This window comes from Frondihabitans australicus (assembly GCF_003634555.1).
GTDB lineage: Bacteria > Actinomycetota > Actinomycetes > Actinomycetales > Microbacteriaceae > Frondihabitans > Frondihabitans australicus.
Genome location: NZ_RBKS01000001.1, coordinates 2,266,734 through 2,320,738 on the forward strand (window position 1 = coordinate 2,266,734; position 54,005 = coordinate 2,320,738).

General features: G+C 71.1%; 58 protein-coding genes, 1 tRNA gene and 1 pseudogene (2 of these 60 cut by a window edge). 23 read left to right on the forward strand and 37 right to left on the reverse strand.

All coding sequences use genetic code 11. From position 1 onward, the window contains the following. Together pth and C8E83_RS10615 are read right to left on the reverse strand one after the other, a co-directional pair. A protein-coding gene (gene pth / locus C8E83_RS10610) for an aminoacyl-tRNA hydrolase (RefSeq protein WP_121369864.1) crosses the window boundary here: on the reverse strand, window positions 1-78 show its 5' end (the start). It extends 507 nt beyond the left edge of the window; the window shows 78 of its 585 coding nt (coding positions 1-78); the start codon lies at window positions 76-78; its stop codon lies off the left edge, out of view. Between the two features lie 35 nt (window positions 79-113). Continuing rightward, the gene (locus C8E83_RS10615) at window positions 114-737 is read right to left on the reverse strand and encodes a 50S ribosomal protein L25/general stress protein Ctc (RefSeq protein ID WP_121369865.1); all 624 of its coding nucleotides are present in this window, start codon (window positions 735-737) and stop codon (window positions 114-116) included. Between the two features lie 315 nt (window positions 738-1,052). On the opposite strand from C8E83_RS10615, the gene gndA reads away from it, so the two are divergent. Then, window positions 1,053-2,513, forward strand: coding sequence for an NADP-dependent phosphogluconate dehydrogenase (gndA, locus tag C8E83_RS10620; RefSeq protein ID WP_121369866.1), 1,461 nt, complete (start codon window positions 1,053-1,055; stop codon window positions 2,511-2,513). Window positions 2,514-2,593: 80 nt separating this feature from the next. On the opposite strand, the gene C8E83_RS10625 is transcribed toward gndA, so the two are convergent. From C8E83_RS10625 to C8E83_RS10650, 6 genes are read right to left on the reverse strand one after another with little or no spacing between them, the layout of a single operon-like run. Next, window positions 2,594-4,009 (reverse strand): 8-oxoguanine deaminase, encoded by a 1,416-nt coding sequence (locus C8E83_RS10625; protein WP_121369867.1) that lies wholly within the window; start codon window positions 4,007-4,009, stop codon window positions 2,594-2,596. Continuing rightward, window positions 4,006-5,025 carry an adenosine deaminase gene (gene add, locus C8E83_RS10630; protein ID WP_121369868.1) on the reverse strand — a complete coding sequence of 340 codons (1,020 nt, stop codon included), beginning with the start codon at window positions 5,023-5,025 and terminating at the stop codon, window positions 4,006-4,008. Before add ends, C8E83_RS10625 begins: the two co-directional genes overlap by 4 nt. Next, window positions 5,022-5,930 carry an ABC transporter permease gene (locus C8E83_RS10635; RefSeq protein ID WP_121369869.1) on the reverse strand — a complete coding sequence of 303 codons (909 nt, stop codon included), beginning with the start codon at window positions 5,928-5,930 and terminating at the stop codon, window positions 5,022-5,024. Before C8E83_RS10635 ends, add begins: the two co-directional genes overlap by 4 nt. Beyond that, entirely contained in the window at window positions 5,930-6,841 is a 912-nt protein-coding gene (locus C8E83_RS10640; RefSeq protein WP_147430148.1) for an ABC transporter permease, read from the reverse strand. The genes C8E83_RS10635 and C8E83_RS10640 overlap by 1 nt, the downstream gene beginning before the upstream one ends. After that, the gene (locus tag C8E83_RS10645; RefSeq protein ID WP_121369871.1) at window positions 6,834-7,676 is read right to left on the reverse strand and encodes an ABC transporter ATP-binding protein; all 843 of its coding nucleotides are present in this window, start codon (window positions 7,674-7,676) and stop codon (window positions 6,834-6,836) included. The genes C8E83_RS10640 and C8E83_RS10645 overlap by 8 nt, the downstream gene beginning before the upstream one ends. 8 nt (window positions 7,677-7,684) lie before the next feature. Next, window positions 7,685-8,815, reverse strand: a complete 1,131-nt coding sequence (locus C8E83_RS10650) for an ABC transporter substrate-binding protein (RefSeq protein WP_121369872.1) — start codon at window positions 8,813-8,815, stop codon at window positions 7,685-7,687. A gap of 199 nt (window positions 8,816-9,014) precedes the next feature. Here C8E83_RS10650 and C8E83_RS10655 point away from each other — a divergent pair, with 199 nt between their 5' ends. Together C8E83_RS10655 and C8E83_RS10660 are read left to right on the forward strand one after the other, a co-directional pair. Beyond that, window positions 9,015-9,614, forward strand: coding sequence for a TetR/AcrR family transcriptional regulator (locus C8E83_RS10655; protein ID WP_121369873.1), 600 nt, complete (start codon window positions 9,015-9,017; stop codon window positions 9,612-9,614). 86 nt (window positions 9,615-9,700) lie between these two features. Further along, window positions 9,701-11,119: an NtaA/DmoA family FMN-dependent monooxygenase gene (locus tag C8E83_RS10660; protein WP_121369874.1), complete on the forward strand. Its 1,419-nt coding sequence runs from the start codon at window positions 9,701-9,703 to the stop codon at window positions 11,117-11,119. A gap of 48 nt (window positions 11,120-11,167) precedes the next feature. On the opposite strand, the gene C8E83_RS10665 is transcribed toward C8E83_RS10660, so the two are convergent. From C8E83_RS10665 to glmU, 3 genes are all read right to left on the reverse strand, one after another. Then, a complete protein-coding gene (locus tag C8E83_RS10665) occupies window positions 11,168-11,992 on the reverse strand; it encodes an HAD family hydrolase (protein ID WP_121369875.1) in 825 nt (274 codons plus the stop codon). Between the two features lie 16 nt (window positions 11,993-12,008). Continuing rightward, window positions 12,009-12,986, reverse strand: coding sequence for a ribose-phosphate diphosphokinase (locus C8E83_RS10670; RefSeq protein WP_121369876.1), 978 nt, complete (start codon window positions 12,984-12,986; stop codon window positions 12,009-12,011). Between the two features lie 77 nt (window positions 12,987-13,063). Next, window positions 13,064-14,554: a bifunctional UDP-N-acetylglucosamine diphosphorylase/glucosamine-1-phosphate N-acetyltransferase GlmU gene (glmU, locus tag C8E83_RS10675; RefSeq protein WP_121369877.1), complete on the reverse strand. Its 1,491-nt coding sequence runs from the start codon at window positions 14,552-14,554 to the stop codon at window positions 13,064-13,066. Window positions 14,555-14,691: 137 nt separating this feature from the next. On the opposite strand from glmU, the gene C8E83_RS10680 reads away from it, so the two are divergent. Then, window positions 14,692-15,081 carry a Rid family detoxifying hydrolase gene (locus C8E83_RS10680; protein ID WP_121369878.1) on the forward strand — a complete coding sequence of 130 codons (390 nt, stop codon included), beginning with the start codon at window positions 14,692-14,694 and terminating at the stop codon, window positions 15,079-15,081. A gap of 46 nt (window positions 15,082-15,127) precedes the next feature. Here the strand turns inward: C8E83_RS10680 and C8E83_RS10685 are convergent, their stop codons facing one another. Continuing rightward, entirely contained in the window at window positions 15,128-15,613 is a 486-nt protein-coding gene (locus C8E83_RS10685) for a GNAT family N-acetyltransferase (RefSeq protein ID WP_121369879.1), read from the reverse strand. 377 nt (window positions 15,614-15,990) lie between these two features. Between C8E83_RS10685 and C8E83_RS10690 the strand changes: the two genes are divergently transcribed. Then, window positions 15,991-16,383, forward strand: coding sequence for a hypothetical protein (locus C8E83_RS10690; RefSeq protein ID WP_121369880.1), 393 nt, complete (start codon window positions 15,991-15,993; stop codon window positions 16,381-16,383). Here C8E83_RS10690 and C8E83_RS10695 read toward each other — a convergent pair. Beyond that, complete coding sequence (locus C8E83_RS10695) at window positions 16,380-17,186, reverse strand: alpha/beta fold hydrolase (protein WP_170159911.1); 807 nt, start codon at window positions 17,184-17,186, stop codon at window positions 16,380-16,382. The two genes, C8E83_RS10690 and C8E83_RS10695, sit on opposite strands and share 4 nt — an antisense overlap. 136 nt (window positions 17,187-17,322) lie before the next feature. Here C8E83_RS10695 and C8E83_RS10700 point away from each other — a divergent pair, with 136 nt between their 5' ends. Beyond that, a complete protein-coding gene (locus C8E83_RS10700; RefSeq protein WP_121369881.1) occupies window positions 17,323-18,054 on the forward strand; it encodes an SDR family NAD(P)-dependent oxidoreductase in 732 nt (243 codons plus the stop codon). A 98-nt stretch (window positions 18,055-18,152) separates the two neighbouring features. Here C8E83_RS10700 and bla read toward each other — a convergent pair whose 3' ends face one another. Further along, window positions 18,153-19,094: a class A beta-lactamase gene (gene bla, locus C8E83_RS10705; RefSeq protein ID WP_170159912.1), complete on the reverse strand. Its 942-nt coding sequence runs from the start codon at window positions 19,092-19,094 to the stop codon at window positions 18,153-18,155. Between the two features lie 79 nt (window positions 19,095-19,173). Here bla and C8E83_RS19235 point away from each other — a divergent pair, with 79 nt between their 5' ends. Both C8E83_RS19235 and C8E83_RS10715 read left to right on the forward strand, forming a co-directional pair. Then, on the forward strand, window positions 19,174-20,058 hold the full coding sequence (locus tag C8E83_RS19235) for a LysR family transcriptional regulator (RefSeq protein ID WP_170159913.1): 885 nt from the start codon (window positions 19,174-19,176) through the stop codon (window positions 20,056-20,058). Then, window positions 20,055-20,960: a serine hydrolase gene (locus tag C8E83_RS10715; RefSeq protein ID WP_211331687.1), complete on the forward strand. Its 906-nt coding sequence runs from the start codon at window positions 20,055-20,057 to the stop codon at window positions 20,958-20,960. Before C8E83_RS19235 ends, C8E83_RS10715 begins: the two co-directional genes overlap by 4 nt. 3 nt (window positions 20,961-20,963) lie before the next feature. On the opposite strand, the gene C8E83_RS10720 is transcribed toward C8E83_RS10715, so the two are convergent. Further along, window positions 20,964-21,620, reverse strand: coding sequence for a HEAT repeat domain-containing protein (locus tag C8E83_RS10720; RefSeq protein ID WP_121369883.1), 657 nt, complete (start codon window positions 21,618-21,620; stop codon window positions 20,964-20,966). Between the two features lie 92 nt (window positions 21,621-21,712). On the opposite strand from C8E83_RS10720, the gene C8E83_RS10725 reads away from it, so the two are divergent. Together C8E83_RS10725 and C8E83_RS10730 are read left to right on the forward strand one after the other, a co-directional pair. Then, window positions 21,713-22,018: an EthD domain-containing protein gene (locus C8E83_RS10725; RefSeq protein WP_121369884.1), complete on the forward strand. Its 306-nt coding sequence runs from the start codon at window positions 21,713-21,715 to the stop codon at window positions 22,016-22,018. A 2-nt stretch (window positions 22,019-22,020) separates the two neighbouring features. Next, entirely contained in the window at window positions 22,021-22,710 is a 690-nt protein-coding gene (locus C8E83_RS10730; RefSeq protein WP_121371863.1) for an HAD family hydrolase, read from the forward strand. A 99-nt stretch (window positions 22,711-22,809) separates the two neighbouring features. Here the strand turns inward: C8E83_RS10730 and sigJ are convergent, their stop codons facing one another. Then, window positions 22,810-23,721 (reverse strand): RNA polymerase sigma factor SigJ, encoded by a 912-nt coding sequence (sigJ, locus tag C8E83_RS10735; protein ID WP_211331688.1) that lies wholly within the window; start codon window positions 23,719-23,721, stop codon window positions 22,810-22,812. Between the two features lie 75 nt (window positions 23,722-23,796). On the opposite strand from sigJ, the gene C8E83_RS10740 reads away from it, so the two are divergent. Together C8E83_RS10740 and C8E83_RS10745 are read left to right on the forward strand one after the other, a co-directional pair. Beyond that, window positions 23,797-24,222 carry a hypothetical protein gene (locus C8E83_RS10740; RefSeq protein ID WP_245981593.1) on the forward strand — a complete coding sequence of 142 codons (426 nt, stop codon included), beginning with the start codon at window positions 23,797-23,799 and terminating at the stop codon, window positions 24,220-24,222. Beyond that, window positions 24,219-24,974, forward strand: coding sequence for an SDR family oxidoreductase (locus tag C8E83_RS10745; RefSeq protein ID WP_121369885.1), 756 nt, complete (start codon window positions 24,219-24,221; stop codon window positions 24,972-24,974). The genes C8E83_RS10740 and C8E83_RS10745 overlap by 4 nt, the downstream gene beginning before the upstream one ends. A 34-nt stretch (window positions 24,975-25,008) precedes the next feature. Here the strand turns inward: C8E83_RS10745 and C8E83_RS10750 are convergent, their stop codons facing one another. The 5 genes from C8E83_RS10750 to C8E83_RS10770 all read right to left on the reverse strand — a co-directional run bounded on the left by C8E83_RS10750 (window position 25,009) and on the right by C8E83_RS10770 (window position 30,165). After that, a complete protein-coding gene (locus C8E83_RS10750; RefSeq protein WP_121369886.1) occupies window positions 25,009-25,635 on the reverse strand; it encodes a TIGR02453 family protein in 627 nt (208 codons plus the stop codon). Window positions 25,636-25,705: 70 nt separating this feature from the next. Continuing rightward, the gene (locus C8E83_RS10755) at window positions 25,706-27,061 is read right to left on the reverse strand and encodes an alpha-L-fucosidase (RefSeq protein WP_121369887.1); all 1,356 of its coding nucleotides are present in this window, start codon (window positions 27,059-27,061) and stop codon (window positions 25,706-25,708) included. Window positions 27,062-27,089: 28 nt separating this feature from the next. Beyond that, window positions 27,090-28,424 (reverse strand): enolase C-terminal domain-like protein, encoded by a 1,335-nt coding sequence (locus C8E83_RS10760; RefSeq protein ID WP_121369888.1) that lies wholly within the window; start codon window positions 28,422-28,424, stop codon window positions 27,090-27,092. Next, complete coding sequence (locus C8E83_RS10765; protein ID WP_121369889.1) at window positions 28,421-29,416, reverse strand: aldo/keto reductase; 996 nt, start codon at window positions 29,414-29,416, stop codon at window positions 28,421-28,423. Before C8E83_RS10765 ends, C8E83_RS10760 begins: the two co-directional genes overlap by 4 nt. Before the next feature lie 5 nt (window positions 29,417-29,421). Beyond that, window positions 29,422-30,165, reverse strand: coding sequence for an SDR family NAD(P)-dependent oxidoreductase (locus C8E83_RS10770; RefSeq protein ID WP_121369890.1), 744 nt, complete (start codon window positions 30,163-30,165; stop codon window positions 29,422-29,424). Window positions 30,166-30,351: 186 nt separating this feature from the next. Between C8E83_RS10770 and C8E83_RS10775 the strand changes: the two genes are divergently transcribed. Further along, window positions 30,352-31,194: an amidohydrolase family protein gene (locus C8E83_RS10775; RefSeq protein WP_170159914.1), complete on the forward strand. Its 843-nt coding sequence runs from the start codon at window positions 30,352-30,354 to the stop codon at window positions 31,192-31,194. Here C8E83_RS10775 and C8E83_RS10780 read toward each other — a convergent pair. Next, window positions 31,191-31,898: a FadR/GntR family transcriptional regulator gene (locus C8E83_RS10780; protein ID WP_121369892.1), complete on the reverse strand. Its 708-nt coding sequence runs from the start codon at window positions 31,896-31,898 to the stop codon at window positions 31,191-31,193. The genes C8E83_RS10775 and C8E83_RS10780 overlap by 4 nt on opposite strands. A gap of 213 nt (window positions 31,899-32,111) precedes the next feature. On the opposite strand from C8E83_RS10780, the gene C8E83_RS10785 reads away from it, so the two are divergent. Genes C8E83_RS10785 through prpB form a run of 3 tightly spaced genes read left to right on the forward strand, consistent with a single transcriptional unit; the run spans window position 32,112 to window position 35,226 of the window. After that, window positions 32,112-32,786, forward strand: coding sequence for a GntR family transcriptional regulator (locus tag C8E83_RS10785; RefSeq protein WP_121369893.1), 675 nt, complete (start codon window positions 32,112-32,114; stop codon window positions 32,784-32,786). Next, window positions 32,783-34,333, forward strand: a complete 1,551-nt coding sequence (locus tag C8E83_RS10790; RefSeq protein WP_121369894.1) for an MmgE/PrpD family protein — start codon at window positions 32,783-32,785, stop codon at window positions 34,331-34,333. Before C8E83_RS10785 ends, C8E83_RS10790 begins: the two co-directional genes overlap by 4 nt. Next, on the forward strand, window positions 34,333-35,226 hold the full coding sequence (prpB, locus tag C8E83_RS10795; RefSeq protein WP_121369895.1) for a methylisocitrate lyase: 894 nt from the start codon (window positions 34,333-34,335) through the stop codon (window positions 35,224-35,226). Before C8E83_RS10790 ends, prpB begins: the two co-directional genes overlap by 1 nt. Window positions 35,227-35,265: 39 nt before the next feature. On the opposite strand, the gene C8E83_RS10800 is transcribed toward prpB, so the two are convergent. The 3 genes from C8E83_RS10800 to C8E83_RS10805 form a co-directional block, all read right to left on the reverse strand. Then, the gene (locus C8E83_RS10800; protein WP_121369896.1) at window positions 35,266-35,478 is read right to left on the reverse strand and encodes a PhlB family protein; all 213 of its coding nucleotides are present in this window, start codon (window positions 35,476-35,478) and stop codon (window positions 35,266-35,268) included. Window positions 35,479-35,507: 29 nt separating this feature from the next. Further along, a complete protein-coding gene (locus C8E83_RS20025) occupies window positions 35,508-35,639 on the reverse strand; it encodes a hypothetical protein (protein ID WP_281270806.1) in 132 nt (43 codons plus the stop codon). An 87-nt stretch (window positions 35,640-35,726) separates the two neighbouring features. Then, window positions 35,727-37,097, reverse strand: a complete 1,371-nt coding sequence (locus tag C8E83_RS10805) for an MFS transporter (protein WP_121369897.1) — start codon at window positions 37,095-37,097, stop codon at window positions 35,727-35,729. A gap of 156 nt (window positions 37,098-37,253) precedes the next feature. Here C8E83_RS10805 and C8E83_RS10810 point away from each other — a divergent pair, with 156 nt between their 5' ends. The 3 genes from C8E83_RS10810 to C8E83_RS10820 are packed head-to-tail and all read left to right on the forward strand — an operon-like array spanning window position 37,254 to window position 40,279. Continuing rightward, the gene (locus C8E83_RS10810) at window positions 37,254-38,507 is read left to right on the forward strand and encodes a CaiB/BaiF CoA transferase family protein (protein WP_121369898.1); all 1,254 of its coding nucleotides are present in this window, start codon (window positions 37,254-37,256) and stop codon (window positions 38,505-38,507) included. Further along, entirely contained in the window at window positions 38,500-39,444 is a 945-nt protein-coding gene (locus tag C8E83_RS10815) for a beta/alpha barrel domain-containing protein (RefSeq protein WP_121369899.1), read from the forward strand. The genes C8E83_RS10810 and C8E83_RS10815 overlap by 8 nt, the downstream gene beginning before the upstream one ends. 4 nt (window positions 39,445-39,448) lie before the next feature. Next, entirely contained in the window at window positions 39,449-40,279 is an 831-nt protein-coding gene (locus tag C8E83_RS10820) for an IclR family transcriptional regulator (RefSeq protein WP_245981595.1), read from the forward strand. An 18-nt stretch (window positions 40,280-40,297) separates the two neighbouring features. Here the strand turns inward: C8E83_RS10820 and C8E83_RS10825 are convergent. After that, a tRNA-Gln gene (locus tag C8E83_RS10825) sits at window positions 40,298-40,369 on the reverse strand. A gap of 146 nt (window positions 40,370-40,515) precedes the next feature. On the opposite strand from C8E83_RS10825, the gene C8E83_RS10830 reads away from it, so the two are divergent. Further along, window positions 40,516-41,019, forward strand: a complete 504-nt coding sequence (locus tag C8E83_RS10830; protein WP_121369901.1) for a MarR family winged helix-turn-helix transcriptional regulator — start codon at window positions 40,516-40,518, stop codon at window positions 41,017-41,019. Window positions 41,020-41,217: 198 nt separating this feature from the next. Here the strand turns inward: C8E83_RS10830 and C8E83_RS10835 are convergent, their stop codons facing one another. The 3 genes and pseudogenes from C8E83_RS10835 to C8E83_RS20095 form a co-directional block, all read right to left on the reverse strand. Then, window positions 41,218-41,742: a hypothetical protein gene (locus tag C8E83_RS10835; RefSeq protein WP_121369902.1), complete on the reverse strand. Its 525-nt coding sequence runs from the start codon at window positions 41,740-41,742 to the stop codon at window positions 41,218-41,220. Continuing rightward, window positions 41,739-42,845: an ATP-binding cassette domain-containing protein gene (locus C8E83_RS20090; RefSeq protein WP_425454777.1), complete on the reverse strand. Its 1,107-nt coding sequence runs from the start codon at window positions 42,843-42,845 to the stop codon at window positions 41,739-41,741. The genes C8E83_RS10835 and C8E83_RS20090 overlap by 4 nt, the downstream gene beginning before the upstream one ends. A gap of 227 nt (window positions 42,846-43,072) precedes the next feature. Further along, window positions 43,073-43,625: pseudogene (locus C8E83_RS20095) on the reverse strand (ATP-binding cassette domain-containing protein); the annotation flags it as partial. Between the two features lie 35 nt (window positions 43,626-43,660). Here C8E83_RS20095 and C8E83_RS10845 point away from each other — a divergent pair. Then, window positions 43,661-44,329, forward strand: a complete 669-nt coding sequence (locus tag C8E83_RS10845; protein WP_121369904.1) for a hypothetical protein — start codon at window positions 43,661-43,663, stop codon at window positions 44,327-44,329. A gap of 19 nt (window positions 44,330-44,348) precedes the next feature. Here the strand turns inward: C8E83_RS10845 and C8E83_RS10850 are convergent, their stop codons facing one another. The 3 genes from C8E83_RS10850 to C8E83_RS10860 all read right to left on the reverse strand — a co-directional run bounded on the left by C8E83_RS10850 (window position 44,349) and on the right by C8E83_RS10860 (window position 47,315). After that, window positions 44,349-45,506, reverse strand: a complete 1,158-nt coding sequence (locus C8E83_RS10850; protein ID WP_121371866.1) for a sensor histidine kinase — start codon at window positions 45,504-45,506, stop codon at window positions 44,349-44,351. Next, window positions 45,503-46,237 carry a response regulator transcription factor gene (locus tag C8E83_RS10855; protein ID WP_121369905.1) on the reverse strand — a complete coding sequence of 245 codons (735 nt, stop codon included), beginning with the start codon at window positions 46,235-46,237 and terminating at the stop codon, window positions 45,503-45,505. The genes C8E83_RS10850 and C8E83_RS10855 overlap by 4 nt, the downstream gene beginning before the upstream one ends. A 202-nt stretch (window positions 46,238-46,439) precedes the next feature. After that, window positions 46,440-47,315 (reverse strand): ThiF family adenylyltransferase, encoded by an 876-nt coding sequence (locus C8E83_RS10860; RefSeq protein ID WP_121369906.1) that lies wholly within the window; start codon window positions 47,313-47,315, stop codon window positions 46,440-46,442. On the opposite strand from C8E83_RS10860, the gene C8E83_RS10865 reads away from it, so the two are divergent. Then, entirely contained in the window at window positions 47,257-48,855 is a 1,599-nt protein-coding gene (locus C8E83_RS10865; RefSeq protein WP_170159916.1) for a glycosyltransferase family 39 protein, read from the forward strand. The genes C8E83_RS10860 and C8E83_RS10865 overlap by 59 nt on opposite strands. Before the next feature lie 31 nt (window positions 48,856-48,886). Here the strand turns inward: C8E83_RS10865 and C8E83_RS10870 are convergent, their stop codons facing one another. The 5 genes from C8E83_RS10870 to C8E83_RS10890 are packed head-to-tail and all read right to left on the reverse strand — an operon-like array spanning window position 48,887 to window position 53,064. Further along, entirely contained in the window at window positions 48,887-49,828 is a 942-nt protein-coding gene (locus tag C8E83_RS10870) for a 4-(cytidine 5'-diphospho)-2-C-methyl-D-erythritol kinase (protein ID WP_121369908.1), read from the reverse strand. Window positions 49,829-49,838: 10 nt separating this feature from the next. Then, on the reverse strand, window positions 49,839-50,945 hold the full coding sequence (locus C8E83_RS10875; protein ID WP_121369909.1) for an LLM class flavin-dependent oxidoreductase: 1,107 nt from the start codon (window positions 50,943-50,945) through the stop codon (window positions 49,839-49,841). Next, window positions 50,942-51,952, reverse strand: coding sequence for an ATP-grasp domain-containing protein (locus tag C8E83_RS10880; protein WP_121369910.1), 1,011 nt, complete (start codon window positions 51,950-51,952; stop codon window positions 50,942-50,944). Before C8E83_RS10880 ends, C8E83_RS10875 begins: the two co-directional genes overlap by 4 nt. 51 nt (window positions 51,953-52,003) lie before the next feature. Beyond that, on the reverse strand, window positions 52,004-52,447 hold the full coding sequence (locus C8E83_RS10885) for a hypothetical protein (RefSeq protein WP_147430150.1): 444 nt from the start codon (window positions 52,445-52,447) through the stop codon (window positions 52,004-52,006). Continuing rightward, on the reverse strand, window positions 52,444-53,064 hold the full coding sequence (locus C8E83_RS10890; RefSeq protein WP_121369912.1) for a nucleotidyltransferase family protein: 621 nt from the start codon (window positions 53,062-53,064) through the stop codon (window positions 52,444-52,446). Before C8E83_RS10890 ends, C8E83_RS10885 begins: the two co-directional genes overlap by 4 nt. Window positions 53,065-53,222: 158 nt before the next feature. Here C8E83_RS10890 and C8E83_RS10895 point away from each other — a divergent pair, with 158 nt between their 5' ends. Beyond that, on the forward strand, window positions 53,223-54,005 hold the 5' end (the start) of the coding sequence (locus tag C8E83_RS10895; RefSeq protein ID WP_147430151.1) for a cell wall-binding repeat-containing protein. Its footprint extends 1,467 nt past the window's final position; the window shows 783 of its 2,250 coding nt (coding positions 1-783); the start codon lies at window positions 53,223-53,225; its stop codon lies off the right edge, out of view.

Below are 54,005 nucleotides of genomic sequence, written 5' to 3' on the forward strand. Positions count from 1 at the left end.
GCCCACGTTGTGACGGGTGGAGGCGTAGCCGGACCCGGGGTTGCCGAGTCCGACCACGAGCCATCGCGTGTCGTCCAGGGGACGCTCCTTCTGCTGCTGACCGTGTGGCCGAGTTACTCGGCGGACTCGTCCTCAGCGGCCTCGGTGGCCTCCTCGGCTGCGGTCTCCTCCTCGTCGGAGGCGGCGACCTCGGCACGCGGCAGCGTGACGTTGACCACGAGGGTCTCGGGGTCGTTCACGAGCTTCGCGCCGCGGGGCAGCTCGACGGCGCCCGCGTGGATCTGAGCGCCGTCCTCCAGGCCCTCGATCGAGACGACGACGCGCTCGGGGATGTGGGTGGCCTCGACGTCGAGCAGGAGCGAGTTCGCCTCGACGATGTGGATGGTGCCGGCGAACGACTCGCCCTCGATGTGCACGGGCACCTCGACCTCGACGCGCTCGCCGGCGCGGACGACGATGAGGTCGATGTGCTCGATGATCTGGCGCACCGGGTCGCGCTGGATGTCCTTCACGAGGGCGAGCTGGTGCGTGCCCTCGATGTCCAGCGAGAGCACCGAGTTGGCGCGACGCGTGATGAGCATCGTCTCGTGGCCGGGAAGCGTGAGGTGCACGGGGTCGGTGCCGTGACCGTAGAGGACGGCGGGGATCTTGTCGGCGGCGCGGATCTTGCGCGCGGCGCCCTTGCCGAAGCTCGTGCGCTTCTCGACGGACAGTTTGTTGTCGGTGGCGTCAGCCATGGGTGTCTCCTTGACGTGTGTAGAGAGGGAATGCCCTCGGGGATTCAACTCGAACGCTGCGCCGTCTGGGTGGACCAGCACGGCGCGTGCCAGCGTGAGGAAAGACCAGGAGGATGCTCACGCACTCGCTGCCTAACCACCGCGTCGATCACGGGTCGCACACCGCAGGGCGGCGCGAACCCCTCGCCGAAGTTCAAGGGAAGAGTCTACATGGGGTGAACGCAGGGTGAGAACCCCGTGCCAGGGACCGTAACGACCTGGATGCCGTCCCGGCCGCGTCGCTAGATTGGCGGCAACGAACGTTAAGGAGGCACCGTGGCCGAACACGGAACAGAAGCGAAGGCGAACATCGGCGTGGTCGGCCTGGCCGTGATGGGGTCGAACCTGGCCCGCAACCTCGCCAGCCGCGAGGGCAACACGGTCGCGGTCTACAACCGCTCCCCCGAGCGCACCGACCTTCTCATGAAGGAGCACGGCGACGTCGGCTTCATCGCGTCGAAGACGATCGAGGACTTCGCGGCGTCACTGTCGAAGCCGCGCACCGCGATCATCATGGTGCAGGCCGGGAAGGGCACCGACGCCGTCATCGAGCAGCTCTCGGGCCTGTTCGAGGAGGGCGACATCATCGTCGACGGCGGCAACGCGAACTTCCACGACACCATCCGCCGCGAGCACGACCTCCGCGAGAAGGGCCTCAACTTCGTCGGCACCGGCATCTCGGGCGGCGAGGAGGGCGCACTCAAGGGGCCGTCGATCATGCCGGGCGGGTCGGCTCAGGCGTGGGAGACCCTCGGCCCGATCCTGAAGTCCATCGCCGCGGTCGCCGAGGGCGAGCCGTGCGTGACCCACGTCGGCACCGACGGCGCCGGGCACTTCGTGAAGATGATCCACAACGGCATCGAGTACGCCGACATGCAGCTCATCGCCGAGTCGTACGACCTGCTGCGCCGCATCGGCGGCCACGAGCCGGCCGCGATCGCGGGCGTGTTCGAGGAGTGGAACAAGGGCGCCCTCGAGTCGTACCTCATCGAGATCACCGCCGAGGTGCTCCGTCAGGTCGACGCGAAGACTGGCAAGCCTCTCGTCGACGTCATCGTCGACGAGGCCGGCTCGAAGGGCACCGGCGTGTGGACCGTGCAGAACTCGGTCGGGCTCGGCGTGCCCGTCGGCGGCATCGCCGAGGCCGTCTTCGCGCGGGCCGTGTCGTCGAAGCCCGACCAGCGCGCCGCGGTGCAGAAGGTCGTCACCTCCCGCCCCGAGATCCAGGAGTCGGGCGACGGCTTCGAGGACGACGTGCAGAAGGCCCTCTACGCCTCGAAGATCGTCGCCTACGCGCAGGGCTTCGACGCCATCATCGCCGGCGCGAAAGAATACGGCTGGAACATCGACAAGGGCGCGATCGCGAAGATCTGGCGCGGCGGCTGCATCATCCGCGCCCAATTCCTGAACCGCATCGTCGACGCCTACGAGAACGACGCGAGCATCGCGACGCTCCTCGAGGACGAGTACTTCGCGAAGGCGATCGCCGACGGTGAGGAGGCATGGCGCAGGATCGTGGCGAAGGCCGCGCTCTCCGGAATCCCCGTGCCCGGGTTCTCGTCCGCCCTCGCGTACTACGACTCGCTCGCGTCGGAGCGCCTGCCCGCCTCGCTCATCCAGGGGCAGCGCGACTTCTTCGGCGCCCACACCTACAAGCGCATCGACTCCGACAAGACGTTCCACACGCTCTGGTCGGACGACCGCACCGAGGTCGAGCAGGACCCGTCGACCCACTAACCCCACACCTGCGACAAAACGCGACACCTGCGACGTTTCCGAGCGTCGCAGGTGTCGCGTTTTGTCGCAGAAGGAAGGGGTCAGACGCGGGCGAGGAGCTCGGCCGAGGCACGACCGGCCTCGCGGGCGAGCTCCTGCTCGTCGGCGAGCGTCAGCGACCCCTCGTCGACGACGCGCTCGCCGCCCACCCAGAGCCCGGCGAGGGGCGGCATCGCCGCGAGTCCGAGGGTCGCGACAGGGTCGGCGATTCCGGCGAACTCCACGCCGTCGATGCGCCAGAGCGCGAGGTCGGCGAGCTTCCCGACCTCCAGGGAGCCGAGGTCGGTCTGACGCCCGAGCACTCGCGCGCCGCCGATCGTCGCGATCCTGAGCCCATCGCGCACCGAGAAGCCGTCGGCGCCGGCCCGCAGGCGGTTCATGAGCACGGCCTGGCGGATCTCGGTGCCGAGCTGGCCCGACTCGTTCGAGGCCGACCCGTCGACTCCGAGGCCGACGGGCGCCCCGGCGGCGAGCAGCTGCGGGATGGGCGCGATGCCGGCGGCGAGCCGCGCGTTCGACGACGGGCAGTGGGCCGTGCCCGTGCCCGTCGCGCCGAAGCGGGCGATCGCGTGCTCGTCGAGGTGCACGCTGTGAGCCATCCAGACGTCGTCGCCGAGCCAGCCGAGGTCTTCGAGGTACTGCGTCGGGGTCTTGCCGAAGCGCTCCTGGCAGAAGGCGTCCTCTTCGATCGTCTCGGAGCCGTGGGTGTGCAGGCGCACCCCGAGCTGCCGGCCGAGCACGGCGGCCTCGCGAAGCAGGTCGCCGGTGACCGAGAATGGCGAGCAGGGCGCGATGGCGATCTGCACCTTCGCGTCGGGCGACGGGTCGTGGTACTTCGCGACGGCCTCCGCCGAGGCCTCGAGGGCGGCCGAGGTGGTCTCGACGGCGAAGTCCGGCGGCAGCCCGCCCTGCGACCGCCCGAGGTCCATCGACCCGCGTGTGCCGTGCAAGCGGACGCCGACGGTGCCGGCCGAGCGGACGATGCCGCCGAGGATGTCGCCCGATCCCTGGGGGAACACGTAGTGGTGGTCGGCGACGGTGGTGCAGCCGGAGCGGGCGAGCACTGCCATGGAGGCCGCGGCTCCTGCCGCCACGAGATCTTCGTCGATGCGCGCCCAGGTCGGGTACAGCGCGACGAGCCAGTCGAACAGGATGGAGTCCTGCGCGATCCCCCGCGTGAGCCACTGGTACAGGTGGTGGTGCGTGTTGATGAGGCCCGGCGTCAGCAGGTGGCCTCGGGCGTCGACCCGCTCGGTGACGACGGGCGCGTCGCGTCGTTCAGAAGACACAGCGGTCGCAGGATCAGCGAGACCCTCGACGGCCCAGGTCGGCGCCGCTCCTGCGCCCACCGCCACGATGCGCGAGTCGTCGACGACCAGGTGCCCGGTGGCGAACTCCCGCCCCTCGGGGTCGACCGTGGCGACGTACGCGCCTTCGACGACGGTGCGGGTGCTCACGCGAGCCAGGCGTCGATGCCAGCGAGGGCGCGGGCCTTCAGCTCGGCGGACGCGCCCGAGCACTCGATCGACGAGCGGGCGCACGCGGCGAGCTCGTCGTCGGAGAGGCCGAGCACCGTGCGGCTGGTCTCGTACTCGTCGAGGATCGACGGGCCGAAGAGCACGGGGTCGTCGGCGTTGATGGAGCAGCGGACACCCGCGGCGAGGAACACTTTCAGCGGGTGCTCGTGGATCGTCTGGACGACGCCGAGGAGGTCGTTGGAGGTCGGGCAGACGTCGAGGCAGATGCCCTTCGCCGCGAGCTCCTGCATGAGCGAGGGGTCTTCGGCGCTGGTGACGCCGTGGAGGACACGGTCGGCCTGCAGGATCTCGACGGCGGCGCGGACCTCGGACGGCCCGGCCAGCTCGCCCGCGTGCGGCGTGGAGAGGAGGCCTGCCTCCTTGCCGATGCGGAAGGCCTCGACGAAGTCGGCGGCCGGGTAGCCGCGCTCGTCGTTGGCGAGTCCGAGCGACACGACGCCGCGACCGGCGTAGGCGGCGGCGATCGTCGCGTAGGCGACGGCGGTCTCGATGCTCTCGGTGCGGTCGAGCGTGATCATGAGCCCGACCTCGACGCCGTGCTTCGCGCCGATCTCGGCCGCCTTCGCGATGAGAACGTCGAGGGCCTTCTCGGTCGACCCGAACGTCTCGGCGTAGAAGTGCGGGCTCGCGCCGAACTCGGCGTAGACGACTCCCTCGCGGGCGCAGTCCTCGATGGTCTCCTCGAAGAGGCGGTAGAGGTTCTCCTCGACGCTCAGCACCTGCAGCATCGAACGGTAGGTCGCGCTGAAGAACGAGAAGTCGTCGAACTCGGTCGGGATGTCGATCTCGATGCCGGCGGCCGCTCCCATCTCCTCGAGGGTGGCCTTGCGGATCGCGGCCTCCCAGTGGATGTGGAGGTGGCCCTTGGGCAGGGCGGCGAGATCGCGAACCGGAGCGGCCTCGGTGGCCTCGGTCGCGAGGGTGGTGTCGGTCACTTGGTGACGGCCTTTCCGGCGTTGGGACCCCACTTCGCGAGGACTGCCGCCTCGATGAAGGTGGTGATCGTGTAGAAGACGATGGCGACGACCGTGATCAGCACCACGATGGCCCAGATCTGTCCGTAGTTCGAGTTGGTCTTGGCCTGCGAGATCACGCCGCCGAGGCCCTGGAACGTGAACAGCCACTCGTAGAGCATCGCTCCCGTGAGGGCGCCGGGCACGGCGATGCGCATCGAGGCGAAGAAGTGCGGCAGCGCGTTCGGGAAGGCCACCTTGGTCATGATCGTCCAGCGATTGCCGCCGTAGACCCTGATGAGGTCGACCGACTGGGCGCTCACCGAGCGGAAGCCGAGCGTGAGGTTCACGAGCAGCGGGAAGAAGACGACCACACCGCCGATAAAGCCCGCGGTCGCCGCGCCCTGGCCGAGCACGAGGTAGATGACCGGCGCCATCGCGAGGAGCGGCACCGTGCGCAGCAGCATGGCGAGCGGCATAAACATGAACTCGAGCGGCCGGATCAGGGTGAACAGCACCGAGACGATCACCGAGCCCACGACGCCGCCGACGAACCCGATGCCCGCGTGGTACAGCGTGACCAGGAGGAGGTTCCACAGCGTGTGCCGGATGTCGGCCGGCGACATCGTCATCAGCGGGTTCTTGACGAAGAGGTACTTCACCACGTCGAGCGGGGTCTTCGCGATGAACGCGTTGGCGTCGAGGAGCTTCAGCGCCACGTACCAGGCGACGGTGAGGACCACGGCCGAGATCAGGAGGGTGAAGAGGCTTCGGCCGATCCTGCCTGCCACATAGCGCCAGCCGGCGCCGGTCGGCATCTCGATCGAGGCGTTCATGGCGGCGCGGGCGCGCAGACCCGCCCGGGGCGTAGGAGTCGACGTCGCCATCAGAACCCCTCTCCGGCGCGGGCGTCGCCCGCAGACCAGGGCGTCAGGAGCCGGCCGATCCGGCCGATGAGGAAGTACGCGGCGCCCGCCACGCCCGCGCTGATGAGCGCGATCGCCCACAGCCGCACGGACGCCCCGGTCGCCTGCGCGGCGAGGAGGAGGATGCCGATGCCCGAGTCGACGCCGAGGACGAAGTACTCCCCCAGCACGGCCCCGAGGAACGCGGCGGGGGCTGCGAGTTTGAGCGCGGCGAGGATCGATGGGAGCGCTGCGATGAGACGCACCTTGAACAGCTGTGTCATCCTGCCGCCGCCGTAGGCCCTGATGACGTCGATCTGAGTCTCGGAGGCGGCGCGGAGGCCGAGGATCGTGCCCACGACGGTGGTGAAGATGACGCTCAGGGCCGCCAGGAAGATCGAGGTGTTGCGGCTGCCGGCCGGGGCGAGCAGCGTGACGATCGGCGCGATGGCGGTGAGCGGGATGCAGGAGCAGACGACCGCGAGCTGGGTCGAGAGACCTTCGAACCAGGGCTGCACGAGCACGAGGAACGCGAGGAACAGCGCGATCAGATTGCCCCAGAGATAGCCCCAGAGCGCGGCGCCGCCGGTCTTGGCGATGGCGTTCCAGTAGACGCCGGTCTGGAAGAGGTCGTAGAAGAGCTGCTTGCCGACCAGGGCCGGCTGCGGGATCGACTGCGTCTTCGGGTAGAAGGTGACCGACACGATCTGCCAGGCGACGAGGATCACGACGATGCCGATGATCGCGCCCACCCACGGCGGCATGCCGTGCAGGGCGCCGAGCAGCGTGCGGCGCTCGCGGCCCTTGCCGCCGGTCTCGAGGCCGAGGCCCACGCTGTCGCCGAGCTCGTGTTCGATCGACGCCTGCTCGGACTGCTGGCGGAGGTCAGTCATCGCCGGCCGCCGCACCGTGGGCGCCGAACAGGATCTCGGAGATCCGGTCGACGTAGGCGTGGAACTCGGGCGTGCGCTGCAGCTCGGGCAGGCGCGGCCGCGGCAGGTCGATCTCGACGACCTCGGCGATGCGGCCGGGGCGTGCGCTCATCACCGCGACGACGTCCGAGAGGAAGACGGCCTCGGCGATCCCGTGCGTGACCATGAGCGTCGTCGCGGGCTTCTCACCCCAGATGCGCAGGAGCTCGACGTTCATGCGCTGGCGGGTCATGTCGTCCAGGGCGCCGAACGGCTCGTCCAGCAGCATGATCGTCGGCTGGACGGCGAGGCAGCGCGCGATCGACACGCGCTGGCGCATGCCGCCGGAGAGCTGTGCGGGCTTCGCGTTCTCGAAGCCCTTGAGGCCGACGAGGTCGATGAGGTCGTCGACCAGCCCGGGCGGCGGGGTGATGCCCGACACCTCGAGCGGGAGCTGGATGTTCTTCTTGACCGTGCGCCAGGGCAGCAGGGCGCTGTCCTGGAACGCGATGCCGGTCTCGTGGCTCTTCTGCACCTCGGCGGCGGACTTGCCGTTGACGACGACGGTGCCGGTGGAGGGGGTCTCGAGGCCCGCCAGGATGCGGAGGATCGTGGATTTTCCGCATCCTGACGGCCCGAGGAGACTCAGGAACGAGTCCTTCTTGGTGCCCAGGTTGACCTCTGACAGGGCCTGGACCGACTTGCGCCCCAGATCGAAGCGCTTCGTCAGGCCTTGGATGTTGATGCCGGTCGCGAGACCCGGCTGGGAGGCCGGGTCGCTCGTGGCGATCGAGAGGGCAGTGCTGGACGTGGTCATGGTGCTCTTTACGCGCTCGGGATGGTGAAGGTGGTGATGAGGTCGGGGTTCTCCTTGTAGACCTCTTTGATCAGGCTCATGTCGAACAGCTTGTCGGCCGTGATCTTCGTGCCCATCAGGCCGAGCGACTTGATGTTCTCGGCGATCAGCTCGTCGGTCATCGTCATGAGGCCGTTCTTGTTCACGTCGTCGGTGAGCATGAGCGCGTTCTGGGCGTTCATCTCCTCGACCTGCTCGGCCTGGGCGAGGTTCTGGTCCTTGCCGTACTTGGTGACCGCGTACTTGGCCGCCTGCTCGGGGTCCTTGACCGCGTCGGTCCAGCCCTTGATCTCGGCGACGAGGAACGCCTTGAGCAGGTCCCGCTTGTTGTCGATGGTGTCCTGCGTCACGGTGTAGGTCTCGGCGACGAACGGGAGGCCGTTGTCAGCCAGGGTGAGGACGACCGGCGTGAAGCCGTCGGCCTTGGCCTCGAGGGGCTCGTTGGTCGTGTACGACATGTGCGCGTCGTACTTGCCGGCCTCGAGGGGCGCAATCGAGTACTGCGTGGTCACGAGCTTCACGTCGTTGGTGAGGTTGTTCGCCGCGAGGAAGCCCTTGACGATGGTCTCGTTGCCGCCGGACTGCACGCCGATGGTCTTGCCCTTGAGGTCGGCGAGCGTCTTGATCGGCGTCTTCTCCTGCAGCGACAGGAGGCAGAAGGGGTTCTTCTGGTAGGTCGACGCGATGATCTTCAGTGCGGCGCCCTGGAGCACCGACGGCGCGGTGATGGACGGCGACGAGAGGCCGACGAGGGCCTGACCCGCGAGGAGCGCCTCCTCGGCGCCGGTCTGGCCGCCACCGGCGAGCAGCGTGACGCCCTTGAAGCCGGCCTTCGTGTAGTAGCCCTTCTCGGTCGCGAAGTACTCGCCCGCGAACTCGATGTTCTTGATCCACGACAGCTGGAGGGCGATCGTGCCGTACGCGCCGGCCTTGACGGCCGCACCGGCCGAGGCCGACGTCGACGAACCCGACGTGCCCGACGAGCACGCGGCGAGGAGCGCACTGGCTCCGGCGGCGATGCCGACGGCGCCGCCGAGGCGCAGGAACGCCCGTCGGTCCATCGCGGATGCCTTGGCGGGCGGGGCGGAGAAAGCACTCATGGACACTCCAGTTTTTCGTCGGCGACAAGAGGTCGCACGATTCGGGTTGCTGTGGGTTCGCCCCGGAGACGCGATCGCGTTCGGTGACTGTCAGCGAACCTATTCGGGCATTGTTTCGACGGCATTACGTCACTGTTGCTGTCAGCAACATTCTTGAGACGGGCCTGTTCACCCCCGCGAGGCGGCTAGCCTCGCCTGCATGGAATCCGCGACGACAGCCCCCACGGACCGCCGCGAGCAGCTCCTCGAGAGCATCGTCGACCACGTGCTCGACCACGGCATCGCGCGACTGACCCTGCGCGGCCTCGCCTCCGCCGTCGGCTCGAACAACCGCATGCTGCTCTACTACTTCGGCAGCCTCGAAGACCTCGTCATCACGGCCCTCCACCGCGCCGAGGTGCGCTTCCCGACCATGACGACGATCCTCGTCGACGTCGAGGCGCCGGGGGCGTCGATTCTCGAGCGCCTCAACGGGGCGTGGGCGACGATCGCCGATCCTGCGAACCGGCCGTTCCATCGCCTGTTCTTCGAGGTCTTCGGGCTCGCCGGCTACGGGCAGGAGCGCTTCCGCGAGCTGCTCGGGGTGATCGGCACCGAGTGGGCCGACAGCGTCGCCCGGGCCTACGTGGCCGAAGGCGTGGCGCAGGAGCAGGCGGAAGCCCTCGCGCACGAGACGGTCGCGCTCTGGAGGGGCCTGCAGGCCACCCTGCTGAGCACGGGCGACGACGCGCTCGTGTCGCGCGCGGCGCTCCCGGCGTTGGCCGCCCTGGCTGCTCGCGTCGGCGCTGCTCGGGTCTGAGCTGCTCGGGTCTGAGCTGCCGCGAGGATTGTTAAGTCTTCGTTTCGTGACTGGACTCGGCGTGAACCACTTGGTTCAGTAGTCGCATGAAGCAGATTCACCTCGGAGTGTTCGAAGTCGCCGGAACCCAGGTCGGGGGCACCCGCAGCTGGTACCACGAGCGGAGCGACTCGGTGCGCAACACCGACCTCGACATGTGGATCGGCATGGCGAAGATCCTCGACGAGGCAGGGTTCGACTTCCTCTTCTTCGCCGACGGCTACGGCTACCCGTCGAAGAACGGCGACCTTCCCGAGATGGCGGCCCGCGGCGGCATCAACTTCGGCGGCATCGACCCGTCGCTGCTGATCCCCACGCTCGCGCGCGAGACGAAGCGCCTCGGGTTCGTCGTGACCAGCCCGACCGGCATCGACCACCCCCTGCAGACCGCTCGCCGCTTCGCCACGCTCGACCACCTCACCGGCGGGAGGATCGGCTGGAACATCGTGACCGGCGGCTCCGGCAACACCGTCGCCGAGCTCTTCGGCCACACCGAGATGATGAAGCACGACGACCGGTACGGCCAGGCCGACGAGTACGTCGACCTCGCGCTGACCTTCTGGGAGGGGTGCTGGGAGGACGACGCGCGCGTCGCCGACAAGGAGCTCGAGGTCTTCGCCGACCGCTCGAAGCTGCACCGCATCGAGTTCTCGGGCTCACACTTCCGGTCCAGCGGCTACTTCACGGTGCCGCCGTCGCCGCAGCGCACGCCCGTGCTGTTCCAGGCCGGGACGTCGGCCCGCGGGCGCGAGTTCGCGTCACGGAACGCCGAGGCGGTCTTCGTGCAGTACACGACCGGCCCGCAGACCGCCGCGAACGTCGCCGACATCCGCGCCCGGGCTACGGCGCAGGGCCGCGACCCGCAGTCGATCGTGACGATGGTCGGCCTCTCGGTCACCGTGGCTCCGACGAGCGCCGAGGCGCACCGGCTCCGCGCCGAGTTCGACGCGATGCAGAACGACGAGGTCGTCTCGGTGCTCTACGCCGGCAACACCGGAATCGACCTGCTCGCTCTCGACCCGTCGCGCGACCTCACGCAGCTCCGCGACTCCGGTTCATCTTCGCTCGTGGGGCAGATCGCGCAGAGCAACATCGACCGGTTCCTGCCCACCGACGGCACACCCGCGCCGACCGTGCGCGAGATCCTCGACGACCTCAAGGGCAAGGGCACTCGCGGCCTGCAGCTCGTCGGCGACCCGATCGAGGTGGCCGACGCCCTCGAGGCGATCATGGACGAGACGGACCTCGACGGGTTCCTCATCGAGCCGCTCTTCGGCACGGCCGACTGCGAGGACTTCGCGACGCTCGTCGTGCCCGAGCTGCGGCGGCGGGGCCGGATGCCCGCTTCGCCCGCAACGGGCACGCTGCGGGCGCAGGTGACGGGCGGCGGGGCGCACCTCGCGGCGGACCACCCCGGGCGGCGGTTCGTGGTGACGCCTGCGGCTGTTACTGCTGCGTCGGTCTGACCTGGCCGGCTGTCCGACTGGTGCTGTCTGGGCTGACCGACCGGCGGGTCAGGCGGAGAGCCAGGCCTCGAGCGGCGCGTAGAGCTCTTCGAACGTGGGCGCGCGGAACGTCGGCTGCGCGTCGGGCGCGGCGAACCGCTCGATGAGGGCGGTCGCCGAGCCCTGATCGGCCGCCGGCGCGAGGTCGTTCCGCCAGATGTCGCCGACGCTGGCGAGGCGCTCGGGCGCGTCGGCGAGACCGCGCTGCTGTCTCAGGCGGCGCAGGATCGCGGGCATCCCGTCGGGCTTGCCGGCGCTCGTCACGATCTCGTCGAAGGCGTCTTTGAGGCCGAAGTGAGCGAGCTGCTGTGCGACCCCGGTCTCGGTCGCGTTCGTGACGAGCACGACGTCGGCCCTCTCTCGGCTCCGGCCCAGGAAATCGGCGAGACCCGGAGGGGCCCACGTCTCGAGGAGGCCAGCGGCGAGCTCGCGGCGGCTCGCCTCGTAGGCGGCGTCGAGGTCTTCTCGCTGCGCGCCGCGGCTTCGGGCGAGCGCTGCCGTCGCGGCGTAGCCGTCGGCCGAGTCGACGACATGCGCGAGAGCAGCGGCCACCTCGGGCGCGCTGGCCTCGTCGCCGGACTCGCGGTCGGCCGCCTCCGCCACCGCGTCAGGCCCGCTCAGGAACAGCGCCACCACGTGCTCGACGAAGCCGTCGGCGTGAGCGGGGTCGCGCTCGGCGAGAGCCGCGTCGGCATGACGGGCGTACGACAGCACGGGGGCGTCGCCGAGGCAGACTGTGCCGTCGAAGTCGAGGACGAGGAGTTTGGTGGGCGTTGTGATTGAAGAGGTCGGCTTCGCCGCGATCTCTTCTGCTGCGCCGTCGGCTGTGCTCATTGGTTCGACGGGGCCGCTACGCGGCTCCGTCGAACATCGACGTGACCGACCCGTTGTCGAACACCTCGTGGATCGCGCGAGCGATGAGCGGAGCGATCGGCAGCACGGTGAGCGACGGAAAGCGCTGGTGCTCGGTGAGCGGAAGCGTGTCGGTGACGACGACGGAGTCGATGAACTCGTTGGAGAGGATCTCGGGCGCAGGATCGGAGAACACGGGGTGCGTCGCGGCGACGACGACGCCGATCGCGCCGGCCTTCTTGAGGGCCTCGGCGGCCTTCACGATCGTGCGACCGGTGTCGATGAGGTCGTCGACGAGCAGGCAGACGCGGCCGCGGACCTCGCCGACGATCTCGTGCACCGAGACCTCGTTCATCACGCGTGGGTCGCGACGCTTGTGGATGATGGCGAGCGGCGCGCCGAGGCGCTCCGACCACACGTCGGCGACCTTGACGCGCCCCATGTCGGGCGAGACCACCGTGAGCGTTGTGGGGTCGAGCTTCTCCTGGAAGTGCTTGAGCAGCACCGGCATCGCGAAGAGGTGGTCGACGGGACCGTCGAAGAACCCCTGGATCTGCGGGGCGTGGAGGTCGACGCTCATGATGCGGTGCGCGCCCGCCGCCTTGTAGAGATCGGCGACGAGGCGGGCGGAGATCGGTTCGCGGCCGCGACCCTTCTTGTCTTGGCGGGCATACGGGAAGTAGGGGGCGACGACGGTGATGCGCTTGGCCGAGGCCCGCTTGAGAGCGTCGACCATGATCAGCTGCTCCATCAGCCACTCGTTGATCGGCCGCGTGTGCGACTGGATCACGAAGGCGTCGGAGCCGCGGACGCTGTCGTCGTAGCGGGCGTAGATCTCGCTCGAGGCGAAGGTGCGTGCGTCGGTGTGGGTCAGCTCGGTGCCGAGCTCTCGTGCGATCGCGTGGGCCAGCTCGGGGTGAGCCCGGCCGGAGACCAGCACGAGGCGGTTCTCACCGGTGATCTTGATTCCGGACACGTCGCTCGCTCTCCGGCCGAATGGCCAAGCCCGCTCGGGGCTGTCGTGGTTCGTGGTGCTGGTGGTGCCGGGTTCGCTCAGCTGTCGCCTGCGGGTGCGGCGTCGGCGCCGCCCTCCGCCGTCGAAGCCGCCGAGGCTTCCGCTGCCTGAGCGGCCTGCGCCGCCCCGGCAGCCTTGGCTGCGGCCGTGCCCTCGCGGTTCGTCTCGACCCACCCGTCGAGGTTTCGCTGCGGGGCCACGTTGATGGCGAGGGAACCCGCCGGCACGTCTTTGCGCACCACCGTCCCTGCACCCGTATATGCTCCGTCGCCAATCCTAACGGGGGCGACGAAGACGTTGTGCGACCCGGTGCGCACGTGCGACCCGACCACGGTGCGGTGCTTGTTCACACCGTCGTAGTTCGCCGTGATGGTGCCGGCGCCGATGTTCGCCCCGACGCCCACCTCGGTGTCGCCCACGTAGCTCAGGTGGGGAACCTTGCTGCCCTCGCCGATGGTGGCGTTCTTCGTCTCGACGTAGGTGCCGATCTTGCCGTCGGCGCCGAGCATCGTGCCGGGGCGCAGGTAGGCGAACGGGCCGACGCTGGCCCGAGCGCCGATGACCGCGAGCGTGGCGTCGGTGCGCTTGACGACGGCGCCCTCGCCGACCTCGGTGTCGACGAGCGTCGTGTCGGGGCCGATGACGGCCCCGGTCTCGACACTCGTCGCCCCCTTGAGCTGAGTGCCGGGCAAGATCTCGACGTCCGCCGCCAGGCTGACGTCGCGGTCGATCCACGTCGTCGCAGGATCGAGGATCGTGACGCCCTCGAGCTGCCAGTGCCTCACGATCCTGTCGTTCAGCCTCCGTGCCGCCGCGGCGAGCTGGGCGCGGTCGTTGATGCCCTCGAGCCGCCACGCCTCGGCGATGGGGGTCGCGGCGACGAGGCCGCCGCTCGCCTCGACGAGGCCGACGACGTCGGTGAGGTACTTCTCGTTCTGCGCGTTCGCACTCGACACCGCGGGCAGGTGCGAGCGGAGCGCCGCGACGGTGAAGGCGTACGTGCCGGAGTTGATCTCGGACACGAGGAGCTCGTCGGCCGAGGCGTCCTTCTGCTCGACGATGCGGGCGACGGACTGGTCGGGCTTGCGGATCACCCGGCCGTAGCCGGAGGGGTCGTCCAGGATCGCGCTGAGGAGCGTCACCTGTGCGCTCGCCGCCCGGTGCTGCGCCAGCAGGCCCTCGAGCGTGGCGCGGTCGACGAACGGCACGTCGGCGCTCACGACGACGACGTCGCCGACGAAGTCGGACGGCAGCGCCTCGACCGCCTGCTCGACCGCTCGGCCTGTGCCTGGCTGGTCGTCCTGGTCGACGAGGACCGCGTGCGGGGCGGCCTCGAGGGCGCTCTCGCCGACGAGTGCGCGCTCGTGGCGGACGACCACGAGGAGGTGAGCGGGGTCGAGCGCGGTGGCGGCGTCGAGGACGTGGTGGAGCAGAGGAAGCCCGCCGAGGCGATGCAGCACCTTCGGGGTCGCGGACTTCATGCGGGTGCCCTGACCGGCGGCGAGGACGATGACGGCGAGGTCTGGCATGAGGTCTCCTGGTGGTGGTGATCGCTCGGGTCGTGCTGGAGAGTCATGCTACCGGCGAGGCGCCGAGCGTTGACCGGAGGGTGCCTGCTCCTGTGGATAACTCGGACCACGGCTCGGGCGGGTGGGAGCATGGGGCCATGACACGCCACACGATCTCCGCCGACACCGCCCCCGCCGCCGTCGGGCCCTACTCGCACGCCGCGTCGGGCACTCCTGACGGGCTGCTGTTCCTGTCGGGGCAGACGCCCATCGACCCGGCCTCGGGCGCCCTCGTCGAGGGCGGCATCGAGCTCCAGACCCGTCGCATCTTCGCGAACCTGGCCGAGGTCCTCGCGGCGGCGACGCTGACGCTCGACGACGTGGTCAAGGCGAGCGTCTACCTCACGTCGATGGACGACTTCGCCGAGATGAACAAGGTCTACGGCGAGGTCTTCACCGAGCCCTACCCGGCGCGGACGACCGTGGCCGTCGCCGCGCTGCCGCTCGGCGCGAAGGTCGAGATCGAGGTGGTCGCCGCGCGTCGCTGACGCGCGTCGCTCGGGCCGCCGCGGCCGGACGCCTTCGCGACGGACGTCAGCGCAGCATCCGCACGGCGTCGATCGTGTGCGGGCCCATCGTGTGCTGCTCGCTGCGGCCGTCGCGCGCGAAGCCGTTGCGGCGGTAGAAGGCCTCGGCGCGCGGGTTGCGGTCGGCGACCCAGAGCGACGCCGGGCTGTCGCCGATGACCGCGTCGAGAAGGCGCTGCCCCGTGCCGTCGCCGTGGTGCGCCGCCAGCACGTAGAGGCCCGAGAGCTCCAGGGCGCGTGGCGCATCGGCGTCGCGCGAGGCACCGGCCGACGCCCAGCCCACGGCTGAGTCTTCGGTCATTGCCACGAGCACGGTGCTCTGACGCTCGCGCAGGATCCGACGCCACCGATCCGCGCGCTCGACCACGTCGAGGCTCGCGAGGAACTCCGGCGGCAGCAGGTGCGCGTACGCCTCCCGCCACGACGCGACGTGCACCTCGGCGATGCCCTCCGCGTCGGCGAGGGTCGCCTCGCGCACCGTGACGTCGCTCATGCGTCGACGGTAGCGCGCGTTCAGGGGCGGGCTCGTGCGTGCGGGAGGATCTTTTCCCTCGAGGGAGGATCACGAGGCCGCGTTCGCTGACCGACGCGCTTCGAGTTCCTCCGCTCGGGTCCGAAGGACGGCGTTTCTCCTCCCGGGGGCGCGTTCGGCGCGCCGACTCGGTGCGCTCGGGAGGAGTTCCCGCGAGCCCTTTCCTCCCCGACACCAGAAACCACGTCAGAGTTCCTCCCGACGGCTGCGATTCGGCCGTTGTTCCTCCCGAACGATCGCGAAGTCCTCCCGAACCGAAGGGCCTCCGACTGGGGCTGCGCCCGGCGCCCCGCTCCCCCTACGATGAGCCCACGCCGCAGTTCGACCGAGGAGGGCACGTGCGACAGGAGACCGCGCTGGACCGCGCCGCCCGCACCGACCCGGGGCTGTCGCCGTGGACACCGCAGGCTCTGCTCCTCCTGGGGATCGCCTTCAATGGGCTGGGTTCCTTCGTGATGCTCCACCTCGTGGCGCGCCACATCGGCGGCATCACGATCGGGCCGATGTACCTCTACGTCGCGACGACCGGGCTCCACATGCCGCGCGACCTGTTCCTGGTCCTCGCGTTCCTCGGCAGCCTGCTCATGCCGATCGGCCTCACATTCGTGACGCTCTCGATCGTGCTGGGGCTGTGGGTGTCCGAAAATCGGCGCGCATTCGGCGCGGCCGAGACCGCGGCAGCCACCGCGGCAGCGTCGGCGCTCGCGACGACGATGGCTCCGCGCCCTTAGACGAGCCCCGCGAACGCCACGACGTCGGCCACGAACCGCTCCCGCTCCTCCGAAGCGAGGGCGTGCCCCGAGTGCTCGTACACCCGGAACACGGCGCCGCGGATGAGCTCGGCGACCTCCTGCCCCGCGGAGGGCGGGTTGAGCCCGTCGGCGGCACCCGACAGCACGAGCGTCGGCGCCGTCATGAGCGGAAGCGTGGGGCGCAGGTCGAACCCGGCGAGCGAGGCCTCCACGGCGGCGCGCTCGGGCGGGGTGAGGGCGACGTCGGCCACGAGTTCGTCCCCGATCCTGCGCCTGTCGGCCTCGGAGGTGTCGGGCGACCAGACGGCCCCGGCGAGGAAGGCGAAGGCCTCTTCGTCGGTCGCCGCGGCGAGGTCGAAGCCGTGCCGCGCGGCGTAGGCGGCCGACGACGAGGTGAGCCCGTGCGCCTTCGACACGACGAGCACGAGGCTCGAGATGCGCGCAGGATCACGGATCGCCGCCGCCTGGGCGATGTACGACCCCATCGAGATGCCGACGAGCGCGAACCGGTCCAGGCCGAGCGCGGTGGCGAGCCCGAGCACCGCGCGAGCCTGGTCGTCGAGGGTGAACTCCGACGGATGCGACGAGTGCCCGTGGCCGAGCGCGTCGAGGGCGATCACATCGAACGAGGCCGACAGCTCGTGAGCGAGGGCGGCGACGGTCGAGGAGTCGCCGAAGAGGCCGTGGACGAGCAGCAGGGGCGGTGCTCCTGCGCCCGCACCGAACCGCCGGAACGCGATCTCGTGGCCGTCGACGGGAGTGGTCTCGAAGGGGGATGCCATGAACCCATCGTGCTCCCGGCCACCGACAGCGCGGGGACCCGGCGTCCCCACGTCAGCGCCGCGTGAGCGCCGTGCAAGCGAGCGGGACGACGCTGAGGGCACCGCACTCGAGCCCGCACGACGGAAGGAACCCCCCATGAACCAGAAGGTCGCACTCATCACCGGCGCAGGCCGCGAACTCGGCCTCGGCTTCGCCACCGCACGCCTGCTGGCCGAACAGGGCCATCACGCGATCGTCACCGCCAGGTCGCAGGAGCAGGCCGACACCCGCGCGTCCGAACTCCGTTCGCTGGGACTCGACGCCTCGGCCCTCGTGCTCGACCTCGCCGACGTCGACGCCTACGCCCGGGTGGCCCGGCGCGTGGAGGACGACTTCGGCCGCCTCGACGTGCTGGTCAACAACGCCAGCACCATGCCCGACATGGGCGTCAGGTCGATGCTCGACGTCGACATCCGCGAGGCGGCGAACGCGCTGCAGGTCGACGTCGTCGCGACGTGGGGCATGACGCAGGCGTTCCGCGGACTCCTCGAGGCATCGCCTGAGGGTCGTGTCGTGAACGTGTCGAGTCGCGTGTGGGTTCTCATTCCGGCGGCAGGATCCGAGGTCTTCTCCCCTGCCCACGCGTTCGCGAAGTTCGCCGTGAACACCCTGTCGACGTCGCTGGCGGGTGCCTTCACCGGCACGCGCGTGCTCGTGAACGCGGTCGACCCCGGGCAGGTGGCGACGCACCCCGAGCTCGGTCTCGACCCCGAGGACGTCCCTGCGGCCGAGGCCGCGCGCTGGGTCGCCTGGGCGGCGACGCTGCCCGCGGACGGCCCCACGGGCGGCGTCTGGTTCGAGGGCGAGCCGGCGCCGACGTCGTTCTGAGGCCGCGCCTGCCCCCGCGCCTGCCGCCTGCCCTTGCGCCTCCCGAAAACGACTCTGCACACTTGAATCCACGTGTGCAGAGTCGTTTTCGGGAGGGGCTAGCCGAGCGCGTCGAGGGCGGCACGAGCGACGTCGGCCACGATCCCATCGGGCGTCGTGGCGTCGGCGCTGGTGCCCGAGGTGTAGACGGCGATGAGGATCGGCGCCGCGCCGGGACGCGTCACGAGGGCGACGTCGTTCGCCGTGGCGTAGCCGCCGCTGCCCGTCTTGTCGGCGACGATCCAGCCCGACGGCACGACGGCGCGGACATCGGCGTCGCCGGTCGTGTTGCCGCGCATGAGGTCGACGAGCAGCGACCGCCTCGCGGGCCTGAGCGTAGCGCCGAGGGTGAATCGCCCGACGTCGGCGGCCATCTCATCGGGCGTCGTCGTGTCGCGACGATCGCCCGGGACGGCGGTGTTGAGGTCGGGCTCGATGCGGTCGAAAGTCGTGACGCCGTCACCGAGAGCCCGCACGTCGCGCTCGACCGCCGTCGGGCCTCCGAGCTGCTCGAACATGAGGTTGGCCGCGGTGTTGTCGCTGTACTGCAGGGCTGCCGCGATGACGTCGCGCAGCGACATGCCGGTGTCGACGTGCTGCGACGTGATCGGCGAGTAGCTCTGAAGGTCCGCGGCGGTGTAGTGGATCGTCTGCGCGAGTTGCGCGTCGGAGTCGTCGCGCAGCAGCAGGGTCGCGGTGAAGAGCTTGCTGGTCGAGTCGAGGGCGAAGCGCTCCCCGCCGCGGTACGAGAAGTGCTCGTCGGTGCCGGCGACGGCGACCGAGACGCCGAGCCGCTCGTGGTCCCGCATCTCCAGCGACGCGAGTGCGGCGCGGAGGGCACGCTCGCGCGACGCCGGGCCCGACGCGGCCCCGGAGGCGGACGCCGACGCCGAGGCGACCGGCCTCGGTGACGCATCGGCGGGTACCGCCGAGCAGCCGGTGATCGTAGCGAGAGCGGCGACGGACATCGCCGACAGGATCATGAGGTGTCGTGACTTCATGGCTCGACCTTCGCAACGCTTCTTCATGCCGTCAAAGCACGATGATGGCGTTCCCATGCACAAAGTGCATGATGAGCACATGGACCTCCTCGCCGCCTACCGGGTCGCGGCCGCCGTGGGCGAGCGCCACAGCGTCACGGCGGGCGCCGCGTCCCTCGGCGTCCCGCAGTCCGTCGCGAGTCGACGGATCGCCGCGCTCGAGTCGCACCTCGGCCTCGCTCTCTTCGACCGCGGGGGCCGTGAGCTGATGCCGACCGTCGACGGCCGCGCCCTGCTCCCGGCGATCGCGCGGCTGGTCCGCCTGGCGGACGACATCGAGATCGATGCCGAGCGAGCCGGCTCGTCGACGTCGACGATCGTCGTGCCCGACGTGGCGTCGCTCCGTGATCTCGCCGTGCTCGAGGCGTCATGCCGCGAGGCGGGGCTGCCCGCCGAGATCCGCACTGCCGGGCCGCGCGAGCGAGCCGAGTTGGTCCGCGACGGCGTGGCGCGGCTCGCCGTGGTGGCGATGCCCGCCGCAGGGTCTCGGTGGCGGGTGCGGCTGGGGCTCGCGGGCAGGAGGGAGCGAGACTCGGCCCAGGTCACACTCTCGTCGATGCGACGGCGTCGAGGGGCGACGCGAGGGCCTCGGATCCTGCTGCTGCCCGAAGACGACGTGCCGCACGTGCGCGACGAACTGCAGCGCGCCGCGTCGTCGCTCGGGCTCTCCCCCGCCCAGGTCGTCCGCGCCGGCAGCCGTGCGGGCGCCGTGGCGGAGGCCCTGCGCGGTGACGACGTCGTGCTGTGCTCGGCCGACGAGGCCGACGAGGCCGGCTTGTCGTGGCGGCCGGTGCGCGACGCGGCCCTCAGCAGGGGCTACGCGGTCGCGGCGGCCGAGCGGTCCGACCGCGACCTCGCCGAGCGAATCCACGACGCGATCGCCGAGTTCCTCGGCGCGGAAAAACCCGACGGGGAGGCCTGGTGATCGACGACGCCCGCTTCCTCGACCGCGTCCGCTCCTCACTCGACGAGGCCGGCCTCCGCGGCTCTCTCGTCGTACGCGACCTCGACACCGGCCGAACGCTCTCGCTCGACGCCGACGCCGTCTATCCCGCGGCGTCGCTCGCCAAGATCCCGGTGGCTCTGGCGGTCGCCGAGGCGATCGAGGGCGGCACGATCGACCCCGGGCTGGTCGTGGAGGTGTCGCCGGGCGGCGAGAGCGATCCTGCGCCCACCGGCATCACCAGGTTCCGTCACCCGGCACGCATCGCCGTCGAGGACCTCCTGTCGCTCGCGGTCACGATCAGCGACAACAGCGCGGCCGACAGGCTGCTCGACCTCGTTCCCCTCGAGGGCGTCAGGGCGTCGCTTCGGGCTGCGGGTATCGACGGCTTCGCGCTGCGCCACAGGTTCCAGGAGCTCGCCGACACGCCCCTCGACGGAACGGATCCGGCCGGCAACCTCCTCGCCCACACCCTCGCCGTCGAAGGCGGCGCGCCCGACGGCGGGCATGCGGTTGCGCAGCTCGACCTGGCGCGGGCGAACACGGTCACGGCGACGGCCGCCGCGGACCTCCTGCAGGAGCTGTGGCGGCCTCGCCACGTCTCGCGGCGCGCTGCCGCCCGGGTGCGGGCGCTGATGGCGGCGAACGCGATCCGCCACCGTCTCGCACCCGAGTTCGATTCGGACTCGACGCGCTGGTCGTCGAAGACCGGCACCCTGCTCACCTACCGACACGAGGCCGGAGTGGTGGATCATGAGGACGGCTCGTCCGTCGCGGTCGTCGCGCTCTCGGCGTCGAGGGTGCCGGCGCGGATCCAGCCGGGTGCCGACATCGCGCTCGCGGCGGCCGCGCGTGAGCTGTACGAGCGAGTCCGAGTGGGGTAGCCCCTACCCCTTCGCCCCGCGCGTCCGCCCGAGGGCGACCTCGCGGCGTGCGGCGTCCACGGCGAGCGCCGACGCCGAGTCGGGGTCGCGCACGACGCGCAGGGCCTCCGCCGCGTGCTCCGCGCGATGGCTCATCGTCGAGGTCGCGGCGTCCACGAGCACGGTCTCGACCGCGTCGGGCCCCAGGGCGGCGAAGGCGCGACTCAGGCTGAGCCGGGTCTGCCCGTCGCCGCGGCCGAGCTGCGTCGCCAGGCGTGCGGCCAGGGCGCGGCGTCCGTCGACGTCGGTCTCGTCGGGGCCGAGCGCGACGGCGGCGCGCCAGGCGGCCCGGGCGACGTCGTCGACGGGATCGGTGAGGAGCGCCGCGACATCGTCGAAGGTCGCGCGGTCGCCGATCTTCGAGAGGGTGTGCAGGGCCTGGCTGCGGGCCTGCGGGGTGGGGTTCGCGAGCTCCTGCAGCAGGATCGGCACGACCAGCGCGGGATCGTGGCGGGTGAGCGCCCAGGTCAGCATGTCTCGCACGAAGAAGTCGGGCTCGGTGGCGCACTGCGCGACGAGCGTGGCGACATCGCCCTCGTCCGGCGTGCTGCCTGCGGCCATGACGGCGCGGAGTCGCGTCGAGGAGCGGGGATCGCGGAGGGCGTCGTCGAGCGTGCTCATGCCACGCGAGCCTAATCGGGGCGCGTCCGCGTCGCCCCTCGTCGGCGTAGCGTGCAAATCGACCCCACCCACGACCCAACCGAGGAGCACCCGTGCCCACCAAGATCACGTTCGTCATCGACAACCCCGACGACCCGGCCGCCTTCGAGACGGTCTACGCCTCGATGCTCGACTCCGCGGCGAAGCTGCCGGGCCTGCGCCGCACCGAGTCGGCGAAGGTCTGGCCGAAGGAGGACGGCTCGCCGACGCCCGCCTACCGCACCCTCGACCTCTACTTCGACGGCTACGACGAGGCCTCCGCCGCGGTGGCGACCGACGCCGCCCAGGCCCTGTTCGGTGCGATCATCGGGAGCGGCGTCTCGTTCCGGCCACTCTTCTCCGACATCGAGTCCGTCTGACGATCCGCTGCGCCGCCGTCGTCTTCGACCTCGACGGCACGCTGTTCGACTACCGCGCCTCCGCGCTAGCCGGCCTCACCTCGTGGCTCGCGAGCATCGGCGTGGGCCTCACGCCGGAGCTCGAAGCCGCGTGGTTCGAACTCGAGGAGCGCACGCACGTGCTCTGGCGCGACGGCGTGGTGTCGTGGGCCGAGCAGCGGCGGATCCGCCTCCGCGAGTTCCTGCCGCGCATCGGTCTGACTCCCGCCGAGCGCGACGACGACCTCGACGCGTACTTCGAGCACGGCTACCTTCGCGCCTACCGCTACTCGTGGCGCGGCTTCGACGACGTCGACGCGTGCCTCGACGCCCTGACGGCGGCCGGATTCCCGCTCGGCATCCTCACCAACGGCTCGGAGGAACTGCAGCGAGGCAAGCTCGACCGGCTCGGCGTGCTCGACCTTTTCCACTCCGTCCTCACGGCGGAGGGCCTCGGGGTGGCGAAGCCTCGGGCGGCGGCGTTCCACCGATCCTGCGCCGCCTTCGACCTGCCCCCGTCGAGCGTGCTCTACGTCGGCGACGACTACGCCGTCGACATCGAGGCCGGCCGTGCCGCGGGGCTGCAGACGCTCTACCTCGACCGCTCGGGCTCGTCGCACCACGGCGGCATCACCACGCTGCAGGAGCTGCCGAGCCTCGTCGAGCCGCTGTAGCCCGCCCGGCTTCGCCCCGCCCCCTCAGCGACACAACGCGACACCTGCGACGCTGCGGGGCGTCGCAGGTGTCGCGTTATGTCGCAGGGGGAGCCGGCGTCACGCGACGCGATCGACCGCCCAGAGGCCGAGCTTCTCGGGGTTCACGACGATGCGGACGTCCGTGACGACGCCGCCCACGACGCCGAGCGTGCCGACGGCGACGACACGGCCGTCGTCGACGCCGGCGAAACCGAGGCCGTCGGCCGTCTCGACGGGGTGGAGCTCGATGGCCGGCCACTTCTGCCGGATCCCGAGCAGGAATCTCGCCACGCGATCCGCACCCGTCACGGGCCTGCGGGCGGCCGTGACGTGGCCGCCGCCATCCGATCGGAGCACGGCCGCAGGATCGAGAACCCCGACGAGCGCCCCGATCTCGCCCGCCTCCGCCGCCGCGGCGAACGCCCGGACGACGCGATCGTGCTCGGCGCGCGTGACCTGCCGCGCCGGCGAGCGGCCGACCCGGGCGCGCGCGGACGCCGCGAGCTGCCGGCAGGCGGCCGGCGACCGGTCGATGACGTCGGCGACCTCGGCGAACGGCAGCTGGAACACGTCGTGTAGCACGAAGGCCACCCGCTCGGCCGGCGTCATCGTCTCGAGCAGCACGAGGATCGCCGTGCTCACCGAGTCGGCGAGGGCGACCCTCTCGAGCGGATCGTCCGCCGTCGTCGGGAAGGCCCCGGCCGGAACGGGCTCGGGCAGCCACTCGCCGACGTACCGCTCGCGCCGGACGCGCGCCGAGCCGAGCACGTCGAGGCAGATCCGGCCGACGACGCGGGTCAGCCACGCGCCGGGATTCAGGATCCGCTCCCGCTCGCCGTCCGCCAGGCGGTACCAGCGCAGGTAGGCCTCCTGCACGGCGTCCTCCGCCTCGGCGATGGTCCCGAGCAGGCGGAACGCCACCGACACCAGCTGCCGACGCTCGGCGAGGGCGGGGCCGGAACGGGCGGTCTGCGAGTCGCTGATGGTCATGCCTCTTCGACGAGATGCGGGAGGAGGCTGTGAGGCCTCGCCTCACAGTCTGCCGGGCTGCGTCGTCGGGTGGTCATGAACACTCCCCTTCGCCGAGGTCTGCTCGCGGTCGCGACGGCTCTCGGACTGTACGTCGGCCTCTGGGCCGAGCTTCTGCCGCGAACCTTCTACACGTCCTTCCCGGGCCTCGGCCTGCACTGGATCGACGTCGACGGCGCCTACGACGAGCACCTGATCCGCGACGTCGGCTCGTTCTACCTCGCTGTCTCCGCCCTCTCGATCGTGGCGCTTCTGGCGCGGACCGACGGGCCCGGGCGCCTCGCCGGGCTCGCCTGGGGCGTGTTCGGGGTGCTCCACTTCGGCTACCACGTGACGCATCCGGAAGGGTCTGCGGTCGACGTCGCGGGGACGCTGGCGAGTCTCGCCGTGTCGCCTCTCGTCGGGCTCCTGCTCGTGCTGCCCAGCCGTAGGCTTCGGGTCGACGGGGAGGCGACGGCATGAGGTTCGCGATCGCGGGCGGCACCGGAACGGTGGGGCACCTCGTCGTCGAGGCCGCGCGGCGGCCCGGTCACGACACGGTCGTGCTCAGTCGCGCCACCGGAGTCGACCTGGTCACCGGAGACGCCCTGGTGGAACGTCTCGACGGTGTCGACGCCGTGATCGACACGTCGTCGACCTCCACGCTGAACGCCCGGGCGTCGGTCGCGTTCTTCACGGCCGTCACGCGCAACCTCCTCGAGGCCGAGCAGGTCGCAGGAGCAGCGCACCACGTCGCCCTCTCGATCGTCGGCGCCGACGAGACCGCCGCCGGCTACTACGCCGGGAAGGCCGCCCAGGAGCGGCTCGTCGCCGAGTCCGGTCGCGGCTGGACGCTCCTGCGGACGACGCAGTTCCACGAGTTCGCCGCGCAGACGGCCGGCAGGAGCCCCGTGCTCGGCCTCCGTCTCGTCCCCGCGATGCGGTCGCAGCCTGTCGCCGCCGCCGAGGTGGCGGACGAGCTCGTCCGCCTCGCCGCGGGCGCGCCACAGGGACTCGTCCCCGACCTGGCGGGCCCCGCCGAGGAACGGATGGCCGACCTCGTCGCGCGCTACGCCGAGGCGGTCGGTCTCAGGGGGCGCATCGTCGAGGTGCCGCTGCCCGGGGCGACGGGGAAGGCGATGCGCGGCGGCGCGCTGCTGCCGGGCCCGACGGCTCGTCTCGGCGTGCAGACGTTCGGGGAATGGCTCGACGGCGTGGCGCGCGGCCGGAGGTGAGGTGGGCGGCGGGCCGCTGCTCCTGCGCCCTCGGTCAGCGCCCGGGCTCGGCGGCCTTCGCGTACTCGCGGGCCCAGTCGACGAGCGGCCCCACCGCCGACCAGGCCGCCCGGATCTCGTCGGGTGAGGCCGTGACCGGAAGCCGCTCGGTCGCGGCGTAGTGGGTCAGCCGCAGGAGGTCGATGCGGGGGTGGTCGCGGTCGTAGCCGCGCGGCGCGGTCTTGAGGCGCGGCCCCGCCATCTCGAAGCCGGCGGCGGCGAGGTCGTCGACGATCGCCTCGAGTCGTGAGGCAGCGAGCGGGACGGAGTCGATCGCGGAGCGCGCACGCTCGAGCTGATCGCGAGTCGGCTCGTAGAGGCCGCCGCCGGCGAGGAGACCGTCGGCTCCCAGGCCGAGGTGCACCCCGCCGACAGTGCCCGCCCACATGCTCGCCCAGGTGCGGTACGGCGACTTGTCCGGCCTGAACCGGAGGTCGCGGTTGGGGCGCGTGAGGTGGCCCGGGCCGTAGGCGGCCTCGGCCTCGCCCAGCAGGTCTTCCATCGGCTGCCGGACCGCATCGATGTACTGCGCGCGATGCGCGTCGAACCACTCGCGCGAGTTGTGGCGGGCGAGCTGGGCGAAGAACTCGCTCGCCGCCGCCGTGAATCCGGTGAAGGTCATGCCATCACTCTGCTCGCTGGGCGGCCGCGGGTCGAGAGGCCGGCTTTCAGGCGGCTGTGGCCTCGTGCCGTCAGGCCGCCTCGAACCGCACGACGACGGGTCCGGTGCCGCCGCCGGAGGCCACGTCGACGACGACGCCCGTGGCCGCCGCCGAGACGAAGGCCGGCCCCCCGCCGAGCTGGGCGGCGGAGTCGGGGACGAGCAGCGTCGGGTCGCAGGCGAGTTCGATCCTGCCCTCGCCCTCGACGATCGCGTAGACGGCGTCGTCAGTGCGGGTCCAGCGCACGACAGGCTCGTCGGAGGCCGTGCCGACGTCGACGGCGGGGCGGGCGCCGTGGATCGCCTCGTCGTTCACCGCCATCCACGAGGCCAGCCCCTCGAGGCAGGCACGCTGGAGGTCGGAGATGCGGCCGTGCGCATCGGGGCCCACGTTGAGCAGCAGGTTGCCGCCGCGCGACACGACGTCGACGAGCATGCGAACCGCCTCGGGGCCGGTGAGAGACGTCTCGGCGCCCTCGACGCGGTTGTAGCCGAACGAGAATCCGACGCCGCGGTTGCGCTCCCACATGCCGCCCACGCCCTCGATGCTCGCGCCCTGCTCGTACTCGCTGGTGCGGAAATCCCAGTGCGTGGCGCCCCACCGGTCGTTGACGACTCCGTCGGGAACACGCGAATAGAAGGCGTCCAGGATGCTCTCGACGCTGAAGTCGCTCGGCCCCTCGGCGACCGTGGGGACGCCGATGTCGCCCCAGAGCACCGATGGCTCGTACCGGTCGATGAGGTCGATCACCTGCGAGTGCAGGTAGCGGGCGTACGCTTCGTCGTTCGGCGCGTCGTCGCCGAGACCGTGCTCTTCGTCGACGATCGGCGGCTTGGGTGCGACGTGCCAGTCGAGGCCCGACGAGTAGTAGACGCCGAACCGGAGGCCGGCCGCGCGCACGGCCGACGCGATCTCGGCGACGAGGTCCCGCTTCGGGCCGCGGGCCACGGTGTTCCTGTCGCCGGTGCCGGGGGCGTCCCACAGGGTCACGCCGTCGTGGTGCTTGGTCGTGGGGATCACGTACCGCGCGCCCGCGCGACGGAACAGGTCGGCGAACTCCGCGGCGTCGAAGGCGTCGGCCGACCAGGCGTCGAGGAAGTCGTCGTAGGGAGCGCCGCCGAATGCCTCCTCGTGGTGCGCCCGCGCGGGCGACCCCTCGATCCTGATCGTGTTGAAGTACCACTCGGCGTAGGGGTTGTGCGTGAACCAGTACCTCTTGTCGGCGACAGTGCCGAGCGCGCCGATCGGCTCGGCCCACGCCGGCACCGAGTACGGCCCCCAGTGGATGAAGATGCCGAGGCCGGCGCCCGCGTACCAGGGCGGCGTGGGGTGCTCGAATCGGGCGTACTGCTCGGTGCGCTCGGGGCTCTGCTCGAACATGACCATGTCGGTGGTGCCTTTCGGATCAGGGGTCTCAGGAGGCGAGGGCCGCGCGCGACGCAGCCCAGTAGGAGCCGTCCGGGAAGGCGAACTCGCTGAGGCTGGACTCATGCATTTCGGCGCTGTAGCCGGGCGCGGCGGGGATCGTGTAGCGGCCGTTCTCGACGACGCACGGTTCGACGAAGTGCTCGTGGAGGTGGTCGACGAACTCGGTGATGCGATCGTCGAGCGTCGTCGACACGGCGACGTAGTCGAAGATCGAGAGGTGCTGCACCAGCTCGCAGAGACCCACCCCGCCGGCGTGCGGGCACACCGGCACGCCGAACTTCTTCGCCATGAGGTAGACGGGGATGATCTCGTTGATGCTCGCGAGGCGCGCCGAGTCGATCTGGCAGAAGTCGATGGCCTCCGCCTGCAGCAGCTGCTTGAAGAGCACGCGGTTCATGCCGTGCTCCCCCGTCGCGACGCGGATCGGCGCCACGGCCCGCCGGATCGCGGCGTGCCCGAGGACGTCGTCGGGGCTCGTCGGCTCCTCGATCCAGTACGGCTCGAACTCGGCCAGGCGCGCCAGGTACTCGATGGCCTCCGGCACGTCCCAGACCTGGTTCGCGTCGATGGCGATCCTGACCTCCGGGCCGACGACCTCGCGGGCGATGCGGAGGCGGCGCACGTCGTCGTCGACGTCGGCACCGACCTTGAGCTTCACGTAGTCGTAGCCGTCGTCCATCGCCTCGTTCAGGAGGCGGCGCAGCTTGTCGTCGGAGTAGCCGAGCCACCCGGCGGACGTCGTGTAGCAGGGGTACCCGCCCTGGCCTGCCAGGACGGCGATCCGATCGGCACGCCCGGGCTCTGTGGCGCGCAGCATCTCGACGGCCTCGTCGGCGGTGAGGACGTCGGAGAGATAGGTGAGGTCGAGGGTGGCGACGAGCTCCTCGGCGGGCATGTCGGCCAGGAGGCGCCAGAGGGGCTTGCCGGCCCGCCGGGCGGCCATGTCCCAGACGGCGTTCATGACCGCGGCGAGCGCCAGGTGCTCGACGCCCTTGTCGGGGCCGAGCCAGCGCAGCTGCGTGTCGCCGGCGAGCCGCCGGTAGAAGCCGCCGATGTCGTCGAGCACCTCGTCGACGGCGAGCCCGACGAGGGGCAGCGCCCGCTGGCGGGCGGCCTCGACGCAGAGGTCGTTGCCTCGGCCGATGGTGAACGTGAAGCCGTGGCCGCGCAGCGGCCCGTCGGTCTCGAGGACGACGTAGGCGGCGGAGTAGTCGCCGTCCTTGTTCATCGCGTCGGAGCCGTCGGCCGAGAGCGAGGTGGGGAACCTCACGTCGACGACACGGACTCCGGTGATCGTGGTCGGGGTGGTGTGTGTGCTCATGATGATGCTCCGGGGAGGGCTTGATGATGGCGGGTCGAGGAGGGGACGAGGGCGAGTTCGTCGAGCTCCTGCCAGAAGGCGTCGGGGATCTGCGCGCGTGCTCGCTCGACCGCGTCGTGGACGTGCCGCGCCGTGCCGGCGCCGACGACGACCGAGGCGACGGCGTCGAACCCCAGCGGGTACTGCACGGCGGCGGCCGGGAGCGTCGTGCCGTGACGCTCGGCGACCCGGGCGATCTCGCGCGCCCTCTCGACGACGCCGTCGGCCGCCTTCGCGTAGTCGTAGTGGGAGTCGTCGGCGACCGTGGCGCTCGAGAGGATGCCGGAGTTGTAGACGCCGGCGGCGGCGATCCTGGCGCCTCGTCGTCTCGCCGCGGGGACGAGCTCTGCGAGCGCACTCTGATCGAGCAGAGTGAGGCGTCCGGCCACCAGCACGACGTCGACGTCGAACGACTCGACGAATCGCGTGAGCATCGCGGCCTGGTTCATGCCGGCGCCGACGGCCCCGACGACCCCCTGCGCGCGGAGGTCGAGCAGAGTCTCGATGCCCTCCGTCGAGGCGATCTCCCAGTGGTCGTCGGGATCGTGCAGGTAGACGATGTCGACACGATCGAGACCCAGTCTCGTGAGGCTGTCGTCGAGCGAGCGCAGGATCCCGTCGCGCGAGAAGTCCCACCGGCGGCGGGTCGAGGCGGGGACGACGAAGCCCTGGTCGTCCTGTGCGCCGGGCGCGAAGTCGGGATTCGGCTCGAGGACGCGCCCGACCTTGGTCGAGATCACGTACGCGTCGCGCTCGAGGCCTCGGAGCGCTCGGCCGAGGCGGCGCTCGGCCAGGCCGAGACCGTAGTGCGGGGCCGTGTCGAAAGAGCGGATGCCGGCCTCCCACGCGGCTTCGACCGCGGCCTCGGCCTCGGCGTCGGAGGACTCGACGTAGAGGTTGCCGAACTGGGCGGTGCCGAGTCCGAGGCGCGACAGGATGGCGAGTGGGTCCACGGTCGTCAGCTCTGGCGCAGGCGAAGGGCCTGCATGCCGCCGTCGACCGCGAGCTCGATGCCGGTCGTCGACGCGGCCGCGGGACTCAGCAGGTAGGCGACGGCCTCGGCGACCTCGGGCGCGGCCACGAGACGCCCGGTCGGCTGTCGCGCCGCGAGGGCAGCGCGCTCGGCGACCGGATCGCTCGCCGAGTCGAGCAGACGCTGCACCCAGGGGGTGTCGGCGGTCCCGGGGTTCACCGCGTTGACGCGGATGCCCTCGCGGAGGTGGTCGGCGGCCATGGCCCGGGTGAGGGCCGAGACCGCCCCCTTCGACGCGCTGTAGAGGGCTCGCTGGGGCAGCCCGGCGGTCGCTGCGATGCTCGACACGTTGACGATTGCTCCGCCACCGGCTCGGCGCAGGATCGGGATCGCCGCCCGCGACACGCGAACGGTGCCCAGCAGGTTGACGTCGAGCACCCGCAGCCACTCGTCGTCGTCGTTCGCCGTGACGTCGCCCTGCGCGCCGATGCCGGCGCAATTGACGACCGCGGTGAGGCCTCCGAGCAGCGTGTCCGCTTCGGCGACGGCCTTCTCGACGGCGACGGTGTCGATGATGTCGACCACGAGCGAGGGGGTGTCGCCGTCGAGCGGCGTGCGGTCGAAGACCACGACCTTGCCGCCGCCCTCGACGATCCTCGCCGCGATGGCGGCCCCGATGCCGGAGGCTCCTCCGGTGACGATGGCGCGCACTCCCTCGAGCGCGCTCATGCGCCGACCCGGATCTCGTGGCGCTCTGCGCGGGGACGTGCTCGTCGCATGGCTTCCTCTTCCTCGAGTTCGCGATCAAGGAAAGCCTATTCATCCTACCTTTATGCCGTCAACCGCACCCGCATCGAGGACGACGCCGGAATACTCCGTCACAGATAGGATGTGTGAGTGCACGAAGGAGTGACCGTGACCCCCCTGACCGACACGCACGTGCACGTGTGGGATCCCGCGCGCCTCCACTACCCGTGGCTCGGCGACGCCGCGGCGCCTCGCCTGCCCGCCGATCTGCCGTCGGGCGCCGACCGCCTGGTCTTCGTGCAGGCCGACTGCCTCGACGGCGAGGGGCTCGACGAGGCGCGCTGGGTGGCCGGTCTCGACTGGCCGGCGCCGACGTCGATCGTGGCCTTCGCCCCGGTCGAACGCGGGGACGCGGTGCAGCCCTGGCTCGACGAGCTGGGCGACGTGCCCGGCGTGGTCGGCATCCGGCGACTCCTGCAGGCCGACCCCGACGACCTCATCTCGTCACCCCTCCTGCTCGCGGGGCTGGAGCGCGTCGCCCGCGGAGGGCTCGCCTTCGACCTGGGCGTCGTCTGGCATCAGGTGGCTCTGGTCGCCGCCGCCTTCCGTGATGTCGCGGGGCTGCGACTCGTGCTCGACCATCTCGGCAAGCCCCCGCTGCGATCAGGCATCGACAGCGACGAGGGCCGGGCCTGGCTGCGCGGGCTCGAGGCCCTCCTCGCCCTGGACGACGTGACGGTCAAGCTCTCCGGGCTCGCCGCCGAGTCCGACCGCTCGCGCCCGCTGGGTCCTCAGGCCGCGCCCTTCCTCCGGGCCGCGGCCGACTTGGCCGGCGCCGATCGCCTGATCCTGGGCAGTGACTGGCCGGTCTCACCTCAGACGTCCGACGACTACACCGACTGGTTCTGGATCGTCCGCGACGCGATCGGGGTCGACGACGCCACCTGGCAGCGGATCGCGACGGCCAACGCCGCGCGGGTCTACCCGGCCGCCCCCGGCGACGACCTCTAGGCGACCGGCAGGGTCGCAGGATCCAGCGGACCGTCACCGCGCCCCTGCAGCCACCGCTCGACCCCCTGCACGTGCGACGCCACGAGCGACGACACCAGCTGCGGGTCGCGCGCCTCGAGCGCGTCGAGGATCCGCCGATGCTCGTCGAGGGTGCGCCGGACGGAGCCGCCCTCGCTGAGACCGCGCCAGATCCTGGCCCGCACGGTACGGCTGTTGAGCGCGTCGAGGAGGCCCGAGAGGTAGGCGTTGCCCGAGGCTCTCGCGATCCGCTGGTGGAACTCGATGTCGTGCGCGACGAGGTCTTCGACGCCCGTGTCGTCGTCGGACTCGGAGAGCATCGCGCGCAGCTCGGCGAGGTCGTCGTCGGTGAGCTTCGCGGAGGCGAGGGCGGCCGCGGCGGGCTCGAGGATGCGCCGCACGGCGAACATCTCGACCAGCGACCGTCCGTCGTGCATGTCGGCGACGAACGCCACGGCCTCGAGCAGGAGTGCCGGCTCGAGACTGGTGACATAGGTGCCGTCGCCCCGCCGGACGTCGAGGACGCGCACGAGTTCGAGAGCCTTGACCGCTTCACGGAGGCTGTTGCGCGAGAGGCCGAGAGCCTCGCTCAGCTCTTTCTCGGGCGGTAGCCGCTGGCCGGGCTTCAGCTCGCCCGACACGATCATCTGCTGGATCCTGATGATCGCGTCGTCGGTGAGGGCCACGTCGTGCTCCTGTTCTCGGGTGCGCCCGCGCCCTCTCGGCGAGCGCCGCGCGACCTCAGCCTAGGCGTCGGGTGGGCCGGTTCAGGTGCTCGGCCGTCGTGGGATCCTCGCGGCCATGTCGGCATTGCACTTGCTTGTCGCCGTGTATACATTGGGTCGAGATGGACCGCGAATCCGGCGGTTCAACGACTTCTGTGCATACATCGGGGTGACATGAGAGCCAGCGACAGCGCCTACGAGCGCCTCCGACACGAGATCGTCGACTGGCGACTCGAACCGGGCACGGTTCTCGCCGAGGTCGAGCTGTCGCAGCGCCTGGGCCTCTCCCGCACCCCCGTCCGCGAGGCGCTCTCGCGGCTGACCGCCGACGGTCTGGCGCAGCCGACCGGCGGGCGCGGGCTGATCGTGAGCCCGGTGTCGGTCGACGACGTCCGCGACCTGTTCGAGCTCCGCACCGCGCTCGAGCGCCAGGCGGCTCAGCACGCCGCCCGGCATCGCCGGGTGGACGACTTCGCCGTCGTCCGCGAGGCCCTCGAGCGCACTCCGGCTCTCCTCGCCCGCGGCGACTCGGGCGTGCCCGAGTACTTCGACACCGTGGCGCTCTTCGATGCCGCCATCGACCGGGCCGTGAGCAACGCGTACCTCCGCTCGGCGCTCGCCGGCGTCCGCACTCACGCCGCCCGCGTCCGCCGCCTCTCGCACGACGACCCGCGGCGGCTCCTCGACGCCGCGAAAGAGCACCTCCTGATCGTCGACGCGATCGTCGACGGCGATGCGGCGCTCGCCGCCGACGCGACGAGCGTGCACCTCGCGGCCAGCCTCCGCTGGATCCTGTCGTCCCTGTCTTCCGCCCCCACTCCTCTCCTTCCGACGAACGGCCGACCATGAACCTCCACGAAGTCCGAGTCCACCCGAGCAGCGACGCTCTCCCCCGTACCGAGCAGCTGGCCTGGCGCCTCGCCGAGCTGGCCGCCGACCCGGTCGCCGTCGACGCCGACGTCACCGAGATGGTGATCAACCGCGTCATCGACAACGCCGCCGTCGCCGCGGCGTCGCTCACCCGGGCCAGCGCGGTCGCCGCGCGGGGCCAGGCCGAGGCGCACCCCTTCGTGCCGCGCACTCGAGAGAACGAGTGCGCAGGAGCAGGCACCCGCCGCGGCTCCACCGTCGTCGGCCTCCCCGAGCCCGCCCGCGTGAGCCCCGAGTGGGCCGCGTGGGCGAACGGCGTCGCGGTGCGCGAGCTCGACTACCACGACACGTTCCTCGCGGCCGAATACTCTCACCCCGGAGACAACATCCCGCCGATCCTGGCCGCAGCGCAGCACGTCGGCGCGACGGGCGAGGCGCTGGTCCGCGGCATCGCCACCGGCTACGAGATCCAGATCGACCTCGCGAAGGCGATCAGCCTGCACGCGCACAAGATCGACCACGTCGCGCACCTCGGGCCCAGCGCGGCCGCCGGCATCGGAGCGATGCTCGGCCTCACACCGGAGACGATCTTCCAGGCCATCGGGCAGGCGCTGCACACGACGACCGCGACGAGGCAGTCCCGCAAGGGCGAGATCTCGTCGTGGAAGGCGTTCGCCCCAGCCCTCGCCGGGAAGGTCGCCGTCGAGGCGATCGACCGGGCGATGCGCGGGCAGACCAGCCCGACGCCGATCTATGAGGGCGAGGACGGCGTGATCGCCTGGCTGCTCGATGGCCCCGACGCCCGCTACGAGGTGCCGCTGCCCGGCCGGGGCGAGTCGAAGCGGGCGATCCTCGACAGCTTCACCAAGGAGCACTCGGCCGAGTACCAGGCGCAGGCCTGGATCGACCTCGCCCGGCGCCTCGGCGCCTCGCGGCCGGAGCTTCGCGATCCTGCGGCCGTCGACCGCGTGGTGCTGCACACCTCGCACCACACGCACTACGTGATCGGCTCGGGGGCGAACGACCCGCAGAAGTACGACCCCGAAGCGTCGCGCGAGACGCTCGACCACTCGATCCCCTACATCTTCACCGTCGCCCTGCAGGACGGCGCCTGGGACCACGAGGCCTCCTACGCCCCCGAGCGCGCGGGCCGGGCCGACACCGTCGAGCTGTGGAAGAAGGTGACCACGGCCGAAGACCCGGAGTGGACCCGCCGCTACCACTCGCTCGACCCCGCCGAGAAGGCGTTCGGCGGCCGCGTCGAGATCGACCTCGTCGACGGGTCGCGGGTCGTGGACGAGATCGCCGTCGCCGACGCGCACCCCCTGGGGGCCAGGCCGTTCACGCGCCCCGACTACGTCGCGAAGTTCCGGCGGTTGGCGGCTCCTGCGCTCGATGCCGTCGAGATCGAGAGGTTCCTCGACGTGGCCTCGCGCCTGCCGCAGCTCACCGCCGACGAGCTCGGCGGCCTCACCATCACGGCGAAGCCCGGCGTGCTGCCGGTCGCCCCGGAAGGACTCTTCTGATGCTGTACTCGACCGTCGCCCCCGCCGCCAAGCGCGCCGCCTTCCGTGAGGCCCTCGCCGGCCCCCGCATGCTGCGGATGCCCGGCGCCTTCAACCCCCTGTCGGCCCGCCTGATCCAGGAGAAGGGCTTCGACGGCGTCTACATCTCGGGCGCCGTCATCGCCGCCGACCTGGGCCTGCCCGACATCGGCCTCACCACCCTCACCGAGGTCGCCGGGCGCGCTCAGCAGATCTCGCGGATCACGGACCTGCCGACCCTCGTCGACGCCGACACCGGCTTCGGCGAGCCGATGAACGTCGCCCGCACCGTGCAGACCCTGGAAGACGCAGGAGTCGCCGGCCTCCACATCGAGGACCAGGTCAACCCGAAGCGCTGCGGCCACCTCGACGGCAAGTCGGTCGTCGACGCCGACACCGCGATCAAGCGGATCCGCGCCGCCGTCGACGCCCGCCGGGACCCGAACCTCGTGATCATGGCCCGCACCGACGTCCGCGCCATCGACGGGCTCGCCGCCGCGGCCGATCGCGCGAAGCAGCTGGTCGATGCAGGAGCCGACGCGGTCTTCCCCGAGGCGATGGCCACCCTCGACGAGTTCGCGGCGATCCGGAGGGCCGTCGACGTGCCGATCCTGGCCAACATGACCGAGTTCGGCAAGAGCGAGCTGTTCACCTGGGAGCAGCTCGAATCCGTCGGCATCGACCTCGTCATCCACCCCGTCAGCCTGCTCAGGATCGCGATGGGCGCGGCCGAGCGCGGCCTCGACGCCCTGCAGTCCACCGGCTCGCTCCGGGGCGAGGTCGCCGGCATGCAGACCCGCGCCCGCCTCTACGAGCTGCTCGACTACGAGGCCTACAACACCTTCGACACCTCGCTCTACAACTTCAGCCTCTGAGGCGAGGCCGCGCCGCGGCGACGGCCGCTGCGTGGTCGGCTAGCGCTGCTCGCGCTTGGCGGCGCGGAGCTTCCGGAGCCGCTGGTACCAGCCCTCGGTCGCGATCGCCTGCCCGACGTTGTCGTGGCCCGCGATCAGCCCCGCGGCCAGGCCCTGGAACGTCGCGCCGCACTCCTCGCAGAGCGTCCGCGTCGGAGTCCGCACCGGCGTGCCGGTGATTGCGCGGCCGCACGAGTCGCACTTCTGGCCCATGGGTCCCCCTTCGTCGCCAGGGCATCGTCTCACGCGACGATGCGGCCCCGAGCGACCAGCTCGTCGCGACTGTCGCCTTCTGTCGTCAGGTTGCCTTCGGCGACGACATCGAGGGCCTCGGTCAGTCGAACCGCGGCGCTGTCCGCGACGGGAGGAGTCATCCTCCGAGATGAGCGACGCACACCGACCGGGCGACAAAGCCTCCATCGTCGTGTACGTGTTTCGCAGCTGACGACGGGTGGCCGACGTCACTCGGGGTTGATCTCGACCACGGAGCGGTAGCTGGTCTTCGGCCCGATGCCGATCACGAAGCCGGTGATGATGAGCAGCACGAACGCGACCAACGAGAACATGACGGGTGCGCCGAACGCGGTGAGCACGGGCAGCAGGATGAACGGCAGCGCGGCACTCGACAGCCGTGACAGCGAGTAGGTGCGCCCGACCGCGGTGGCGCGCAGAGTGGTCGGGAAGATCTCGGCCTGGTACACGTGGTAGACGTTCGAGAACACGTTGCTGATCGCGGTGGTGAGGAATCCGAAGACCACTATGAGCACGGGCAGCGACGACGTCGCGAACAGGATTCCGAACAGCGCCATCGCGAGGATCGACCCGATCAGCAGGTACTTCCGCTCGTACCGCATGAGCGGCACGGCGAGCACCGACCCGACGGGGTACCCGAGGAACGAGATCGCCGTGTACAGCAGCGACTGCGTCACCGACTGCCCGTTGGCGACGAGCACGAGCGACGACAGGGTGCCGAAGCCGTAGTAGCCCCAGCCCTGGAACAGGTGGAACACGACGAGCATGACCATGCGCTTCGCGTAGGGCTGCTGGGTGAGGCGAGGTGCGCGCGTGGTCTGGGGCGCAGGATCCTGCCCCTCGCCGCCGGTGACGGGTTCGACGGCGACCCCGGCGCCGTCCGCGAAGACGCGGAGCGCTGCCACGGCCTCGTCGTTCCGGCCGACGCGGGCGAGCCAGCGCGGCGATTCGGGCAGGCCCCGCCGGAGGAACAGCACGACGAGCGCTCCGACGCCGCCGAGGCCGAGCATGTAGCGCCAGCCGGGGATGCCGCCCGGGTTCGCGGAGTTCAGCCACAGGGCGAGGAACCCGACGATCGGCACGGCGATGAACGAGCAGGTGTAGGCCCAGGAGGCCAGGCGGCCGCGCTTGTCCTTCGGCAGCACGTCGGAGAGGTACGCGTCGGCGACGGGGTATTCGGCGCCGACGCCGACGCCGGCGAGGAACCTGGCGACGATGAGGAACCACGCGGTCGGCGAGAACGCGGCGATCAGCGACCAGGCGGAGTACCAGATGAGGTTGAAGAGGAACGCCTTGCGCCGGCCGAACCGGTCGGCGAGGCCGCCGAGCACGGAGGCGCCGACGAACATGCCGATGAAGGCGGAGGCGAGCAGCAGCGACAGCGTCGTGCCGGTGATCTTGAACTGCACGCCGAGGGCGGTCGAGATCGATCCGGAGAGGAACACCTCGTAGATGTCGAAGAAGAGCCCGAGGCCGATGGCCACGATCACTTTCCGGTGAACGCGACCGACGGGCATGCGGTCGAGCTGCGCGTCGACCGAGTTGCTCAGCCGCGTCTGCGTGTCGGGTGTGACGGCCATGGTCGGTTCTCCTTTGAATGAACGGCCAGGTGCCCACGATGTAGGACCAGGATCACATCGTGGACGCTTGCGACTGTAGACCGAATGGCGCACCGAACGGAAGAGTTCTGGCACATTTTTCTTCACATCGTGGGCTGATGACCATATGGTGGGCTCATGACTGCTCCACGAACCCAGCCTCTTGAGGGCGTTCGCATGCTCGAGCTCGGCAACTTCATCGCGGCCCCGACGGCCGGGCGGCTTCTCGCCGACTTCGGCGCCGACGTCATCAAGATCGAGCGCCCGCACACCGGCGACGAGCTGCGCACCTGGCGTCTGCACCGCGGCACGACGTCGCTGCTCTACCGCACGATCAACCGGAACAAGCGCAGCGTCGTCGCCGACCTCCGCAGCGACGCCGGCCGGCAGCTGGTGCTCGACCTGCTGCCCGAGGTCGACGTGGTGCTCGAGAACTTCCGCCCCGGCACGCTGGAGCGCTGGGGTCTCTCCCCCGAGGTGATGGACGCCGCGAACCCGCGGCTCGTCGTCGTGCGCATCTCGGCGTTCGGCCAGACCGGGCCGCAGTCGTCGCAGCCCGGGTTCGGCGCGATCGCCGAGGCCGTCGGCGGCCTGCGCGAGCTGACCGGCGACCCCGACCGCGCCCCGGTGCGGATGGGCATCTCGATCGCCGACTCCATCGCCGGGCTCTACTCCGCGTTCGGCGCCGTGCTCTCGCTCTACGACCTCGTCGCCCGGGAGCGCCGCGGCGACGCACCCGCTCCGCTCGCCGACCGCACCGTCGACGTCGCCCTCAGCGAGTCGGTGCTGTCGATGATGGAGTCCCTCGTGCCCGATCACGAGGCGTTCGGGGTGAACCGCACCCGCACCGGCGGCCGGATCGAGGGCATCGCCCCGACCAACGCGTACCTCTGCGAGGACGGCCGCTCGGTCGTGATCGCCGGGAACGGCGACGGCATCTACACGAGGTTCATGGGCGTCATCGGCCGCCCCGACCTCGCGACCCGCAGAGACCTCGGCGACAACCGGCTGCGCTGGGCGCACCGAGACGAGCTCGACGACGCGATCACCGCGTGGACCTCGTCGCACACCGTCGACCAGGTGCTCGCCGCGCTCGACGCCGCGGGCGTCCCCGCCGGCGCGATCTACACGGCCGCCGACATCGCCGCCGACGAGCAATACGCGGCGCGCGGCATGATCCAGCGCCGCGACGTGTCGATCGGCGACGAGACGCTCCACGACATCGGGTTCCCCGGCATCGTGCCGCAGATCGGCAATGCTCCCCGCGACATCCGGCGGCTCGGCCCCGACCTCGGCGAAGACACTCGCGAGGTGCTCTCCGAGCTCCTGCACCGCCCCGCCGACGAGATCGAGGCGTACCTCGACGAGACGCAGGGAGCCGTCCGTGCCTGACTTCGCCTACCCCCGCGCTGACGACGTCGTGCTGCGCGACGCGACCCTCCGCGACGGCCTCCAGCTCACCGGGTCGCTGCTGCCGACCGAGGCGAAGGTGCGCCTCGCCCGCGGCCTGTTCGCGCTCGGGTTCACCGAGATCGAGATCGGCGCGATGGCCCGCCCCGACCGGGTGCCGCCGATGGCCAACACCCTCGACGTCATCGAGGCGCTCACCCCCGACGAACTCGACAAGAGCTGGATCTGGGCCGCGACCCCGCGCAGCATCGAACGCGCCCTCGACGCCGGCGGCCGCAACTTCGAGTACTGCTTCTCGGCCACCGATAGCCACAATCTCGCCAACGTCGGCCGCACCGTCGAGCAGAGCCTCGACGCGATGCCCGACGCCTTCGAGAAGGTCCTCTCAGCCGGCGGCAGGATCCAGCTCACCCTCGCCACGTCGTTCACCTGCCCCTTCGACGGCGCCGTCGACCCCGACCGGGTCATCGCCATCGCCACCGACCCCCGCGTGGCAGGCACGTCGAGCATCGCCGTGTGCGACACCATCGGGCAGGCCGTCCCCACCCAGGTAGCCGCCCTCGTCGCCCGCACCCTCGACGACACCGCGTTCGACCGCGTCTACTTCCACGGCCACGACACCTGGGGCCTCGGCGTCGCCAACGCGCTGGCAGCCGTGGGCGCGGGAGCAGCCGCACTCGACGGCGCACTCGCAGGTCTCGGCGGCTGCCCCTTCGCCCCCGGTGCCAGCGGCAACACCTCCACCGAAGACCTCCTCTTCGCCCTCCGACCGGCCTGGATCACCCCGTCGACGTTCGCCGACCTCGTCCGCCTCGGCGAGGGCCTCGTCGCCGACGTCGCCGAGCCCAACCGGTCGAAGGCCGCCGAGGGCGCCCGGTCGACGTCGCACGCGTTCGAGTGGGTCATCCCCGCCGGATAGTCTCATGAGCGACCCCACCACAGAACCCGGAACAGGCGGTGCCGACATGAGCCAGGAGCCCCCGCGACCCCTGTCGCCCGGCATCTCGCCGCTCCTGGTGCTCGCCAAGATCCGCGGCATCCTCGACGCGTTCACCCTGTCGCGCCCCGTGCTCACCCTCGCCGAGATCCGCACCGCCACCGGGTTCCCGACCTCGACCGTCAACCGGCTGGTGTCGAACATGGTCGCCGAGCGGTTCCTCGACCGCGACGGCGACGGCTACAGGATCGGCGTCACCCTCGCCTACTGGGCAGCCCCCGCCACCCGAGGCCTCGCCGAGCTCGACGTGCTCCAGCCCGTCGTCACCGCCCTCCGCGACGAGACCGACGAGACCGTCACGATCTTCCGCAACGAGCACGATCTCCGCGTCTGCGTCGCGATGGCCGAGACCCGCCACGCGATCCGCCGCGAGATGCACATCGGCAAGATCCTCGCCCTCCACACCGGCTCAGCCGGGCGGGTGCTGCTCGCCTGGGACGACGAAGCTCTCGCACGGATCCTGCAGGCGCCGCTCGAAGCGTTCACCCCGTCGACCATCGTCGAGGCCGACGAGCTCCGTCGCGTCGTCGACGACACCCGCCGGCTCGGCTTCGCCACCACATCCGACGAACGCGACGAGGGCGCGACCGGCATCTCGGCGCCGATCTTCGACTCCACCGGCCACGTCTTCGGCGCCCTCGGCATCAGCGGCCCCACCTACCGCATCGACCCCGCACGGCTCGCAGCACTCGGGGAACCCCTCGTCGCCGCGGCCGAAGAGGCCACGCGGCTGATCGGCGGTCGGCTGCCGGCTTGACGGCCGGCGTTCGCAGTGCTCCGCCTCCAGGACTCGAACCTAGACCTAACAGCTCCAAAGGCTGTCGTGCTGCCATTACACCAAGGCGGACCGCCGCGACGAGCGCGGCAGACGCGACGAACGCGCCCGACAAGTCTGCCAGACCTCGCCGCGAGCCACTGGGGCCCTCGAGAGAACAGAGAGCAGCCCCGGCCCGCGAACAGCCGCCCCAGAACCGCGCACGACATAATGGACGAATGTCAGGGCAGGGCGCGCAAGACGAAGTCGACCGCATCGTCGCCGCCTGGAACCGCGAGCGGCCCGACCTCGACTTCGCGCCGCTGCACGTCCTCAGCCGCGTGGGCCGCCTCTCGAAGCACCTCGACCGGGCTCGCCGCGCGGCGTTCACGGCCAGCGACCTCGAGTCGTGGGAGTTCGACGTCCTGTCGGCCCTGCGCCGAGCAGGCCGCCCCTACCAGCTCTCGCCCAAGGCCCTGCTGACGCAGACGCTCGTCTCCAGCGGCACGATGACGAACCGCATCGACAGGCTCGTCGAGCGCGGCCTCGTCGAGCGGCGGACCGACCCACGCGACGGCCGGGGCATCCTCGTGACGATGACGCCGTCGGGGGCCGAGGCAGCCGACCGGGCGATCGCGAATCTGGTGCAGGCGGAGGCCGAGCTCCTGCGTGATCTCTCGGCGCAGGATCGCGAGACCCTCACGGCCCTGCTCCGCTCGCTGGCGCTGACCCTCGGCGACTGACCCCGGAGCGGGCTACGTTTCGGAGGGTGTTCGCGGGCGCGTTCCTCCGGGGGCGTTGGAAAGCCCGGCGTTGTCCTCCGGAGTGTGCGGGATGAGCCACAACTCCTCCCGAAAGCCGAGAACTTCCTCCCGAACGGAACAGGAACGGGCGACACTTCCTCCCGAACCGCTTAAGCGTCGTGGAAGCGAAGATGCGGACTACGGCAGGTCGAGCGACCCCGGCCCGGCGACGTCACCGCGGGCGTCGGCGGCCGCGAGCAGCGCGGCGAGCGCCCACTCCGGATCGGGCAGCGTGATCGTGAATTCGCGGCCGGTGACCAGCTCGACGACGAGCGCCCGCCGACCCACGAGCAGCAGCGCGCTGCCGCCGAGCGACGCCCGGTAGCCCCACCCGAACCAGCTGCCGAGAGACACGGTGTCGACTCGCGCGTCGGCGATGTCGTCGAGTTCGAGCCTGGTCCAGTGGAACCCGAAGAACGCCGACGCCGCGGTCAGCCCGGACGCACCCACCGTCACGACGACCCTGGCCGAGGCCGACACGAACCCGGTGGCGAGCACCAGTGCCAGCAGGATCACCACGAAGTCGAGATCACCGCCCACCACCAGCCACCAGACCAGCACGACCGCGGTCGCGACACCGAGCACCACGGACGCCCCCACGAGCACCGGCGAGGTGACGACGCTCCGCCACTCCCGCGTGTTCTCGTCGGCCGGCGTGGTCACTGCTCGAGCAGCTCGCTGAGCTCGAGCCATCGCGCCTCGAGCTCTTCGATCGTCGTCTCGAGCGCGGCGACCTGCTGCTGCAGGGCGGCGAGGCCCTCATAGTCGTTCTGGTCGTGGTCGGCGAAGCTGTCGAGCAGGGCCCGGCGATCGGCGCCGTTCTTCGCGAGGCGGCGGTCGAGCGACGCGACCTCCTTCTCGGCGTTGCGCTTCTCGGCGCCCGAGAGCGCCGGGGCGGTGGGAGGTGCGACGTAGCCGGCCGAGGTGGGTCGGTCGGTGCGGGCCTCGCCTGATCCTGCGCCCTCACGCCGCAGCGCGAGGTACTGGTCGACGCCGCCGGGCAGGTGCCGGAGGCGGCCGTCGAGCACGGCGTACTGCTGGTCGGTGACGCGCTCGAGGAGGTAGCGGTCGTGCGAGACGACGAGGAGGGTGCCGGGCCAGGAGTCGAGGAGGTCCTCCATCGCTGCGAGCATGTCGGTGTCGAGGTCGTTGGTCGGCTCGTCGAGGATCAGCACGTTGGGCTCGTCGAGGAGGATCAGCAGGAGCTGCAGCCGCCGCTTCTGGCCACCCGACAGATCGCGCACCGCCGTCTGGAGCTGCGGCGTCGTGAAGCCCAGGCGCTCGAGCAGCTGGCCGGGCGTCATCTCCTTGCCGCCGGCAACGTAGGAGGTGCGGAAGCGGCCGACCACGGTCGAGACGCGATCGTCGGCGAACTCGTGGAGGTCGGCGAGCTGCTGGTCGAGCACTGCGAACTTCACCGTCTTGCCGCGCTTGACCCGGCCGGTCGTCGGCAGGACGTCGCCGGTCACGAGCTTGAGAAGGGTCGACTTCCCGGCGCCGTTCACGCCGAGGACTCCGGTGCGCTCGCCCGGAGCGATCCGCCACTCGATGTCGCGCAGCACCTCGCGGTCGCCGTACGAGACGCCGGCGTCGATGACGTCGACCACGTCTTTGCCGAGCCGCGAGGTGGCCATCTGGCTGAGCTCGACCTGATTGCGCACCGGCGGCTCGTCGGCGATGAGCGCGTTGGCGGCCTCGATGCGGAACTTCGGCTTCGCGGTGCGAGCCGGCGCGCCGCGACGGAGCCACGCGAGCTCTTTCTTCATGAGGTTCTGGCGCTTCGCCTCGGTCACGGCGGCGGCGCGGTCACGTTCGACGCGCTGGAGCACGTAGGCCGCGTAGCCGCCCTCGAACGGCTCGACGATGCCGTCGTGGACCTCCCAGGTGTCGGTCGAGACCTCGTCGAGGAACCACCGGTCGTGCGTGACGACCACGAGAGCCCCCTGGTTCGCCGACCAGCGGGTCTTGAGGTGCGCCGCCAGCCACGCCACGCCTTCGACGTCGAGGTGGTTGGTGGGCTCGTCGAGGAAGAGGACGTCCCAGTCGCCGACGAGGAGCTTCGCGAGCGCGACCCGACGCCGCTGACCACCCGAGAGATCGCCGATCGCCGCCGCCCACGGGATGTCCGAGACGAGGCCCGAGATCACGTCGCGGATCTTCGGATCGCCCGCCCACTCGTGCTCGTCGCGCCCGCCGACGATGGCGTCGCTCACGATCAGGTCGAGGGGCAGGATGTCGCGCTGGTCGAGCACCCCCATCGTCGTGCCGCGACGCACCGTCACCCGGCCGGAGTCGGGCTCGAGCCGCCCTGCGAGGAGCGACATGAGCGTCGACTTGCCGTCGCCGTTGCGGCCCACGACCCCGATGCGCGAGCCCTCGTCGATGCCGAGGGTCACGCCCTCAAAGACGACGCGGGTCGGGAACTCGAGGTGCAGCGCTTCAGCGCCGAGGAGGTGTGCCACCCTCCCAGGGTAGGCGACCCGGCCGTGCCCCCAGTTCGGGTCGACGGGCCAGCCGGCCGCGACGGGGCTCCGAAGACATGACACGGCCGCCGCTGGGGTGACCGGGATCGGAGCACGCCATGGACACCGTCGACGTCGACGTCATCATCCCCGCCCTCGCCACCGGCGCGGATCTCGCTCGCCTCATGTCGCGCCTCCCCGAGGGGTACCGCGCCATCGTCGCGGTGCACAGCCCCGCCGCGCACCTCGTCGACATCGTCCGGGCGGCCGGCGCCACTCTCGTCGTCGTCCCCCAGCACGGATTCGGCGCAGCGGCCTCGGCCGGGCTCGCCGCCTCCACCGGGTCCGTCGTCGTCATGACCGGGCCCGAGAGCCAGCCGACCGTTCAGGAGGTCGAGACACTCGTCTCGGCGGTCGTCCGCGGCGACGCCGACGTGGCCGTGGCCCCGAAGGGCGAGCCTACGTCGGGTGTCGGCCGACTCCTGACCCGCCTTCGCGACCTCGGCCGGGCGGAGATCGCCGGCCCCGCCCGAGCACCTCGCCCCCGCGCGGCGATCCGCAACACTACGGGCACACGTGCCGCCTGGCGCAGCGACCTCGTCGCCCTCGACCTCGCCGACCGGGGCCGCCACTACCCCGCCGAGATGCTCGCCCGTGCCGCCGAGTCAGGCCTCAGGATCGCAGAGCTCGACCCCGCGTCGCTTCGCCGGCCCAGCCACCGCGCCGCTCCCGACTCGGCCCGCGCCACTCGGGGCGACGCTTCGAGGCGCGCCCGCCCGGCCCACTGAGGGCCGCGCCCACCGACCGTCAGGCCGCGCGCGCCGCCCGCGGCACGAACACGTCGAAGCGACAGCCGTCGCCGACGTTCTGCACGGCGACGCGCCCCGCGTGCGCGGCGACGATGCCCTTGACGATCGCGAGACCGAAGCCCGCGCCCGACGCGGCCGGCCCCTCCGCCGGCGTTCGCGACTCGGTGGCGCGCCAGCCGGGCTCGAACACGCGGCCGAGGTCGGCCTCGCGGATGCCCCCGGCGGCGTCGGTGACCGACAGCACGACGAACGCGTCGCTGTCGGGAGCCGCTGAGAGGACGATCTCGGCGCCCGGAGGCGACAGCCGGATGCTGTTCATCGCGAGGTTCGCGATCGCCCGGGCGAGCTCGTCGGGATCGGCCACCAGGGTGATGTCGGCGACGTCGCGGCCGACGAGCCGCACGCCGCGGGCGGAGGCCACGGGCTCGAGCTGAGCGACCAGGTCGGCGACGAGCTCTCGCACGCTGAGCGTCTGCAGACGCAGCCGGAGCGCGCCCGCGTGGATCGTCGAGAGCTGGAAGAGGTCGTCGACCATCCCGCCGAGCCGGTCGACCTGCGCGAGCATCTGGCGGTGATAGCGCTGCGGGTCGTCGGCGACGCCGTCCTCGAGCGCCTCGGCCATGGCGCGCAGGCCGGCGAGCGGGGTGCGGAGGTCGTGCGAGATCCATGCCACGAGCTCGCGACGCGAGGCCTCGGTGCGCGACTCGCGCTCGCGCGACCGGCGCAGGCGCTCGTCGGAGGCGGCCAGCTCGCGGCCGAGCACGGCGAACTCGTTCGACGCGTGGCGGAGCGGTTCGTCGCCGAGGGCGTTCGGGTCGAGGGGGTCGCCGATCCTGCGCGCCTTCTCGATCAGGTCGCGGCTGTTGCGGAGCAGCGAGACGCCCAGGAACACGGCGAGGCCGACCGAGATCACGCCCGCGATGGCGGCGACGCTGAGGAAGACGCGGAAATCGGCTGCCGAGATGTACATCTGCTGGCAGGTGATGACCATGCCGCCCACGAGGGCGCCGAGAGAGGCGACCGCGACGGCGACGACCTGGAGCAGAAGCGAGGCGCGTCGAAGGGCCCGGAGCAGCGCGACCGCGAGGATCCCGATGATGGCCGCCGCGCAGAGCACCTCGACCAGCACGTGGACGACGTCGCCCGGGCCGTTCATGCCGCCCCCGGCGCGAACCGGTAGCCGACGCCCCACACCGTGAGCAGGTGGTCGGGCGCGCCCGGGTCGGCCTCGATCTTCTCGCGGAGACGCCGCATGTGGACGGTCACGGTCGAGAGGTCGCCGATGTCCCACCCCCAGACGGCCTTGAGGAGCTCTTCGCGGCGGAACACCTGGTCGGGGTGGCGGATCAGGAAGGCCATGAGGTCGAACTCGCGCACCGTGAGGGCCAGCGGTCGGCCGGCCTGCGAGATCTCACGCTGCGAGGTGTCGAGGCGGAACGAACCCGCCGCCACCACCGCCTGCGGCTCGAAGGGGGTGGACGTGCGGCGCAGCACGGCGTCGACCCGCAGCATGAGCTCGCGGGGCGAGAACGGCTTCACGAGGTAGTCGTCGGCGCCGGCCTCGAGGCCGCCGATGCGGTCGTGCTCTTCGCCGAGGGCCGTCAGCATGATGATCGGCACGTCGGTGACGGCGCGCACGCGACGGCAGACCTCCAGCCCGTCGATGCCGGGCAGCATGCGGTCGAGCAGGATCAGGTCGGGCCGCTCGTCGAGCACCCGCGCCACCGCGCTCAGCCCGTCGGTCACGACGCCGGCCACGTGCCCGTTCTTCCGCAGGTACGACAGGACCACCTCGGCGACGATCGGGTCGTCCTCGACGATGAGCACGCTGCGCTGGCCGACCGCGGATTCGTCGGCGGCGGGTGCGCCGGGGAGGGTGAACGACATATATCAATGATGACCGCTGCTCTCGCGAGATTCCTCCGAGCACAGGATCCGTGAGCATCTCGTAAGAAGTCACTCGACCAAACCGTTTCGTCGGGCAGCCCGAACACACTCCCGGATCAGTGGAGACGCCCGGCCACCCGCAGCGGACAATCCGCGCTGCGGTCGGCCGGGCGTCGTGATCCGGCTACGGCGAGGGCGCCGCCTACGAGTGCAGGTTAGGCCGGAACCCCTCTGCGTCGATGTCGCCGAGCGGCAGCGGAACCCGACCCGATCCCGCCACGAGTCCGCCCGCGAGGGCGCTCGGCCGCAGGTTCCAGCCGAGCATGCCGCGGTCGAGCACCGTCACGTCGAAGCCGCGTGCCCGCAGGATCCGACACGCCATCGAGGCCCGCGGTCCTCGCGAGCAGTACACGACCACGGGAAGCGACGAGTCGATCCCGGGGTCGTCGGCGCTGGTCGTGCCGAACCCGGCGGCCAGCACCGAGCCCTCGATCGCCTCGACGTCGTGCTCCGGGCGCTCTCGCACGTCGAGCAGCGTGAAGCCGTCGTCGCCGCGCGAGCGCGCGGCCAGGCGGGCCTCGAGGGCCTCGGCCGTGATGCGGGGCAGGTCGTCGGACAGGATGCCGAGGTCGGGCGGGAGCCGGTGCATCCTGCGCCCATCGAGAGCCCTGTCGAGGAGGGAGGCGGTCTCGGCGGAACCGGAGCAGTCGACGACGGTGTCGTAGCGGCCGACGTCCAGAACACGCATCACGTCGTCGACGGAGGAGAGCGGCACGGGGTGCACGTGCACGTCGATCGTCGGTCGGATCGACCGCGCCCAGTCGGCGGCGGCGCGCGCCCGCGGCATGCCGAGGGACGACTCGGGGTACAGCGGGGAGGACGCCACGTCGTCACCGTCTACAGGGAGGTCATCGACGATTCCCAGGGAACCGACACCGGCCATCACGGCATACTGGATACCAGGGGAGGCACGTACGCCTGCGCCGATGAAGAGGATCGAACCAGGAGGCTGCGTCACGATGATCGACCTCCTCGACTCGACCTCGATCGCTCTCCCCACTGTAGAGCGGCGGACCACCCGGGCGTGGCGTCGCCTTCAGCGGATCCGGTCACGGCCGTGGGGCGATCCCGCCCTGGCCGGCGTCTTCGGCCTCGTCGTCTCGGTCGCCTTCTCCTGGGTCCCGTCCGTCTGGTACGACGAGTCCGCCACGGTCGTGTCCGCCGAACGCACCTACGGCGAGCTCTGGGCCGAGATCCACCACGTCGACGCCGTGCACGCCGTCTACTACGCGCTCATGCACGCCTGGTTCGCCTTGGTCGGGTACTCCCCGTTCAGCCTCCGCCTCCCGAGCGCCGTCGCGATCGGCGTCGGCGCCGCCCTCGTGGTGCTCCTCGCCCGCGAGCTGACCGACCGGCGCACGGGGCTCGTCGCCGGGCTGCTCTTCGTGCTCCTGCCCCGCATCACCTGGGCCGGCACCGAGGGCCGGTCGTACGCCACGGCCACCGCCCTCGCGACGGCACTCACGCTCGTCTTCGTCCACGCGAGCAAGCGATCGCTCGCGGACCGTGCACGGCATCGGCGCTGGTGGACTCTCTACGGCGTGCTCGCGCTGCTGAGCACCGCCGTCTTCCTCTACTCGGCGCTCGTCGTCGTCGCGCACGGCATCGCCCTCGCGCTCTGGGCTCGCCGCAGCCGCAGAGCGTCGCGCACCACCCCGTGGAAGGCAGCGATGGGCGGCTGGCTCGTGTCGGCGGGCATCGCCGGGCTCCTGCTGATCCCCCTGGCGAAGCTGTCGTCGAGCGAATCGCACCAGATCGGGTGGATCTCGAAGCCCAGCCTCGCCACCGTGAACTCGTTCCTCGTGACGCAGTGGTTCACCGGCAACGACGGCTTCGCCTGGTTCGGCTGGGCGCTCGCCGCGGTCGGTGTCGTCGCCGTGGTGCGGAAGGGCGCCCGGTACAACGAGCCCAACGTGCTCCAGGTCGCCCTTCCGTGGCTGCTCGTGCCCGCCCTCGGCCTGATCGCCGTGTCGATCGTGTCGAACCCGCTCTACTCGCCGCGCTACGTGACGGAGGCCGCCCCGGCGATCGCGATCCTCATGGCCGTCGGCCTGACCTCGCTCCGGCTCCGCCCTCTCATCGCGCTCGGTCTCGTCGCGGCGCTCGGGCTCTCGGTGCCGACATGGGTGCAGCAGCGCATGCCCGAGGCCAAGGACGACTCGTCGTGGGCCCAGGTCGCCTCGCTCGTCAAGACCGAGCGGGCCGCGGAACGCAAGGCCGACGGCCCGGGGGTCGTCGACTCCATCGTGTACGGCTACCTCCGCCGTCATCCCACCGGGTCGGCCCGCAACATCGCCTACTCGTACCCGTCGGCGTTCACCGGCATGGTCGACGTGACCCTCAAGACGCCGGCGGCGCAGACCGGCGAGCTCTGGGAGACCCGGTACCCCCTCTCGAAGACGATCGACCGCGTCGACGGCTCGAAGTACGTCTGGCTCGTCACGAGCAACAAGCAGGACCTCCGGCCGAGTGTCACGAAGGCGCTCGCCACCGAGGGCTACCACGTCATCAACCAGTGGCACCTGACGCGCGTGAACATCGTCCGCTACGCGAAATAGCCGGCGGCGCTCGGCCCGGCGACTCGCCCGCTCAGTCGGCGATCAGGCGCGCGCCGTGCACGGGCCCGGTGGCCCGCACGACGTCGAGCCGAGCGGCGCTCAGAGCGATCTGCAGTTCGAGCGCCCCGTCGAGGTCGGGCGCGAGGAAGGCGACCGTCGGGCCCGAGCCCGACACGACGCCGGCGAGCGCCCCGTTCTGCTCGCCGAGCTCGAGCACCTCGCCGAGCCCCGGCTCGAGATGCAGCGCGGGCGCCTGCAGGTCGTTGTACATCACGTCGGCGAGCCGGGCAGGATCGCCGGCCCGCAGCGCCTGCAGCACCCCGGAGTCGACCCGCGGCTGGCGGACCGTCGTGATCTCGCCCTGGTGCCGAAGCCGGTGCTGGTCGAGCTCGGAGTACACCTCGGGCGTCGAGAGTCCGTAGTCGGCGAGGGCGAGCACCCACTGGAACGTGCCCTGCGCGAGCGCCGGGCTCAGCTCGTCGCCGCGACCGGTGCCGACGGCCGTGCCGCCCATGAGCGCGAACGGCACGTCCGCCCCGAGCTTCGCCCCGAGGCGCAGGAGCTCGTCGCGGCTGAGGCCCGTGTTCCACAGGATGTCGCAGGCGAGCAGGGTCGCCGCGGCGTCCGCGCTCCCCCCGCCCATGCCGCCGGCGACCGGGACGTTCTTGTCGATGGAGAGGCTGACGCCGCCGTCGTACCCGGTGGTCTCGGCGAGCAGCCGGGCGGCCTTGATCGCGAGGTTCGAATCGTCGGTGGGGACGCCGGAGAGGTCGATCCCCGCCTGCGACGAGGTGAAGCGGACGGTGAAGTCGTTCGCGGCGTGGGCCCGGACGTCCTCGTAGAGCGACACCGCCTGGTAGGCGGTCGCGAGCTCGTGGTAGCCGTCGTCCTGCAGGTCGCCGACGGCGAGGAAGACGTTGATCTTGCCGGGGGCGCGCGTGTGGACCACGGTCGGGCTCCCCACGGACGTCATGGGAACCAACTTACCCGGCGGAGAGAGGCTCCCGTGTCGGCGTCGGCGGTGCCGCTGCTCCTGCGCCCTCGAACGCCTCGTCGGCGTCGTGCCGGCCCGCGCGGACCAGCGGGATGACGTCGCGGGCGAAGCGCTCCATCTCGGACACCTGCGGCGAGAACTGCAGCAGGAGGGTGTCGACGCCGGCCGCCTCGAACTCGAGGATCCGGTCGGCGACCTGGCGCGGCGTGCCGATGAAGCCGGGGCGCAGGCCGCGGTTCGACACCGAGTAGTCGCGCAGGTCGGGCTCGTGCTCGAGGTGCGACTGGCGGATGAAGTCCTGGTACGACTCGTACGCGGCGCCGTGGCTGACGTCGGTGATGCGGTCGAGCTCGGCCTGGGCCTCGGCCTCTGTGTCGCGCACGATCGCGTAGGCGGCCATGCCGAACGCCTCGAAGGGCGCTCTGCCGGCGGACGCGCGCTGCGACCGCATGCCGTCGATCTTCGCGCGCAGCTCGTCGACCGTGCCGCCGTGCGTGAGGTAGGCGTCGGCGAACGAGACGATGGCGGCCTTGCCAGCCGGGCTCTCGCCGCCGGCGTAGATGCGGGGCTGCACGCGCGGCTTCGGCTCGAGGTGCGAGTTGCGCACCGAGTAGTACGAGCCGTCGAAGTCGAACGGCGTCTCGTTCCAGAGGCCCTTCAGGATCGCGACGAACTCCTCGGTGCGCGCGTACCGGTCGTCGTGCTCCGAGAAGATGCCGCCGTACTGCCGCGACTCCTCCTCCCACCACGCGCTGACGACGTTGAGGGTGAAGCGGCCGCCCGACACCTCGTCGATGGTCGCCGCCTGCTTCGCAGTGACGGCGGGCAGGTGGTAGCCGGGGCGCACCGCGGCCATGAGCTCGAGCTTCGACGTGACGGCGGCGATCGACGCGGTGAGCGCCCAGGCCTCGAGCGACGGCGCGGCCGTGCCCTTGATGTCGTTGAGGTTGAGCTCGGGGATCAGCGTGAGATCGAAGCCGACACGCTCGGCGGTGGTCACGACCTCCCTGATGTAGTCCCAGCTGACGGGCATCTGCTCGTCGTCGACGTTGCGGAGCCAGCCGCCGAAGATCGGGGTCCAGAAGCCGAATCTCATGCGTGCACCGGTTCCTTCGGCTCCTGCGCCCCCGTGCTCTGCGCGATCGGGCCGTATTCGGCCTCGAGCAGATCGCCGAGGAATCGGGCGATGCTGCGCGGGCCCGACACGCTCGAGGCGGCCTCGACGTCGGGGTTGTAGTTCGTGTTCGTGTTGATGTCGTAGATCACGGCGCGACCGTCGACGGTCTCGGAGAACTCGACCCCGGCGATCTCGATGCCGTTCTCGGCGAGGAAGGCGGGGAGGCGCAGGATCAGATCGTGCTCGGCGATCGGCTTCCCGTCGCGGGTCTCGCCGCGCAGCTGGAAGAGCGGACCCTGGCCGGGCAGAGCGCAGGCGTCGGCCGGGCAGAACTCGAACGCTCCGCCGGACGTGTCGACGCGGACCGCGTAGACGAAGCGCCCGCCGACGAACTCGGCCCTCGTGACGAAGGGCTGCTCGGCGATCAGGAGCTCCTGCAGCAGGGTGATGCCGTCGGGAGACGACTCGAAGTCGGGCCCGTCGACCCACGCGGCGAACTCGTCGACGGAGTCCCAGCGGCGCACGCCGAGGCCCTTGCCGCCCTGGTTGTGCTTCGAGATGAACGGGGCGCCGAAGCTCCGTGCCGTCGCCACGAGGTCGCGCGTGCCGAACACCGCGCTCGTGCGAGGCACGTCGAAGCCGGCCTTCTGGAGGGCGACGTGCTGCTGCACCTTGCTCACCTCGAGGTCGATGACGCCGCGCCCGCCGACCGTGCGGCGCCCGGAGGCCTCGAGCCACGACAGGACGGCGCGCGTGTACTCCTTCGAGTGCTCGTTGCCGCGCGTGTGGGCGCTGGCCGACATGCGCGACCAGTAGATGCCGGGCGCAGGCTCGGCGGTGAGGTCGATCGCGCCGTCGGTCAGCAGGATCTCCTCGACCGGCACGCCCTCCGCGTCGAAGGCGCGCTGGAGGGGCGGAAACCACTCGGGGTTCTCGTGGATCACGTAGACGCGGGGCGTCGGCTGGCTGCTGGGCTGATCGGTCACGCGGGCAAGCCTAGGCACGTGTGCCGGGTGTGGCGTGCGTGTTGCGGTTCGCTACGTCGCGGCGCCGTGTCGTCGCCTTGCGCCCAGTTCTTCCTCCATGCCTGCCACAAGGCGATCTGCGGCACGCAACAGGACCGCGGCTTTGGCCTCCGTGACGTTGAACGGGCTGTACTGCGTATTCGTCTTCGCCTCGATGAGCTGCCGCAAGCGCGACGCCAGATCAGGCCGCCCAGGGCACGCACGAGAGAGCAGGTCCACCGCCTCTCCGTGACTGTCGCCGGAGGCGCGTTCGCCGAGGACAGCACCACAGATGGCGTCGCACGCGGCGATGCCCGAGAGCACGGAGAGGGAGCCGACGACATTTCCGATCGGACCGATGTCGGCGTCGTCACCGAATTCGACGACGAGTTGCGCGACCGCCAGGAAGGCGCGCGCATGCTCACTCCGCACCTCGACACCCGCAGTCGGCAGAGCGCTCGTGCGTACTCGCTTCATGCCGCCGCCTCGCGAAGGAGGGGACGAATCGACGGCCCGGTCAGAAGGCGCGCATCGCGACGAAGAGAAGCCACGAGTGAATCGCCCGCCGACGTCATCGCGAGAAGGGTCGACCTCGAGACATCGAACACCTGCACGAGATTGCCGGTGAGCGGTTCGATGACGTCGTGGAGCTCGCCGATCGTGGCCTCGTACGCATCGACGTCGAGATCGTCGGGAAAAACCACGAGAAGATCGATGTCGCTCGTCACGATCGCCTCGCCCCGCGCGTAGGAGCCGAAGACGGCGACCGAGGTCTCGTCGCCTGCTTTCTCGCGCACCACCCTGACGATCTCGCTCTCGATGCGCCGGGTGGCCCCCAGGATCACCTCGATCGCCGGCCAGAACACGTGCTCGCGGTTGACGGAGTAGGCGTAGGCCGAGGGTGAGATGACCGCGACCACGAGCCCGATGTCTTCGAGTCGTTGCAGCGCTCGCTGAGCGCCCGCGTGTGACGTGATCTCACCGACGCGCTCGATCTGCCGCCCCGACGACAGACCGCTGCTGCGCGAGAGCACGTCGAGGATCACCGACTCCAAGGGGCCGATGAGGTCGGCGCCCAACCGCGACAATTCCATGAATCAAGTATGACATACCGGCTCACTATCGGGCCATGTGGCCCAAATTCGGGCCATACGGCCCAAAATCGAGCCACGCCGACGCATACTGTCTACCCCCCATCGGGGGTCGCGGGCTCTCTCGCGGAAACGTGCACTCTGCGCATAGATTTCTGCTCATGGGGGAATCACAGCCGATCGCAGGTCGTCGTCGCGCGCGGAAGACTCGTCGAGCTCACCCGGCCGTGGCCGCAGGAGCCGCGGCACTGCTGCTCGTGGCCGGTGTCACCGCGCTCGGTGCCGCCCCCGCCTCCGCCGCGCCCGCCCCCGCCGCGCCGACCTCGTCGGCCGAGACGTCGACGACGTACCCGACCGCGTCGCGCCACGCCCTGCCGATCGAGCCGACGCAGCTGCTCGCGTCGCACGACGGCTCGGTGATCTACGCTCCGACGGGAACGACCCGACTTCTGGTGATCGATCCGAAGACGATTGAAGTGATACGCACGATCACCCTTCCCGACGTGGTGTCCACGCTCCGCCTCACCTCGACGGGGCACCTGGTGGGTCTCGCGGGTTCCGGGACCGCGGCAGACCCGGAGACCGTCGTCGACGTCGACCCGTCGACGGGCGTCTCGACGACGACCGCGCTGCCGACCGGCGCCGCACACAATGGGCTGGCCGTCACCCCTGATGGCTCGACGGCGGCAGCCGCCACGCTCTCAGAAGATGCGACCACGAAGGCGTACACGTTCGAGGTCACGATTCTGCACCCGGCGTCAGGAGCGGTCATCACGACGAGGTCCGTGTCTGCCGCCGTCAACCCGAACGGAATGACGCTTTCAGTGGATGGCTCGACCCTGTACGGCGCGGCGCGCTTCATGCCGGGAGAGGCGTCCGGCGATTCGGCCCTTCTGGCCATGGACTCGACGTCGGGAGCGGTCACCGCGACGGCCGCCCTCTCA

Excerpts from the sequence above, each read along its gene's own strand:
- C8E83_RS10615 (WP_121369865.1), bottom strand. The coding sequence starts at position 737 with ATGGCTGACGCCACCGACAACAAACTGTCCGTCGAGAAGCGCACGAGC.
- C8E83_RS10635 (WP_121369869.1), bottom strand. The coding sequence starts at position 5,930 with ATGGCGACGTCGACTCCTACGCCCCGGGCGGGTCTGCGCGCCCGCGCC.
- C8E83_RS10640 (WP_147430148.1), bottom strand. The coding sequence starts at position 6,841 with ATGACTGACCTCCGCCAGCAGTCCGAGCAGGCGTCGATCGAACACGAG.
- C8E83_RS10645 (WP_121369871.1), bottom strand. The coding sequence starts at position 7,676 with ATGACCACGTCCAGCACTGCCCTCTCGATCGCCACGAGCGACCCGGCC.
- C8E83_RS10650 (WP_121369872.1), bottom strand. The coding sequence starts at position 8,815 with ATGAGTGCTTTCTCCGCCCCGCCCGCCAAGGCATCCGCGATGGACCGA.
- C8E83_RS10655 (WP_121369873.1), top strand. The coding sequence starts at position 9,015 with ATGGAATCCGCGACGACAGCCCCCACGGACCGCCGCGAGCAGCTCCTC.
- C8E83_RS10660 (WP_121369874.1), top strand. The coding sequence starts at position 9,701 with ATGAAGCAGATTCACCTCGGAGTGTTCGAAGTCGCCGGAACCCAGGTC.
- C8E83_RS10665 (WP_121369875.1), bottom strand. The coding sequence starts at position 11,992 with ATGAGCACAGCCGACGGCGCAGCAGAAGAGATCGCGGCGAAGCCGACC.
- glmU (WP_121369877.1), bottom strand. The coding sequence starts at position 14,554 with ATGCCAGACCTCGCCGTCATCGTCCTCGCCGCCGGTCAGGGCACCCGC.
- C8E83_RS10680 (WP_121369878.1), top strand. The coding sequence starts at position 14,692 with ATGACACGCCACACGATCTCCGCCGACACCGCCCCCGCCGCCGTCGGG.
- C8E83_RS10685 (WP_121369879.1), bottom strand. The coding sequence starts at position 15,613 with ATGAGCGACGTCACGGTGCGCGAGGCGACCCTCGCCGACGCGGAGGGC.
- C8E83_RS10695 (WP_170159911.1), bottom strand. The coding sequence starts at position 17,186 with ATGGCATCCCCCTTCGAGACCACTCCCGTCGACGGCCACGAGATCGCG.
- C8E83_RS10700 (WP_121369881.1), top strand. The coding sequence starts at position 17,323 with ATGAACCAGAAGGTCGCACTCATCACCGGCGCAGGCCGCGAACTCGGC.
- bla (WP_170159912.1), bottom strand. The coding sequence starts at position 19,094 with ATGAAGTCACGACACCTCATGATCCTGTCGGCGATGTCCGTCGCCGCT.
- C8E83_RS19235 (WP_170159913.1), top strand. The coding sequence starts at position 19,174 with ATGGACCTCCTCGCCGCCTACCGGGTCGCGGCCGCCGTGGGCGAGCGC.
- C8E83_RS10720 (WP_121369883.1), bottom strand. The coding sequence starts at position 21,620 with ATGAGCACGCTCGACGACGCCCTCCGCGATCCCCGCTCCTCGACGCGA.
- sigJ (WP_211331688.1), bottom strand. The coding sequence starts at position 23,721 with ATGACCATCAGCGACTCGCAGACCGCCCGTTCCGGCCCCGCCCTCGCC.
- C8E83_RS10740 (WP_245981593.1), top strand. The coding sequence starts at position 23,797 with ATGAACACTCCCCTTCGCCGAGGTCTGCTCGCGGTCGCGACGGCTCTC.
- C8E83_RS10745 (WP_121369885.1), top strand. The coding sequence starts at position 24,219 with ATGAGGTTCGCGATCGCGGGCGGCACCGGAACGGTGGGGCACCTCGTC.
- C8E83_RS10750 (WP_121369886.1), bottom strand. The coding sequence starts at position 25,635 with ATGACCTTCACCGGATTCACGGCGGCGGCGAGCGAGTTCTTCGCCCAG.
- C8E83_RS10755 (WP_121369887.1), bottom strand. The coding sequence starts at position 27,061 with ATGGTCATGTTCGAGCAGAGCCCCGAGCGCACCGAGCAGTACGCCCGA.
- C8E83_RS10760 (WP_121369888.1), bottom strand. The coding sequence starts at position 28,424 with ATGAGCACACACACCACCCCGACCACGATCACCGGAGTCCGTGTCGTC.
- C8E83_RS10770 (WP_121369890.1), bottom strand. The coding sequence starts at position 30,165 with ATGAGCGCGCTCGAGGGAGTGCGCGCCATCGTCACCGGAGGAGCCTCC.
- C8E83_RS10785 (WP_121369893.1), top strand. The coding sequence starts at position 32,112 with ATGAGAGCCAGCGACAGCGCCTACGAGCGCCTCCGACACGAGATCGTC.
- C8E83_RS10790 (WP_121369894.1), top strand. The coding sequence starts at position 32,783 with ATGAACCTCCACGAAGTCCGAGTCCACCCGAGCAGCGACGCTCTCCCC.
- prpB (WP_121369895.1), top strand. The coding sequence starts at position 34,333 with ATGCTGTACTCGACCGTCGCCCCCGCCGCCAAGCGCGCCGCCTTCCGT.
- C8E83_RS10800 (WP_121369896.1), bottom strand. The coding sequence starts at position 35,478 with ATGGGCCAGAAGTGCGACTCGTGCGGCCGCGCAATCACCGGCACGCCG.
- C8E83_RS20025 (WP_281270806.1), bottom strand. The coding sequence starts at position 35,639 with ATGACTCCTCCCGTCGCGGACAGCGCCGCGGTTCGACTGACCGAGGCC.
- C8E83_RS10805 (WP_121369897.1), bottom strand. The coding sequence starts at position 37,097 with ATGGCCGTCACACCCGACACGCAGACGCGGCTGAGCAACTCGGTCGAC.
- C8E83_RS10810 (WP_121369898.1), top strand. The coding sequence starts at position 37,254 with ATGACTGCTCCACGAACCCAGCCTCTTGAGGGCGTTCGCATGCTCGAG.
- C8E83_RS10820 (WP_245981595.1), top strand. The coding sequence starts at position 39,449 with ATGAGCGACCCCACCACAGAACCCGGAACAGGCGGTGCCGACATGAGC.
- C8E83_RS10830 (WP_121369901.1), top strand. The coding sequence starts at position 40,516 with ATGTCAGGGCAGGGCGCGCAAGACGAAGTCGACCGCATCGTCGCCGCC.
- C8E83_RS20090 (WP_425454777.1), bottom strand. The coding sequence starts at position 42,845 with ATGAAGAAAGAGCTCGCGTGGCTCCGTCGCGGCGCGCCGGCTCGCACC.
- C8E83_RS10845 (WP_121369904.1), top strand. The coding sequence starts at position 43,661 with ATGGACACCGTCGACGTCGACGTCATCATCCCCGCCCTCGCCACCGGC.
- C8E83_RS10850 (WP_121371866.1), bottom strand. The coding sequence starts at position 45,506 with ATGAACGGCCCGGGCGACGTCGTCCACGTGCTGGTCGAGGTGCTCTGC.
- C8E83_RS10855 (WP_121369905.1), bottom strand. The coding sequence starts at position 46,237 with ATGTCGTTCACCCTCCCCGGCGCACCCGCCGCCGACGAATCCGCGGTC.
- C8E83_RS10865 (WP_170159916.1), top strand. The coding sequence starts at position 47,257 with ATGATCGACCTCCTCGACTCGACCTCGATCGCTCTCCCCACTGTAGAG.
- C8E83_RS10870 (WP_121369908.1), bottom strand. The coding sequence starts at position 49,828 with ATGACGTCCGTGGGGAGCCCGACCGTGGTCCACACGCGCGCCCCCGGC.
- C8E83_RS10875 (WP_121369909.1), bottom strand. The coding sequence starts at position 50,945 with ATGAGATTCGGCTTCTGGACCCCGATCTTCGGCGGCTGGCTCCGCAAC.
- C8E83_RS10885 (WP_147430150.1), bottom strand. The coding sequence starts at position 52,447 with ATGAAGCGAGTACGCACGAGCGCTCTGCCGACTGCGGGTGTCGAGGTG.
- C8E83_RS10890 (WP_121369912.1), bottom strand. The coding sequence starts at position 53,064 with ATGGAATTGTCGCGGTTGGGCGCCGACCTCATCGGCCCCTTGGAGTCG.